The following is a 49032-nucleotide window of genomic DNA, read 5'->3' as shown; positions in this document are numbered from 1 at the left end:
TTGGTAGGAAACAAGCGGTGAGATACAGAGAGTTTTTTGCAAAATTTAGACCAATAGTTCAAAACCCCGATGCCTCGGGGTTTTGGTTCGGATAGGTTAAATATCCAAATTCGCATATAGTGCATTATTTTCGATAAAGTCCCGACGCGGCTCAACCTCATCTCCCATTAATGTGGTGAATAGCTTGTCGGAAGCGATAGCATCGGTGATGGTCACTTGCAGCATTTTGCGCGACACCGGATCCATGGTCGTTTCCCATAATTGTTCCGGATTCATTTCACCTAATCCTTTATATCGCTGAATCGTTAAGCCCTTACGAGATTCTTTCACTAACCATTCAATCGCTTCGGCAAACGTGGTAATCGGCTGTTGACGCTCTCCTCGGGCAACGTAAGCCGTTGGCTCTAGTAGACCCTGTAGCTGGCTGCCCAGTTTAGTCATTCGCCCATATTCGCTACTAGTAATAAAGTTAAAATCTAAGCGGTAAGTGCTGTCGATACCGTGAGTTTTGATGATAATTTCAGGTTCATAAGTATGGCGCTCTGCATTATAGAAAACTTTTCCTTGATAGCTGCTACCGCTCACCTCTTTTTCATTTAATACTGCGACGAATTTTTCGTTCCAAGCGGTCACTTCGGCTTCATCTTTTACAAATTCTGCAGAGAGTGCCGGTTGATAAATTAATTCGTTGGTTAATGCCGTTGGGTAACGACGCGCCAAACGTTCGACTAATTTTTGTATGCCGTTATACTCTACAATCAGATTTTCTAATGCAACACCGCTTAGCGCCGGTGCATTTTCACTGACATACAATGCCGCACCGTCTAACGCAAGGGCTAATTCATATTGCATCATCTCGTCGTTATCTTGAATATATTTCTCTTGTTTGCCTTTTTTCACTTTGTATAGCGGTGGTTGAGCAATATAGACGTAACCTCGTTCGATCAATTCCGGCATTTGACGGTAAAAGAAAGTTAATAATAAGGTTCGAATGTGCGCACCGTCAACGTCCGCATCGGTCATAATAATGATTTTGTGGTAGCGCAGTTTTTCGATATTGTATTCATCACGCCCGATCCCTGCACCAAGCGCCGTAATTAAAGTCGCCACTTCTTGTGAAGAAAGCATTTTGTCAAAACGCGCTTTTTCCACGTTTAAGATCTTCCCTTTCAACGGTAAAATTGCTTGATTTTTACGGTCACGCCCTTGTTTTGCAGAGCCGCCTGCAGAATCCCCCTCCACCAAGTAAAGCTCGGATAGCGCAGGATCTTTTTCTTGACAGTCTGCCAGTTTGCCCGGTAAACCGCCTAAATCCAACGCACCTTTACGACGAGTCATTTCACGCGCTTTACGAGCAGCTTCACGGGCTCGTGCCGCATCAATGATTTTGGTCACAATATTTTGTGCATCGTTAGGATTTTCCAATAAGTATTCCTGTAACGCTTCATTCATTGAACTTTCCACTGCCGGGCGAACCTCGGAAGAAACTAATTTATCTTTAGTTTGTGAAGAGAATTTCGGATCCGGCACTTTCACCGAGATCACCGCTACCAAGCCTTCACGGGCATCATCGCCCGAAGCGTCAATATTGGCATCAGCTTTTTTGATCTTATTGCTGGAATCCATATAGCTTTTTAAAGCACGGGTTAAAGCTCCGCGGAAGCCGGCTAAATGCGTACCGCCGTCTCGTTGCGGAATATTATTGGTAAAGCAGTAAACATTTTCGTTGTAGCTGTCGTTCCATTGCAACGACACTTCAACGCCGATACCGTCTTTTTCCGTTGAAAGGTAAAAAGGTGTCTGATGAATCGTGGTTTTTCCTTCGTTAAGATATTCAACATAGGCTTTGATACCACCTTCATATTTAAAATGTTCTTCGCTATTGTCTCGTTCATCAATTAACTTGATCGACACGCCTGAGTTTAAGAATGAGAGTTCGCGTAAGCGTTTGGACAGAATTTTATATTCAAAATCGGTTTTGTTTTTAAAGATATCTAAGCTTGGCCAAAAACGTACGGTGGTACCGGTTTTGTCCGTTTCGCCAATCACCGCTAAAGGTGCATCCGGCTCGCCTAAACTATAAAATTGTTCGTGAACACAGCCCTCACGACGAATTGTTAACTGTAATTTTGAAGAAAGTGCGTTTACTACCGATACGCCTACTCCGTGCAATCCGCCCGATACTTTATATGAGTTATCATCAAATTTACCGCCTGCGTGCAACACGGTCATAATCACTTCTGCCGCCGACACCCCCTCTTCTTCATGGATGCCGACCGGAATACCACGCCCGTCATCTTGTACGGAAACGGAGTTATCAGAATGAATGGTCACCACGATGTCGTTACAATATCCTGCCAAGGCTTCGTCAATCGCATTATCTACCACCTCAAATACCATGTGGTGTAAGCCTGTGCCATCGTCCGTATCACCGATATACATTCCCGGACGTTTACGCACCGCATCTAATCCCCGTAAAACTTTAATACTGGAAGAATCATAGCTATTTGATTGATTTTGTTCAGACATTGTTATTCCTATTTTAAAAATTTGGGCGGTAAAATTACCGAAAAATTGGGCGGGATTATAGCAGAAAATAGGGGGAAAGTGTAGAAAAGAAAGGAGGTGAAACAAGCGGTAGTTTTTGCCTAAAATTTTGCAAATTTCATGCCTTGTTTCACCGTCTTTTGTCTTTCATCACAAAATAAAAAGGATGTTTTTCATTTTAAATCAACGAGTTACGTTGTCATTCTACTTGAAATAAAAACGGATTAATTGCACTTCTGGCGAAGCCTTTTTGTTCCATTTCTGCATCGAGAAATAAAGTCCCTAAATCATCCGCAATCGGTTCTACGTGCGGATCTTTATCCTGATGTAAAATTTTCAGGTAGCTTTCACAATCGCCACAGCTTTCTGCCCGAACCGCAGCCTCTGTCGTATCTAACGACCAATAATCCAATTTACCGGTTTGTTCACAGTTAGTGCATTTGGTTCGAACCATATGCCATTCGCTTTCGCACATCGAACAGTGTAAATAACGTAACCCTTGCACTTCGCCAAAGTGAATCACACTGGCTACGGGCGCTGCGTTACAAACCGGACAAGTGTAACGTTCTTCCCCCAATTCGGTTTTGGTATGACGTGGAAGTTGTTGGGTAAGTTGTACCCAATAAAGTGATAAGACCGCCCAAAGGAATACCGCTTTATCCGCACCGACCTCTTCATAACGCTCATCAAGCAAGTTATCGGCTAGTTCTTCTAATTGTGGGCCAGAAGCTTTTTCCAACCACTCTAAGGTTGGTTGAATGCTTTCTTTCGCAAAAGGTTTGAATTTTTCGATAAATGCCAAGAGAAGCTCACGCCATTCGCTTGAACGTTTAAACGTTTTAATATTAAGCGGTTTGATACCTTGAGTGGATTCAAGATAAACCTTCAATTGTTCCGATACATCGGCAATCGGTTTACTGGCTAATAAATCCGCCTGAACGTCAACAATACTTGCTACAAACGCTAAATAATCACCGAACGGATTGTTTTCGGCTAATTCACGTAAACGCTTTGCCCGGCGCATATAAAGATTTTTCGGATTGGCAAACAGTAGCGGAGGGTTATGAAATGAGCTGGCTGCAGCTTGAATTTCTTCTTGGGCTAAAATTTTAATACTCATACGATTTCCTAAAACAATAATGTTGAGAAAGCAAACAAGCGGTCTGTTTCTGCCAAAAATTTGCAAAACCGCGTTTATCTTCTCTTTTAAATAGACAGCTTTATACTTTTATTTGAACAAAACCTTTGCATAAATAAAAGGACAAAATCACTTCAACGGATAAAAATGGGGGCGAAATATTTCGCCCCGCATTTAATCTTATTTCGATTCCTGTTTTTCTGCGAGCTCTTTTTCAAGCTGCGGTAAAACTTCTTCACGGTACCAACGCGGGTGGTGTTTCTTCGCCCAGCGAACCGTTACCCAACCGTGTAACATACCACGGATTGAACCTTTCACCCAGAATGCCATATATATATGCACAATAATACCCGTAAAGAGTAAGAATGCCATGGTTGAGTGGAGTAAGATCGCAATACGTAACACCGGGATTGAGAAATTATGAGAGAAGTATTGTCTCCACATAATGATACCCGTGATCAAAAGGGTGAACATTGCAATACATAATGTCCAGAATAACATTTTCTGACCAAGGTTGTATTTGCCGTTGTCCGCAACGGCATGCTCATTACCTTTTAATACTTCCACAATATTTAACGCCCAAGGAATGTCGCTTTTTTCCGGGAAGTTATGACGCCAATAAATACGAACCATATTTAAAAACGCAATAAACATGACAAGACCTGTAATAGGGTGCACAAATCTGGCCAATTGTGGTGTACCAAGAATTTCTGCAATCCACGCAAAATCAGGGAAGAAAAATGCTAAACCTGTCGCTCCGGTCATAATAAAACATAATACTAAAGTCCAGTGGCTTAAACGTGCCGGAAGCTTATGGCGAATAATTTTTTGATCGTTACTGATCTCAATTTTACTCATGTTTGCCTCCATTATGTTTGTCGTCGTGGTGATCTTCAACGTCTTCTTCAGCGTTTGGACCCACTGCAATATAGTGAGCTGCAGCAGCTACCGCTAAACCGCCCATTGCTATGGCTGCAACCGGTTTCAACACGTCTTTCCAAAGCGTGATTGTTGGGTCAATCTTCGGATCTTTCGGTAACCCGGAGTATAGTTCCGGTTTATCCGCATGATGTAATACGTACATTACATGCGTACCGCCAACACCTTCAGGATCATATAAACCCGCATTGTTGTAGCCACGAGATTTTAAGTCAGTGATACGGGTTTCCGCATACTGTTTCATCTCTTCTTTGCTACCAAAACGGATTGCACCTGTCGGACAGGTTTTCACACAAGCAGGTTCTTGACCTACCGTGACACGGTCAACACATAGAGTGCATTTATATACGCGGTTATCTTCCGGGTTCATCCGAGGAATGTTAAACGGACAACCTGCGATACAGTATCCACAACCGATGCATTTATCCGATTGGAAGTCAACGATACCGTTTGCATACTGAATAATCGCCCCCGGAGACGGACACGATTTTAAACAGCCCGGCTCTGCACAGTGCATACAACCGTCTTTACGAATTAACCACTCTAAACGTTCATTTTCTTCAACTTCGTTGAATTTCATTACCGTCCAAGCTTTTGCAGTTAAGTCAATCGGGTTGTCATAAACACCGGTACAAACTTCAGGTTCCGTACGGATATCATTCCATTCGGAACATCCTACCTGACACGCTTTACAACCGATACACGTTGTTACGTCGATTAATTTCGCCACTTCAACTTGGAAATCACGAGCGTGTGGTGCCGGTGTTAAACCCGAGGTTGCAGAGGCTTTAATAATGTTTTGAGATTGAACAGAACCCATATTATGCCCCCACTTTCTCAATATTGACTAACATACATTTCGATTCTGGCGTTTTAGTATTCGCATCACCCGTACGAACCGTTAAGTTGTTAGCAAAGTAACCTTTTTTCGCTTTAGTCGTTGCCGCAAAGCCCCAATGGATAGGAATACCCACAGTATGAATCGTCTTACCGTCAGACACTAACGGACGAATACGTTTGGTTACGACCGCAATCGCTTTAATAAAGCCTCGCTTAGAACTTACTTTTACGCTATCACCATGTTTAATGCCTTTCTCTGCCGCAAGCTGTTCACTGATTTCAACAAATTGCTCCGGTTGAGCGATAACGTTGATAAGCGAGTTTTTCGTCCAATAGTGGAAATGTTCGGTTAAACGATAGGTTGTCCCCACATACGGGAATTCCTCCGATGTGCCTAATAAAGGTGCAAGCGGTGCAACCGGGCTTGAGATCACATTTGGATGTAACGGGTTAGTACCGATAGGTGTTTCTGCCGGTTCATAGTGTTCAGGGAATGGACCATCCACCATCCGTTCACGTACGAATAAACAACTTACACCTTCAGGTTGCATAATATATGGCATTACCGGACTATTCGGCGGAGCTGCACCAAAGTCGGCAACATCCACATAATTCCAGTTTTTACCGTTCCATTTAACAAGCTGGCGTTTAGGATTCCATGGTTTACCCGATGGATCTGCCGATGCTCTGTTATAAACGATACGGCGGTTCATCGGCCATGCAAATGCCCAACCTAATGTATTCCCCAAACCTGATGGATCCGAGTTATCACGGTTCGCCATTTGATTACCTTTCGGCGTCCATTGTCCCGTATAGATCCAACATGCTCCCGAGGTCGTACCGTCATCACGCATTTGTGCAAAACTTGAAAGAAGCTCGCCTTTTTTCACGACAATATTGCCGTCAGCATCTTTTAGGTCCTCTAATGCATAACCGTTTGTTTCTTTGGCAATTTCATCCGCTTTTGGCTCCAGCGGATTTAAGTAATTCCAAGCCATTGCCAATAAGCCGTCAGTCGGTGCTTTACCGCCTTCTTTTTCATAAAGATGAATGAGTTCTGCACGCAGTTCTGAAAGAATATCTACGTCCGGTTTCGCTTCACCCGGTGGTTCAGAGGCTTTCCAGTGCCATTGTAACCAACGACCTGAGTTTGCTACCGAACCGTCTTCTTCTGCGAAACAGGTTGTCGGTAAACGGAATACCTCTGTTTGAATGTCTTCCGGGTTTACCTCATTAAATTCACCATGATTTTGCCAAAACTCTGAAGTATCAGTAATAAGCGGATCGAAAATAACTAAATATTTCAATTTACTTAATGCTTTAATCACCTTTTGTGAATCCGGGTAAGAGGCAATCGGGTTCATACCTTGACAGAAGAAACCGTTTACTTTTCCTTCGTACATCGCTTCGATATAACGCAGTTGGTCCATACCACCTTTTGGTAACTTCGGTAAGTAGTTAAAACCAAATTGGTTTTCTGCCGTCGCATTATCACCATAGAACGATTTAAACATACTCACTACGAATTTCGGAGTGTTTTGCCAGTAGTTAACCTGACCGGCTACCATTGTTTTCGGTGTAATACGCGCTAAATATGCGTCTAAACTCGTATCAGCCTCTGTCGGTAAGCCGATATAGCCCGGTAACATATGCGGGAAAAGACCTAAATCTGTAATACCTTGTACGTTTGAGTGACCGCGTAATGCATTCACACCGCCACCTGCAACTCCAATGTTACCTAAAAGTAACTGAATAATTGCCATAGTACGGATATTTTGTGAACCTACGGTATGTTGTGTCCAACCCAACGCATACAAGAAAGTGGCTGCTTTTTCCGGCGCTGCCGTTTTTGCGATTTCTTCACAAAACAATTGGAAATCTTTTTGTGGTGTACCCGTAATACGTTCAACCATTTCAGGCGTATAGCGAGACACGTGTTCTTTTAGCATATTGATTACACAACGCGGATCTTGCATTGTCATATCACGTATTGGTTGCCCCGCTTCGTCGAATTGGTAACCCCAAGTTGAACGGTCATATTGACGTGTTTCAGGGTTATAGCCTGTAAATAAGCCGTCTTCAAATTTGAAGTTTTCATTCACTAAGAAACTTGCGTTTGTATAGTGTTTAACGTATTCGTGTTGAATTTGGTTAGTTTCTAAGAGATAGCGAATTACCCCTGATAAGAACGCAATGTCTGTACCAGGACGAATCGGCATGTAATGGTCTGCGACAGCTGCCGTACGGTTAAAACGTGGATCAACCACTAATAACTTCGCACCTGTCTGTTTTTTAGCCTCAATCGCCCAACGGAAACCAACAGGATGTGCCTCTGCTGCGTTACCGCCCATAACGATGACTAAGTCCGCATTTTTGATGTCAACCCAGTGGTTTGTCATCGCACCGCGACCAAATGTTGGAGCAAGACTTGCTACCGTTGGTCCGTGTCAGATACTTGCTTGGTTGTCGGTATAGATCATACCGAGTGCGCGGATAAATTTTTGAGTAATAAGACCTGTTTCATTACTACACGCAGAACCGGCTAAGAAACCTGAAGTCATCCAACGGTTTACTTCAACACCTGCTTCATTATGCGTGACAAAGTTTTCATCACGGTCTTTTTTCATATGCTTGGCAATACGTTCGATTGCTTCATGCCATGAAATACGTTTCCACTCTTTCGAACCCGGTTCGCGCACTTCCGGATAGTGTACGCGACGATCGCTATTTACATAGTCTAATGCACCCGCACCTTTCGGACATAACGCACCACGGCTTACCGGGTGGTCAGGGTCACCTTCAATATGAAAAAGTTTCCCTTTACTATTCATTGAACCGTCACCAAGGCTATACATTAACATCCCACAGCCTACAGCGCAGTAAGTACAGGTTTGGCGAGTCTCTTTTGCTCGTAAAAGCTTAAACTCTCTCGGTGCAGCTAGTGCTGCTGCCGGGGCAAAGCCCAACATTGCAGCAGAAGTTCCTGCCATACCGCCTGCACAGATCTTAAAGAACTTACGTCTACTGACCTGCATAATTCACTCCTAAAAAACCGCATTTGCGGTTAAACTAAAGATTAAATAAAATTAGCCACACTAAAATTGTTTCTTTTCGGGAAATATCTTAATAACCCTATTTTTAATCAGAAAATCAAAAAAATCAGATACAATTTAATGCAAACCAAAGTCTGTTAAATGATACATTTTTTTAACAAAATAAACCACTTTATAAACAATATTTTGAGGAATAATGTGAATTCGATCAAAAATTTCAGTGTAAATCGGCTCGTTATTGATAATGGTTCTTTATTAAATCAAAAAACAGACGAAAATTTAATCAGAGAAGTGCCTGTTGCTCTCGTTTATAACGGTATTTCGCACACGGTAATGATGTGTACTCCTCAAGATTTAGCTGATTTTGCATTAGGTTTTTCTCTTGCCGAAGGTATTTTGGAAAATAAACAGCAATTATACGGATTAGATATTGTCGAAAGTTGTAACGGTATTGAAGTGCAAATGGAAATATCGACCCGTCAATTTACTCTGTTAAAAGAAAAACGCCGTACGTTAGCGGGCAGAACCGGTTGTGGCATTTGTGGGGTGGAACAGTTGGAACAAGTACAACAAAATTGCAAAATTTTCCGCAAAAGTGACCGCTTGCAAGACGTTAATCCGCTTATTTTAAATGACTGTTTAAACCAATTGGAACAGCATCAACAGCTCGCTCAACAAACAGGAGCAAGCCACGCGGCGGCATTCTTTACCGTGGAAGGCGATTTACTCGCCATTCGCGAAGATGTCGGCAGACACGTAGCCTTAGATAAGCTATTGGGATGGCATGCTAAAGCAGGCAATCCGGTCGGTTTTGTCTTTGTGACAAGTCGTGCGAGTTTTGAAATGGTTCAAAAATCATTAGCCTGCGGAATAGAAATGCTTTGCGCCATTTCCGCAACGACAGAAATGGCGGTTAACATCGCACAAGAAAATCATTTCACACTGTTAGCATTTGCCCGAAAAGGAAAATCTACCGTTTATTCCGGTATTCACCGTTTACGTTTGGAATAATTTATATGGATATCGCATTATTGCTTGCCAATAAAATTACACAATTAACCTTAATTGTTTTACTTGGTTATTGCTTAGTGAAATTTAAATTTCTGAAATCGGAAGATAGCTATCCTCTTTCGGTGATCGGTTTATATATTATTAGCCCCGCAGTATTAATTAATGCATTCCAAGTTGATTATACCCTTGAAATATTAAAGGGGTTGGCACTGTCTTTAGGTATTGCTATATTTTTAAATATATTATTGATCGCCATCGGAGCTATATTAAAACGGTTGTTAAAATTAGATAATTTAGAGCATGCGGCCTCTATTTATGCTAATTCGGGAAATTTGATTATCCCGTTAGTCGCCTCCATGTTCGGCGATGAGTGGTTAATTTATGCAAGCTGTTTTATTGTGGTGCAAAATGTTCTGTTTTGGTCTCATTTGCGGATGATTATTTGTGGGAAAGGCAGCCTTTCGTTCAGAAAAGTTTTTCTGAATATCAATATTGTCGCCATTTTTATCGGTTTAATCCTGTTTATCGCTCAAATCAGACTGCCTGACATTATTACCGGCACGTTGTCTGCCGTCGGCATTATGATTGGTCCGAATGCGATGCTTATTGCGGGAATGTTGATTGCTGCGGTGCCGATCCGCTCGATTATTTCTTCCAAACGTATTTATTTAGTCAGTTTCTTACGACTCATCTTTATCCCTATCTGTTTGTTGGTTGTCATAAAACTTTTCGGTTTTTCCCAATGGGTGGAAAACGGTGAAAAAATTGTGATGATCAGTTTTTTGGCAACCATTAGCCCTGCCGCCGCAACAGTCACACAAATGGCTTTGGTTTATGGGCAAGATGCAAATAAAGCCAGCGCAATTTATGGATTCACCACATTACTCGCCACCTTCACTATGCCGTTAATTATTGCGTTGTATCAGTTGATTTAATCAACAAGCACTTTTGACCAATACTCCCCGCTTTCCGGTAATGCATTAACGGATATAATCTGATCTTGATAAGTAAAATCCAATCGGTAGGCATGCAGATATACTCTATCTGCAACACCGCCGCCATAAAGTGTATCTCCTAAAATCGGGCTTCCCAAACTTTTCATTGCCACTCTAAGTTGGTGAGTTTTTCCGGTTTGAGGTTGCAAAATAAAATGGCGTAAATGAGGTTCAAGGGAATGGGAAATAAATTGGGTTACTGCCGGATTTTCTTTCGTATGGCAAAGCTTCCACGCACCGTTACGACTTTTTTGCATATCGCCAATAATTTTACCCTGCTTTTTCTTCGGTTTTTGTGTACTTAACGCCCAATAGGTTTTCTGAATTCGGTGTTGTGAAAAAAGCCTAAAAAATTCAGCTGCAGCCTCTTTATTCAATGCCAAAATCAGTAAGCCCGAAGTTACCTTATCCAAACGATGAACCAACCACACTTGTTCAACGCCAAGCTGTTTTGCAAAAAATTCGGTAAAACCGACCGCTTGATCGTCTTTATGTACACTGATGCCGGCAGGTTTATTAATAATCATAAAATCCGGATGTTGATAACAGAGGGTAAATTTCAGGTCCATTATTTGTTATACTTTTGTCAAGATTCAGATCATACAAATTAATCTTTTATTTTAAGGAAAGCAAATGGCATTGAATATTTATTTAATTCGTCATGGTCGTACGGAATGGAACGACGCCGGTTTATTACAAGGCACGGAGGATTCTCCTCTTGTCGATGAAGGCATTTACGGAGCAAAATTGACCGGTCAAAAACTCTCGGATATACCGTTTAGCGCATGCTATTCCAGTTTGCTCAAACGGGCGCAGGATACGGCGGATTATATTATCGGTGAACGGGATATCCCACATTTTCACCACCGCGGCTTAAATGAAATTCACTTTGGAAGCTGGGAGGGCAAGCACAAAGAAGAGCTTATCAACCATCCCGAATATATTTTATTCAGAACGGATCCTAAAAATTATTCGGCAAAAGAAAACCAAGGCGAAGGGTTTGAACAATTTTATCAACGTATTATGAACGCCTTTAATCAAATTATCGCCCGCCATCAAGACGGAGAAAATATTTTGATTGTCTCCCACGGCATGACGCTCACACTGCTCACCGCCGTATTAAAGGGAATTCATTGGCATGATTTCAGAAATGCTACACAACATAAATTCGTTGCCAATACGGCAATCAGTATTGTCCGAGTAGAAAACGGTCAAGCACAATTGGTTGAATTTAATAACGTCGATCACCTAAACCTGTAAATACCAATAAAATCCGGGAATACACAATAACCAAACAAAGGCAGACACAATGACCGCAAAGTGAAACTGCCAATGTTTGGTTTTATGTTTGAAGTGTTTCATGATCAAGTACGTACCGAGGAATCCACCGCTTACGCACAAAAAGAAGAGATTGGACTCCGGTACCCTCCACGCTTTTTTCTTGGATTTCTGCTTATCCGAATACATCATATAGGCACTCAGTGCATTGATACCAATAAGATAAATCACAAAATAAAGAACCATAACCGCTCCACAAAAATAAAACCCCGATGATTCGGGGTTTACCTTAAAAAAACAGGATACACTACGGATAAACCGGTAAATGTTTGCAGATTTCGAGTACTTTAACTTTCGTTGCTTCGATCACTGCCGCTTCGTTCTCTTTACCGATGCTGTCTAACACATCGCACATCCAACCGGCAAGCTCTTTGACTTCCGCTTCTTTAAAGCCACGGCGGGTGACTGCCGGTGTACCGACACGGATACCGGAGGTAATAAACGGTTTTTGTGGATCGTTCGGCACGGCATTTTTGTTGACCGTAATATTCGCACGACCAAGTGCGGCATCAGCCGCTTTACCGGTTAAACCGTGGCTGACTAAATCAACTAAGAATAAGTGGTTTTCGGTACCATTTGAAACAACGTTGTAACCACGTTGTTTGAATACTTCCACCATCGCTTTTGCATTTTTGACCACTTGTTGTTGGTAAACCTTATATTCAGGCTCTAACGCTTCTTTAAAGCAAACGGCTTTCGCTGCAATAATGTGGACTAATGGACCACCTTGTTCACGCGGGAACACGGCACTTTGTAGCTTTTTATAGATTTCTTCGTCTTTCGCATTGGAAAGAATTAAACCACCACGCGGACCGGCTAATGTTTTGTGGGTTGTTGTAGTCACAACATGGGCATGCGGAAGCGGGCTCGGATAAACGCCCGCAGCCACTAAGCCTGCAACGTGCGCCATATCGACGAATAAATAAGCGCCGACTTCATCTGCGATTTCACGCATTTTTGCCCAGTCAACGATTTGAGAATAAGCAGAGAAACCGCCCACAATCATTTTTGGTTTTACTTCATGCGCTTGTTGACGAAGTGCATCGTAGTCGATAACCCCTTCAGCGGTGATACCGTATTGTTCTGCGTGATACACTTTGCCTGAGAAGCTGACTGAAGCACCGTGAGTTAAGTGTCCACCGTGTGCAAGACTCATCCCTAAAATCGTGTCGCCCGGCGTCAATAACGCACCATAAACGGCCGCATTTGCTTGTGAACCGGAATGAGGCTGCACATTCGCATAATCTGCGCCGAATAACTCTTTGGCACGGTCAATCGCCAATTGTTCAACGATATCGGCATATTCACAACCGCCGTAATAGCGTTTACCCGGATAACCTTCCGCATATTTGTTGGTGAATTGTGAACCTTGTGCTTCCATCACACGCGGGCTTGCATAGTTTTCCGAAGCAATCAGCTCAATATGCTCTTCCTGACGACGGTTTTCGTCTTGAATTGCTTGCCATAATACGGGATCGTAATCTGCGATATTCATATCACGTCTTAACATTTTAAGGATTCTCCTATAAATTAAGTAATCGTTTGCGAAATAAAAAACTGCGCCATTTTACGCAGTTTTCAGTCTGTTAGATAGTGATTTTTTCTCAGCCTTGCATTAAAAAGATTAATGCAGAAGTGAAGTTATCATAAAGAAGTTTACTACTGGTCACCCAATGTTGCTACCATCACCGCTTTAATCGTGTGCATACGGTTTTCCGCTTCATCAAACACAATGGAAGCCTCGGATTCAAACACCTCATCAGTCACTTCTAAGCCGTTCATGCCGTATTTTGCCGCAATTTCTTTACCGACGGTTGTTTGATCGTCATGGAAAGCCGGTAAACAGTGCAGGAATTTCACATTCGGATTGCCCGTCAGTTTCATCAGATCCGCATTGACTTGATACGGTTTCATCAAATTAATGCGAGCTTCCCAAGCCGATTCCGGCTCGCCCATAGAAACCCAAACATCAGTATAAACGAAATCAACGTCTTTTACGCCGGCAGCAACATCTTCGGTGCAAGTAATCTTCGCCCCTGTTTTGGCTGCCGTTTCAGCCACTTCGTCCAATAATGCTTGTTCAGGGAAAAATTGTTTCGGCGCCACTAAACGCAGATCCACGCCCATTAATGCCGCCCCTTCTACAAACGAATTGCCCATATTGTTACGGGCATCGCCTAAATACGCTAATTTGATTTGGTTCAACGGCTTATCGGAATGTTCTAGCATCGTTAAAAAATCCGCCAAAATTTGAGTCGGATGAAACTCATCGGTTAACCCGTTCCAAACAGGCACGCCCGAATAGTCGGCTAAAATCTCAACCAACGCTTGACCGTAACCACGATATTGAATGCCGTCATACATTCTGCCCAACACGCGGGCGGTATCTTTCATCGATTCTTTATGCCCGATTTGCGATCCGCTCGGCCCGATATAACTCACGTTCGCCCCTTGATCAAACGCGGCCACTTCAAAGGCACAGCGGGTACGGGTAGAGCTTTTTTCAAAAATCAATGCAATATTTTTGCCTTTCATGGTACGGGTTTCCGTTCCCATTTTTTTATCGGCTTTAAGTTTCGCAGAAAGGTTAAGCAAATAGGTTATTTCTGCCGGCGTAAAATCCATTAAACGCAGAAAATGGCGATTTTTTAAATTCGGTGTAGTGTTTGCAGACATAGACTAATCCTTATAAGTAAAATAATGGTTAAAATTGTTGAAGATTCTACTCAAATTAGCACAATTGTGGTATCTTTTTCACCTATTTTCTGTTTAGAGTTCCCGTTACAAGCGGTCACTTTTTGCCGAAAATTTGCAAAAAATCCCGATAAACGGACCGCTTGTTTAGCTCATAAAGGAGAAAAAATGTCTAAACACCTTACCGAACAACGCTTTATTGATTTTCCGATTCACGACCACGTACTGGCGGCATTGGACAGCAAAGGCTTTGAATTCTGTACCCCCATCCAAGCAAGAACGTTACCTTACACCTTAATCGGGCAAGATATTGCCGGTCAGGCGCAAACCGGCACAGGTAAAACATTGGCATTTTTAATCGCCACGTTCCACCATTTACTAACTAACGATGTAACGACTAACCCAAATCAGCCGAGAGCCTTAATTTTGGCCCCGACCCGTGAACTTGCCGTCCAAATCGCATCCGATGCCGAACTATTCGTTAAACACGCCGGTTTTGATTTAGCCTTGGCATATGGCGGGGACGGCTATGAAAAGCAGTTGCAGGCGATTGCCCGCGGTGTGGATATTTTAGTCGGCACGACAGGGAGAGTGATTGATTATGTCAAACAAGGCATTATCAATCTAGATAAAATTCAAGTTGTCGTGTTAGACGAAGCGGATCGGATGTTCGATTTGGGTTTTATTAAAGATATCCGCTACCTCATGCGGAAATGCCCGAAACCGGAAGAACGTTTAACCATGCTATTCTCCGCAACCCTTTCCCACCGAGTGCGCGAACTTGCCTTTGAAGATATGCATAACGCCGAATACGTGGAAATCGAGCCGCTGCAACGAACCGGTCACCGTATTAAAGAAGAGTTATTCTATCCGTCCAACCAAGATAAAATGGCGCTGTTAATCACACTTATTGAGGAAGAATGGCCGGATCGTTGCATTGTATTTGCCAATACCAAACAAAAATGTGAAGAAATTTGGGGATATTTAAGTGCCGACGGTCATCGTGTCGGTTTGCTGACCGGCGATATTCCGCAGAAAAAGCGCTTAGCATTATTGGACAGCTTTACTCAAGGTCATCTGGATATTTTAGTCGCTACGGACGTTGCCGCTCGCGGATTACACATTGCCGATGTCACGCATGTGTTTAATTACGACTTACCTGACGATCGTGAAGATTACGTTCATCGTATAGGGCGTACGGGTCGGGCGGGAGAAAGCGGTATTTCCATCAGTTTTGCCTGTGAGCGTTACGCGGTGAATTTACCGGCAATCGAAGAATATATCGGGCATGCCATTCCGGTCAGTCAATATGACAGTAATGCTTTGCTCTCATTGCCGAAACCGCATCGAAACCGCTCACGGATAACAAACAATAGACGCAGATAACCCGATTCACACTATTTGCAAAAAACAACAATAATCTGATCGCTTGTCGGTTATTTAATGAGGAGAATTTATGAGTTATGCCATTGCCCAAACCAAAGACGGCAATATACTTTCTTTAACAGCCAAAATGGCAAACCGCCACGGTTTAATTGCCGGGGCAACAGGTACAGGTAAAACCGTCACTTTACGCAAACTTGCCGAAGCCTTCAGCGATGACGGCGTACCGGTTTTTTTAGTGGATGTCAAAGGTGACTTGTCCGGTTTAGTACAAGCGGGCAGTTATCAAGGGAAAATTGCAGAACGTATCGAGCAATTCAATCTCGGCGGAGAAAGTTATTTAGCCGGCTTTCCCGTTTCATTTTGGGATGTGTTCGGCGAAAGCGGAATTCCGCTGCGCACCACTATTTCCGAAATGGGTCCGATGCTCCTCGCCCGCTTGTTGAATTTAAACGACACCCAAGAAGGTTTATTAAATCTTGTCTTCCGTGTCGCCGATGATAAAGGTTTACTCCTTATTGATCTGAAAGATTTGCGCACCCTGCTCAAATTCGTGGCGGAGAACGCCAAAACGTTCCAATTGGAATACGGTAATGTGTCCGCCGCAAGTGTCGGCGCCATTCAACGCGCTTTGCTCACCCTTGAAAACGAAGGCGCGACAAATTTATTCGGTGAACCGGCCCTGGATTTGCATGATTGGATCCAAACCCGTGACGGGCGCGGTGTCATCAATGTCTTGAATTCGGAAAAATTGATCAATTCTCCGCGCATGTACGGGGCTTTTCTGCTTTGGTTTATGGCGGAACTGTTTGAAAATTTACCGGAAGTCGGTGATCCCGACAAACCGAAATTCGTGCTGTTTTTCGATGAAGCCCACTTACTGTTTGACGGTGCACCGAAAGTATTGGTCGATAAAATCGAACAAGTGGTTCGTTTGATCCGTTCAAAAGGGGTCGGCGTATATTTCGTGACACAAAATCCGTTGGATCTACCCGAATCGGTTTTAGGGCAATTAGGTAACCGCGTGCAACATGCGCTACGCGCCTTTACCCCGAAAGATCAAAAAGCGGTCAAATCCGCCGCCGAAACCTTCCGTGCCAATCCGTCGGTCAATGTCGTGGAAGCCATTACCCAGCTTGGCGTAGGAGAAGCGTTAATTTCCGTTTTAGACGAAAAAGGGATGCCGACACCGGTGGAAATTGCTTATGTTTATCCGCCGAAAAGCCAATTAAAACCGATTTCAGCCGACGAACGTATAGCCTTAGTGAAACAGGATGACTTATATCTTCACTACAGTCAATTCGTCGATAATCAATCAGCATTTGAAGTACTGAACAGCCAAAGCCAAGCACAACAACAGGCAGCAGAGCAAGCCAAAGCGGAAGAAGAGAGCTTCCTCGGCGGTATGCTCGGCAGTATTTTCGGCACGAAGAAAAAAAGCGAACAAAGCATCGCCGAACAGTTGGTCGGCAGTGTGGCTCAATCCGTCGGACGAAATTTACGCAACCAAGTGACGAAGCAAATTATGCGCGGCATTTTAGGTGCGATAAGTAAAAAATAGCGTTTTACCTTATATGCAATAGATTACAAGCGGTGGGATTTGCAAATTATTTTGCAAATCCCACCGCTTGTTTTATGTCGGATTACTTTTTCATTTCCGGTTTTTTCATCATTTCATCCGACATCATTTTCTTCGCGTCATCCGATTTCATCTCCATCATCTGTTCGGATTTCATTCCCGTCTGTTCGGATGTTTTCTCTTTCATGGTTTCCATCTTCATTTCCGCCGGTTTCATGCATTTATCTCCTTTCATTTCCATACAAGGTTGCATTTGATCCGCTTTCTCCATTCCCATTTTGTTGTCTGTCGCGTAGGCTGGTATGGTTGCAAGCACGAGTAATGCGGTTAATGTGAGTTTTTTCATTTAAAATCTCCTTCGATCAGATAATAGTTAATAACTTATTTGACCAATTCAATATTGGCACCGAATTAGACGTGCTCCTCGAATGAAAACTTACACTTTTATTTTAAGAATATGTAAAATTTTTATAGTTTATTGATTTATTTGTGAATGAACTCACAGTTTTCAACCTCAAAATTCGTTATAGTGACAACATTTTCCATCTGATAATTAAAAGGATACGTTATGAAACTCAAAACGCTTTCTCTTGCTCTTTCCTCTTTATTTTTAAGTTCCGTGATCGCAACCGGAGCCAATGCCGCCGGGCGTTTGGTCGTCTATTGCAGTGCAACCAATTTAATGTGCGAGCAAGAAACGCAAGCTTTCGGTCAAAAATATGATGTAAAAGTCTCCTTTATCCGCAATGGTTCGGGCAGTACCTTGGCGAAAGTCGATGCGGAAAAAAATAATCCGCAAGCCGACGTGTGGTATGGCGGTACTTTAGATCCGCAATCCCAAGCCGGTGAAATGGGATTATTGCAAGCCTACCAATCGCCGAACTTAGCTCAAATTGTTGAAAAATTCCGGGATCCGGCAAAAGTCAAAGGCAATTATACCTCTGCCGTTTATATGGGTATTTTAGGTTTCGGTGTGAATCTTGACCGTTTGAAAAAATTGGGTATCGAAAAAGTGCCGACTTCTTGGGAAGATCTGCTCGATCCACGTTTAGCCGGTGAAATTCAAATTGCTGACCCACAAAGCTCCGGTACCGCTTATACCGCGATTGCGACATTCGTCCAACTTTGGGGTGAAGAGAAAGCTTTTGATTATTTCAAAAAATTACATAAAAACATTTCTCAATATACTAAATCAGGTGTAACTCCATCACGCAATACGGCTCGTGGCGAAACCGCCATCGGTATCGGTTTCTTACACGATTATTCCGTGGAGAAAAAGAACGGTGCAAATATTGAGATGGTGGTGCCAAGCGAAGGTACCGGTTATGAGTTGGGCGGTGTGAGTATCTTAAAAGGGGCGCGGAACTTAAATAATGCCAAACTCTTTGTAGACTGGGCGTTATCTAAAGAAGCACAAGAACTTTCTTGGAAAAAAGGGGAATCATTCCAAGTATTAACCAATACGACGGCTGAAACTTCTCCTTATTCTCTTGATCCAAATACACTCAAATTAATTGATTATGACTTTGAAAAATACGGTTCAAGTGATGAGCGTAAACGCTTAATTGATAAATGGGTCTCAGAAGTTAAGTTAGCAAACTAATTTAACGCATAAATATCGGCACGCGTTTTACCGCGTGCCTTTTGATCACTTCGTACATAGTGGAAATCATTGAGAATGTACTGTCACAATTTGATTATTCCTTAATTTCTCTGATAGTAAAGCCCGTTGTACAAAAACCATTTTTGTGAGGTCTTATGCAATCTTCTTTTTTTTCCCGCCCTCTTTTTTGGGTGCTTCTCTCTTTTTTAGGCTTTGCGCTATTGCCTTCAAAAGCATTAGATTACGGCTTGCTTGAGTCGACTTCCGATGAATATCTGGCTGCAATGGGTTGGTCTAGTTTCAACCTGACTTGGGCTTGGTTTTTACCTCTGCTTATTTATCTATTGCCTAACAGTAATCATAGTCTTCAGCGCAGCAAGCTGGAATTAATTGGCGTTGCAGCCTTGTTTCTATTCATTTTTATTTCTGCGATTGTGGCAAAGATCAGCCTCGGCTATTCGGTGATGTTTGTGATTGTGGCATTAATTGCCATTGCGACCAATGCTTTTGCCAATTTAAAAGTGATGCAGGGTGATCGTTTCATTATTGCTTCACTTATCAGCATTATTTTGTTGATATTCTTCTTTATCGTCTATCCGACCATTGCGATTTTTATTTCAATGTTCTATGACGGTAGCGAATTCGTGCCTGCACAAGTTTTTACGATTTTAAAACAGCCTTATGTATTGCGTGTTATTACTAACTCTTTGGGCGTTGCCGCAACCGTTGGGATCTTATCAACTTTATTCGGTTTAGCTTTTGCTCTCTATACCACGCGTATTGCTAAACGGACTGCGTTTATCGGTAAAATTTTCTCAATCTTACCTATTGTGACTCCGCCTTTCGTCGTTGGTCTAGGGGTAACATTAATGCTTGGACGTTCGGGCTATGTTACGTCATTTTTAGTGGAATACTTTGGATTTGCCAGTAACTGGTTATATGGTTTCACCGGTATTGTGATCGCGCATACATTAGCTTTAACGCCAATGTCATTTATGATTTTGGAAGGGGCATTAAAATCCATTCATCCATCAGTTGAAGAAGCTGCCTATACTCTGCGTTCCAACCGTTATCAAGCATTTTTCAATATTATTTTTCCTTTGCTGAAACCGGCATTAGCGAACTCATTCTTAGTCGTAGTAATTCAATCTCTTGCTGACTTCAGTACTCCGCTCGTATTGGGAGGGAGCTTCGATGTGATTGCGACACAAATCTATTTCTATATTGCAGGTTCACAATTAGACTACGCTTCGGCAAGTACGCTCGGTTCGATTTTATTAGTATTTTCTCTCGCCATTTTTGTTATTCAATATCTTTGGATTGGCAATCGTTCTTATGTCACCGTTTCCGGTAAATCCTATCGCGGCGACGTACAGGATCTTCCAAATGCTATGAAAGGGGTGATTATCGCAACCTTATCCGCTTGGGTACTCTTTAACCTGGTTCTATACGGCAGTATTTTTTACGGTAGTTTTACCGTAAACTGGGGCGTGGACTACACTTTAACATTAAACAACTATAAGAGCTTATTCGGGCAAGGCTTTGACGATGGTGCTTGGCCGTCATTAATTCAAACAGTTATTTTCGCAGCCAGTGCGGCTCCGATAACCGCACTTTTCGGCTTATTGATCGCTTACATCACCGTACGCCGTAATTTCAAAGGTAAAAAAACCTTGGAATTCCTCACATTGCTCTGTTTTGCAGTACCGGGAACTGTTGCCGGGGTTTCTTATATCCTTGCCTTCAACAATGCACCGATTTATCTTACCGGCACCGGAATGATCATCATTCTTTCAATGGTAATGCGAAACATGCCGGTCGGGATGCGTGCTGCGATTGCAGGACTTGGGCAATTAGATAAATCACTGGATGAAGCCTCTCTTTCTTTAAAAGCAGGCTCATTTAAAACCATCTTCTTCATCGTATTACCGCTACTTAAGCCTGCATTACTTTCTGCGTTGGTCACCAGCTTCGTGCGGGCAATGACAACAGTAAGTGCAATTGTCTTCCTTGTTACGGCGGATACACGTGTTGCAACATCCTATATTTTAAACCGTGTAGAAGATGGTGAATATGGTGTGGCGATTGCTTATGGTTCAATTCTGATTGTCGTCATGATGGCAATTATTTTCTTCTTTGACTGGATTGTGGGTGACACTCGTATTGCCCGCTCTAAAGCGAAAAAAATGAATTAAGGATAGAAAAATGGAACAACAAAATGATTTCTTAGTATTAAAAAATGTGACTAAATCCTTTGGTAAAGCGACGGTAATTAATAATTTAAGTTTATCAATTAAAAAAGGCACCATGGTTACGCTACTTGGACCATCCGGTTGTGGCAAAACGACGGTATTGCGTCTTGTCGCCGGTTTGGAAAACCCGACGGAAGGTCAAATCTTTATCGACGGCGAAGATGTCACTCACAACTCTATCCAACAGCGTGATATCTGTATCGTATTCCAGTCTTACGCACTTTTCCCTCATATGTCGATAGGTGACAATGTCGGTTACGGTTTGAAAATGCAAGGGGTACCGAAAGAAGAACGTAAGCAACGCGTTAAAGAAGCACTAGAACTGGTGGATTTGGCCGGTTTTGAAGATCGTTATGTCGATCAAATTTCAGGCGGACAACAACAACGTGTCGCTCTTGCCCGTGCGCTGATTCTCAAACCGAAAGTATTGCTGTTTGATGAACCGCTCAGTAACTTGGATGCCAATCTGCGTCGTTCAATGCGTGAAAAAATCCGTGAGTTACAGCAACGTCTGAATATCACGTCACTCTATGTTACCCATGACCAAACAGAAGCCTTTGCAGTATCCGATGAAGTTATCGTGATGGACAAAGGTGTGATTAAACAAAAAGATACAGCGAAAATGCTCTATTTACAGCCTAACTCACTATTTTTAGCAAACTTTATGGGTGAATCCACCATTTTGGAAGGAAATCGTCAAGGCGATGCCATTCAAATCGGTACATTCGATTTTACCCTTGAAAACGCTGAACGTTTTAATGTGCCGAACGGTGATTGTTTAGTGGGTATCCGTCCTGAAGCCATTCAGCTTTTCCCTTATGGTAATGAAAATCAACGTTGTGAAATTAAACACGCTGTTTATATGGGTAATCATTGGGAAGTAGTGATGTTTTGGCAAGGTAAAGAAATTTTAGTAAATCTCAACCCAGAACATTACGATGAAAATCAGCAACAACACTATATTCATCTAATGAGTAAAGGCATTTTCTTACTGAATAAAGAATAACGACGCTAAACAAGCGGTCGAATTTTGCTTATTTTTTGCAAATTTTTCGGTAAAACAGACCGCTTGTTATAACACCTCACCGCTCAGTAAAAGCACACAATTTAGAGACTTCACAAAATAACAAGCATAAAAAAAGCCCCTGAATCAGGGGCTACTCGGAAAGCAAATTTATGAACCGGTTGCTGAACGCAACACTTATTTTTAATGTGAGGAAATATTAAGTCAAGTTCTTAAACTTTTCAAATAATTTTTCAAGAAAAGTCAAACTTTTTCACAACTATGTGATCAGTCTCACATTTTATGACGATAAGCGCCGCGCTTGCCAAAAGGTTTTTGACCAATACGGAGAATTCATATCGGAATAGATCACTCCGCCTTTCGTTGAAGCATGTAAAAATTGACCGTCTTTTACATAAACGCCAACATGCTTACCGTTAGGACCCCGCCCGGTATTAAAGAAAACCAAATCACCGGTTTGAATTTCATGTTTTGAAATTTTTCTACCTTCCAAAGCTTGTTCGCTTGTTGTTCTCGGTAAGTCAATACCAAATAAATCACGAAACGTTACTTGCATAAATCCGGAACAATCTACACCACTACGACTTGTTCCCCCTAAGCGATAACGCGTTCCTTTCCACTCTCTTTGCTGTTCACTAAGGCTGCTAATCACAAAAATAGGATCGGAAATGCTTCCTTGGTTAGCCTTATAGATTTTTGATGTTCCTGCTTTATAAGTATCGCCACTTCCGCTACACGCGGTTAATGCAACTGCAGATATCAAAACAGCACACAGAGAAACCGTTTTTTTATTCAACATTTGAAACATTTTGAGTTCCTCTAAAAAGAAACATTCTGCAACTTCAATAATTGCAGAATGTTTTCCTATTGTTTTAGGCTTTTACCTTCGCGTTTTCAACGCGTTCGCGCAATTTTTGCCCCGATTTGAATACAACGACTCTGCGAGCAGATACCGCCACATCTTCACCGGTTTTCGGGTTTCTACCCGGACGAGCTTTCTTATCTCTGACAGAAAAATTACCGAAACCCGATAACTTAACTTCTTCGCCTTTTTCAAGCGATAAGCGAATCTCTTCAAAAAATTGTTCGACAAATTGTTTAGCAACACGTTTATCCAACCCGCATTTTTCAACAAGGTTTTCTGCTATTTCAATTTTGGTAAGTGCCATAATGTTTTCCTTAATCTAGTCTCTTAGATAGGCATTGAAACGTTTAGCCAGTGCATCTAACACCGTTTGAATCACTGCGTTAATTTGATCTTCTTCAAGGGTCTTTTCAGTATCCTGAATTGTCAGACTGATTGCCAAACTCTTCTTACCGAATGCTAAATTCGCCCCTTGATAAACATCGAATAAATTCACGCTAACTAATTTCTCGCCACCAGCTTGACGACATTCGTTTATAACATCACCTGCAGCAACGTCCATGTCAACTACAACTGCAATATCGCGTTTATTTGCCGGGAAGCGAGAGATTTCTTTCGCATTTGGAACAGTACGCTCAGCAATTGCTTCCGCCAATAGTTCAAATGCAACCGGTTTACCCGATAATCCTAATTTTTGCACAATTTTTGGATGAATTGTACCAATAAAACCAATTTCTTTACCCTCTAACATAATTGCAGCCGATTGCCCCGGGTGCAATGCAGGATATTGCTTCGCAACAAACTGCAAGTCGTTACCGACACTGGTTAAAGATAAAATACGTTCTAAGTCACCTTTAAGATCAAAGAAATCGACGTTTTCCGCTTTATGTTCCCAGTGTGTCGGGCGTTTATCTCCGGCAATCACCGCGCCGAAAACCGTTTCTTGTCGAATACCGTTTTCTGCATTGCTGTCCGGAATAAAACGTAAACCGCTTTCAAAAATACGTACACGATTTTGCTGACGATTTTGGTTATAAGCAACGGTTTCCAATAATCCGGTCAATAGTGAAACGCGCATCGCCGACATTTCGCTGGAAATCGGGTTAGGTAAAATTAAAGCCTCTTGTTCAGGATGTAATAATTGTTGTACTTTAGGATCCACGAAACTATAAGTCACCACTTCCTGATAATCGCTATCAACCAAAGCGGTTCTCACCCGAATTGCTTCCAGTAATTTTTCCGGAATGCCTTTCATTTTAAGATGCGCTAACGGAGCATTATTCGGAATGCTGTTATAACCGTAAATACGCGCCACTTCCTCAATCAGATCTTCTTCAATTTCGATGTCGAAACGCCAGCTTGGGGATTTCACCGTCCAAACATTGTTAGCATATTCAGATTGCAAACCTAAACGGTTAAAAATATCGCTGACCGTTTCTGTTTCAATGTGGTGACCTAATAACGAATCCAATTTACTGCGACGTAAAGTAACGGTTTTCGCTTTCGGTAAGTGTTCGTCACTAACCGCTTCAACGATTTCACCTGCTTCACCGCCTGCAATTTCAATTAATAATGCAGTTGCCCGCTCCATTGCCTGACGCGCTAATTCGGGATCAACGCCTCGTTCAAAACGGTGTGAAGCATCGGTATGTAAGCCATATTGACGCGCTCGACCGGTAATCGCTAACGGGGCAAAAAAAGCGGCTTCTAATACCACGTTTTTAGTTTCTGTACTGGTTCCGCTTGCTTCACCGCCAAAAATACCAGCCATTGCAAGCGGTCCGTTTTGGTCTGCAATTAGCAACGTATTTGATTGCAGTTTTGCTGTGGTACCGTCCAATAAAACAAGCGCTTCACCGTCTTTTGCCATACGCACTTGTACCGGCTGAGCAATTTTATCTAGATCGAAAGCGTGCATTGGTTGCCCTAGTTCGAGCAAACTATGGTTGGTAATATCAACGATAGGATCAATAGAACGAATACCGCAACGACGGAGCTTTTCCTGTAACCATAACGGTGATTTAGCGTTAATATTAACACCTTTGATAACGCGTAATAAGTAACGTGGACACGCTTCCGGCGCTTGTAAATCAATAGACACTTTATCCGCGATAGTCGCTTTTACCGGTTCAATCTGCGGAGTGTTCAACGGTAATCGATTAACTACCCCAACTTCACGGGCTATACCGGCAATACTTAAGCAATCGGCTCGGTTCGGCGTTAAACTGATTTCAATTGTGTTATCATTTAGTTTCAAATAGTCACGTAAATCAGTACCGATCGGCGCATCTAACGGTAACTCAATGATCCCGCTATGATCTTCTTTAATGCTTAATTCCGAATATGAACAAAGCATGCCTTCTGACGGTTGACCCCGTAATTTAGTTTTTTTAATCTTAAAATTACCCGGTAAAACCGCTCCTTCAATTGCACAAGCTACCTTTAAACCTTGTCGGCAATTGGGTGCACCGCAAACAATGTCTAATAAGCGTTCGCCACCGACATTTACTTTAGTAATACGTAATTTATCCGCATCGGGGTGTTGAGCACATTCAACCACTTCTCCGACAACGACACCGGTAAATTCACCTGCGACGGCATCTACAGCATCAACTTCTAAACCTAACATAGTAATTTGGTCGCATAATTGCTCGGTGGTAATCGCTGGATTTACCCACTCACGCAACCAACTTTCACTGAATTTCATATCTCTATCCTATAACCTTTTATCTACTGCTGACGCGAACGTCTCACTCATGCCATAGATAATTTTGCAAAATTTTATTAAAAACTGACCGCTTGTTTCTCGTTTCGAGCGGAACACTCTCGCCGGCGGCGCTGATCATTACTTAAATTGTTTTAAAAAACGCAGATCATTCTCAAAGAATGAACGTAGATCGGTCACGTTATAACGAAGCATTGTTAAACGTTCAACCCCCATTCCCGCCGCAAAACCTGAGTATTCGTTAGGATCAATGCCCACACTACGTAGCACATTCGGATGCACCATACCGCAACCTAACACTTCAAGCCATTTACCGTTTTTACCCATTACGTCCACTTCCGCAGATGGTTCAGTGAATGGGAAATAAGACGGACGGAAACGCACTTGCAGATCTTCTTCAAAGAAGGCACGTAAGAAGTCGTGTAACAAGCCTTTTAATTCGGTAAAGTTGGCTTTTTTATCGACATAAAGTAATTCGATTTGATGGAACATCGGCGTATGGGTTTGGTCGTAATCATTACGATATACACGTCCCGGTGCCATAATACGGATAGGCGGACTCATTTTTTCCATGGTTCGGATCTGTACGCCTGAGGTTTGGGTACGCAATAAACGCTCTGCATCAAACCAGAAAGTATCATGGTCGGCTCGAGCCGGATGGTGAGGAGGAATATTTAATGCATCAAAGTTGTAATAATCCGTTTCAATTTCCGGACCTTTTTCGACGGAAAAACCGAGCTCTGCAAAAAATTTCACAACACGTTCGATTGTAATGGAAACCGGATGTAAACCGCCTAACTCCGCTTTGCGGCCGGGTAAGCTCACATCGATTTTTTCTTTTTCTAATTGGGCATTAATTGCCGCTTGTTCCCACTCTTCTTTTTTTACGTTTAAGCGATCAAGAATGATCTGTTTGGCTTCATTAATCTTTGCGCCTATTGCCGGACGTTCTTCCGCCGCGACATCGCGCAAACTTTGCATTAACTGGGTAAAATGACCTTTTTTACCAAAATATTCCACACGAAATGTTTCTAAGGCGTCCAATCCTTTATCATGTAACTCATCTAATGCTAAACGAGCCTGTTCTGTAATTTCTTTTAGGTTTTGCATTCCTACCCTCTAAATTGATGATTTACTGTAAATGAGCCTATTTTTCTAGGCATAACATATTGAATAATAATACTTCTGAACGATATTGTAAATTTAAAGATCACTCACTTTTTTAATAACCCATTGATTTTTAAGTGTTAGATGTTTGTAAAAATCGAGAAAGTTGCAAATAAATCCCCAATAATTTGCAAAAAATTTAGCTTATCAGACCGCTTGTAGCACATTAATCCGTGATCTTAAGAAAAACATACTGTAAAATCCGCCCGAGCTTACATCGGTGTAAACTCAAAATCATATAACCTTAATGGAGATAAACTTATGGCTATGAATAATATTTTAGGATTATTCGCACAATCGCCACTTAAGCCACTACAGCAACATTCAAAGAAAGTAACTGAATGTTGTGGACTGTTAGTTCCGTTTTTCGAGGCTACCTTTAACGATAATTGGGAAGAAGCGGAGAAGATCAGAGCGACAATTACACGTTTTGAAAATGAAGCGGATAACCTTAAGCGTGAAATCCGTTTGAAATCACCTCGTGGCTTATTTATGCCTGTTGAACGAACCGATTTACTCGAATTGGTTACACAGTTAGACAAATTGGCAAACTATGCAAAAGATATTTCCGGTCGAGTTATTGGCCGTCGACTCGTCATCCCGACAGAGATTCAAGCGACCTTCCAGCGCTTCCTTGCCCGCAGTCTTGATTCAACCGTCCAAGCCGGCAAAGTAATTGATGAGATGGATCAATTATTGGAAAGTGGCTTCCGTGGCCGAGAACTTAATTTTGTCAATAATATGATCTTAGCGTTGGATAAAATTGAAGACGATACCGATCAACTTCAAATCGAATTACGTAGAGCTATTTTACCTATTGAAAGCTCATATAGTCCGATTGATATTATATTCCTGTATAAAATTATTGAATGGGTAGGTGTTCTTGCAGACCAAGCACAACGTATCGGTTCGAGAATCGAGTTGATGTTAGCTCGTTCATAATTAAGAGGTTGAAAATTATGCAATTAATTCATGACTATGGAACAATTCTGATCATCATTACTGCGCTATTCGGTTTTTTAATGGCATTTGGTATCGGTGCAAACGACGTCTCAAATGCGATGGGAACATCGGTTGGTTCAGGGACAGTCACTGCAAAACAAGCCATTCTTATTGCAATGGTTTTTGAATTTGCCGGTGCATATCTTGCAGGTGGTGAAGTAACAGAAACCATCAAAAGTGGAATTATTGATATCTCTCTTTTCTCCGGTCGTCCTGATGTTTTAATATTGGGTATGATGTCGGCGTTATTAGCTGCCGGCTTATGGTTATTACTTGCATCCAAAATGGGTTGGCCGGTTTCGACGACTCACTCCATTATCGGCGCGATCATCGGTTTCGGTTGCTTAACTGTAGGCGCTGAATCCGTACATTGGGGGCAATTAGGCGGTATTGTGGGAAGTTGGTTTATTACTCCATTAGTTGCCGGTATTGTGTCTTACACTATTTTTACCAGTACACAAAAGCTGATCTTTGATACAGAAAATCCGATGGAAAACGCTCGTAAATACGGTCCTTTTTATATGGGCTTGACCGCATTTATTTTGAGTATCGTCACGATGAGTAAAGGTTTGAAACACGTTGGGTTACATTTAACTACAGGCGAAACTGTTCTAATCTCCTCCGCCATTGCCGCTGTTGGTATTACCGTTTGCTATTTTTACTTCCGAAGCGAGTCTTTTGCAAACCGTGTCCAAGGTAGTGCATTTGGTGGTGTTGAAAAAGTATTTAGTATCTTAATGCTTTTAACGGCTTGTTCCATGGCATTTGCCCACGGTTCAAATGACGTTGCCAATGCTATCGGTCCCCTTTCTGCGGTAGTTTCTGTGGTCGAAAGCGGCGGTGTAGTCGCGGGTAAAGCGACATTAGCCCCTTGGATTTTACCGCTTGGTGCTATAGGGATTGTGTTTGGTATGGCTGTAATGGGTTATAAAGTAATGGGTACCATCGGCTCCGGTATTACAGACTTAACGCCAAGCCGCGGATTCTCCGCAGAGTTTGCCGCAGCGATCACCGTTGTTATTGCATCCGGTACAGGTTTACCAATCTCGACAACACAGACTCTCGTCGGTGCTATTCTTGGTGTTGGTTTTGCTCGTGGTATTGCAGCATTAAACTTAGGTGTAATCCGTAATATCGTTGCATCTTGGATGATTACTCTGCCAATGGGGGCTCTCCTTTCCATTATTATTTATTACATAATGAGTGTAATTTTTATGTAATATCGAGGTCTGAATTTTAGAGGAAGTGCGTTTATTCGCACTTTTTCTTTTATTTTTAAGTAAGGAATTAACATGCAAAAATATATTTCGACTCTACTCGCTTGCTTTTTACTCGGGGCTTCATTACCGGCTGTAGCCCAAAACCTGTACGTAACAGAAAATCTAAATACTTATTTACGTAAAGGTCCGGGGGATCAATATAAAATCTCAGGGTCCATCCAAGCCGGCGAAAAAGTCACATTGCTTGATAAAAAAGAACGTTATTCTCTGATTCGCGACAGCAAAAATCGTGAGTCTTGGATTTTAAATTCAGAATTGACCGATACACCAAGTTCTAAAGAATTAACACCTCAGCTCCAACAACAAGTTCAAGAACTCACTCTGAAATTAAATAACATTGATAAAGATTGGCAGCAACGTACGGCAGAAATGCAACGTCGTACTCAACAAGCCGAACAACAAAGCAGTCAATTACTGGAGCAAAATGCTCAGTTAAAACGTGAAGTTGATATTTTAAAAAATAAAAATCGTGATCTTGAAACATTGCAAGACGCCGAATCCAGAGAGATTATGATTCAATATTTTATTTACGGAGGGACCGTACTAGGTGTAGGATTATTAATCGGCTTAATCGTTCCGTTTATTCTTCCACGTCGTAAACGTAACAACGGTTGGGCGTAAAAAATTCAAAGCCTCGGTTCTTATCCGAGGCTTTACATTTTAACTTAAGCGTTTTTTATTGAATCAATCGCTAATAAATGATTAGTAAAACTATCTTGAGATTCGCAACGCCAAGTTGCCCAAAGCTTCGCATTATTAGGTTTATTATCCAATTCCAAAGCCAACCAATTCCGAGCTGCCATCACATAGCGGTTAGAGCCAGGAAACAGCATCATCTCCGCAAACAGATTGACATCCAACGTCTGCTTTTTCTTGGCGACCGTGTTAAGCACATTTAAAAAAAGTCTTTCCATCACAGAAACCAATGACGGATGTACAATTGCCGTCGAGGTTAATTGATGAATTTGCGCCCAATTTTCGTGCGGTGCGACATCCTGTTTATACAATACACCCCACGCGGCCACGTGAACATCACCGGACACAAACGTCACTTTGATATTTTTTTCCTTAGCGACTTTTAATAACGTTTCTGCTAAACGTTTACGTTCCCCCTCATGGTTATCATGAGACCAATGATCTTTTAAATCATCCGCACTGCTATCCAGCACATGATCGGAACCTAAATTATCCAAAAAGGCTTCCGCAAGCGAAAGCTTAGGATGAACAACCGGTACCGAGGAAATGAAAAGTAAATGTTGGCAATTATTCGAATTATCAATATTTCCCAACCATTTGTGTAACGCCGTCCATGTATTCGGACCGATCACTTGCTGCACAGAACGTTCAGTTCTTAAATCCGGCACAATAATCTGCAATGGACCAATACGAAATGCCGAAGAAAAGCTTGCCTGATTATCCAATAAAGGTAAGGCCAACGGATCTTTCTGTAATATGGTTGACCATACTATCGGTTCAAATAATGGATCATCACGCCGAATATATTGATTATTTTGTGCTTTTAACGGTGGTAAATCATTAATATTTTGTTGCATTTGAAATACCCAAAATGCCCGACGAGCATGGTAAAACAGCCTTTGGAACATCGGACTTTGTTGCATCTCCGGCGTATAAGATCCCCAACCGTCAAAAATATCATGGTCATCCCACATCATAATAGTCGGAATGGTTGCCATTCCGTAAGCGGAATCTAAAGTCCTATTTTTCGCCCCCCATTGATTACGTTCTTTAGATAACCAACTTTCGCAATAATGATTAAAATAGTAACTTTCGATTTCTTTATCTAACTTATCCGGCACTTTATATTTCAACTGCTCTTGCCGAGACATACCAATCCAGCGTTTGAGCGATTTGATATCTTCCCACATAGAATCCAAGTAAAGTTGATCTCCTCCCATCACAAGCAAATGAAATCGCTGAATCCCTTGATCATGAATACGCGCTTCATGCCACAACTGTTCTTTATCGAGCTTATAGCCCGCCGGTCTTAATAATTTGTCATGGCTTGCCAATAAATCTTCCCATACCGAATTTTTTGCTTTAATCAATTTACGTAATCCGTTCGGATCAGATAATCCATTACAAGACACATAACTAAGACGAGGGGGTGACGATTTCGCCGGTACGGTAAAATGCCAAGTTTCTGCAATACCAACCACATTATAAGCAACCCGAACTTCATCATTTTGTTGCAGAGAACTGAGATCGTAGCGCAAATAGCAACGACCATCATACTCTAATAACAACGAAGGCGGAGCGGTCGGCTTACCATTAAGTAACATCGTCGGAACGGACGCTTTGCTTTCAACGGCAATCAAAGCACTCACCTTCCAAACATCATTCACACAGCCTCGAAACGAAAGAACCGGTCCAAACAATAATTTAGCCATAAAGCCTCCAAAGGTAAGGGTTAACAAGAAAGCTTAATTGATTCATTATTAGCCGGATTGAATGGAATTGTTGTTGATGAAAATCAAGGAAAATGTCAAATCAATGCTGATATGACCTCAATAAAAAAACGCTGAGATAAATCTCAGCGTTTTGATAAATTTGCAAATTTTTGTCGCTAACTGACCGCTTGTAATTCAATCAGCCACTCGACTTTGCCCTGTGCCATGTCCGATTGTTGCCATAAAAGTCTTGCGCCCATTTCCTGACACAATAACACAAGCTCCTTTTCGTTGACATTTACCTCTGTCACTAAAAGTAACTTTTCACCCGCCTTTAGTGATTTTAACGCACGTTTTGTCATTAAAATCGGAAGCGGACAGCGGTATTGAGAGAGATCAAGACGATATTCCATCAGACTTTACGACGATCCGCCATAATCTTTCCCATAGATTGCAGTGTTTCATCAGCCAAATGTTCTCTTCCCAATTCAAACAATGGCTCTTCAATCGCAATATGTTGATCATAACCGGCGACAAAGCGCTGAATCAAATCCCGATCTACATTTGTTACTTCGCCACTCAACAACGCATTTAATTGTGCCGACAATAAATCCCAGTTTTGATGTAAATCGATATGTTGACGTTCTAACTCATCAATGTCAGCTTTTGCCTGCGGTACCCGCTCAATCAATGCGGGAAAGAAATCTTTTTCTTCATCGTCATGATGTAATGGCGCGGAGAGATTGAAATAATTTAAAATTTGCTGCACATCATTTTTTACCGCTTGATTACAACCGTGTTGTTCAATGTAATCGGGTAATATTTGTAGTTGGCGACAGAAATTCTTTACTTTGCTATGGCAGGCATAAAGCATTTCAATCGGCTCATCCCAACTGACAAACGGCTTAGGATCAAGATTCAACATGATTATCCTCTTTGTTTAACTGTAACGGCGGCGCAGCTTTACCGATTTTTGTATAAAACTCCACCACAAAATCATCAAAACGATCATCTTCAATCGCTTGGCGAATTTGCTCCATCAAACGTTGATAATAACGTAAATTGTGAATGGTATTCAAACGAGCACCTAAAATTTCACCGCATTTATCTAAATGATAAAGGTAAGCTTTTGTGTAATTTTTACACGTATAACAATCACACTCTGCATCTAATGGCGATAGATCATTTCGATATTTTGCATTACGGATTTTTACGATACCGTCACTCACAAATAAGTGTCCGTTACGTGCATTACGGGTCGGCATAACGCAATCAAACATATCAATTCCACGACGCACACCTTCCACTAAATCTTCAGGCTTACCCACCCCCATGAGATAACGAGGTTTATCCGCCGGAATTTGCGGGCAAACATACTCTAAAATACGGTGCATATCTTCTTTTGGCTCTCCCACCGCTAAACCTCCGACAGCATAGCCGTCAAAACCGATATTCACCAAACCTTCTACCGAGATTTTACGTAATTCTTCATAAACACCGCCTTGAATAATCCCAAATAACGCATTTGGATTTTGCAATTCATCAAAGCGATCACGACTACGTTTTGCCCAACGTAACGACATCTCCATTGACTGCTTGGCATAGTCAAAGGTTACCGGATAGGGGGTACATTCATCAAAAATCATCACAATATCCGAACCGAGATCGTATTGGATCTCCATTGATTTTTCAGGTGAAAGGAAAATTTTTTCCCCGCTGATCGGGTTCTGAAAATGTACGCCTTCTTCTTTAATTTTACGCAATTTCCCCAAACTAAATACTTGGAAACCGCCTGAATCGGTAAGAATCGGACCGTGCCACTGCATAAAATCGTGCAAATCACCGTGTTGACGTATAATTTCCTGACCCGGACGCAGCCAAAGATGAAAAGTATTCCCAAGTAAAATTTGCGCCCCGGTTTGGGCAACTTCTTCCGGCGTCATTCCTTTTACCGTACCGTAAGTCCCCACCGGCATAAAAGCAGGTGTTTCAACGTGATATTCACCTTTTGGGCGTGAAAAAGTCAAACGCCCGCGACGAGCATTACCGCTCGTTTTCTTTAATTCGTATTTCATTTCAATCCTCAAATAAACAGTTCGAGATAAATTAATCGGTTATATATTTTCTTTAATCATAAAAGAAAGTGGCTATTCTACGCTAAAACCAAAGGAGATCCTAAGCGCTATTGATCTTTTGAAAAGGTTTATCCGTGAAAAATAAATTGACTCACTACAAGCGGTCTTTTTCAGCAGTTTTTTTGCAAAAATAAACGGGTGAAATATTTAATATAGAAAAATCAACAACGATGAATAAATGGAGGCGTGTACCGGAGTCGAACCGATCTACATGGATTTGCAATCCAGTGCATAACCGCTTTGCTAACACGCCGTATAAGGAAGAAAAAATGGAGCGGGAAACGAGGCTCGAACTCGCGACCCCGACCTTGGCAAGGTCGTGCTCTACCAACTGAGCTATTCCCGCATTGAGTTGTTTTCAAAACGAGGTGCATTTTACGAATTTTCCGGTCAGTGTCAAACCTTAATTTGGTGAATTAACTTTAACTGCTGAAAAAAAGGGCATTGCGCTGTTTTTTTAATAAAGCTATTGCCAAAGCCAATAAAAAAAGATACCTTTAATGAGAACAAATCTTATTTATATTTCACCCTCTTATTAAGGAGTCTCTATGCGTCTCACCTCTCTCGCTTTAGCCGTTTCTCCCCTATTCTTCGCCACTTCTGCCGTGGCTGTCGATCTCACAAAGGAAACACAAACCTATAAAGATTTCGTAGTGGTACAAATCGACCAACTCGTCACGGATACTGAAAAATTCGTTAATTATCTCAAACAAGGTGATGTGCAAAAAGCGAAGTATATCTACCCTCTTGCCCGAATGTATTTTGAGCGTTCGGAACCAATTGCAGAAAGTTTCGGAGATTTAGATCCGCGTATTGATGCCCGACTTGCCGACTTAACAGAAGAAGGTAAAACTGAAGATGACTGGTCCGGTTTCCACAAAATCGAAAAAGTATTGTGGGAGCAAAATACGACCAAAGGTACAGAAGCAACTGCAGATCAGTTACTCAAAGATGTTAAAGAATTACGCGCTAAAATTCCAACGGCAGAAGTTACCCCGGAATTAATGATTACCGGAGCCGTTGATTTATTAAATGAAGTTTCTACAACAAAGGTGACCGGTGAAGAAGAAATTTTCTCTAAAACCGACCTTTACGATTTCAAAGCCAATATTGAAGGTGCAGAAAAAATTTATGAAATCTTTAAACCTCAGCTAGAGAAAAAAGATATTAAACTCTCTCACGAAATTGCAGCCCGTTTTGCTGAAGTAAATACTTTACTCGCAAAACATAATAAAGCCAAAGACGGTTATGATTATGTCGGCTACGACAAACTCTCTGCTGCAGAGATTAAATCTCTCGCAGAAGCTGTCAATAAACTCGGTGAACCGCTCGCTCAAATGGGAATGATTTTAGAAGAATAGGAGAAAATTATGAGCAATATGAATTATCGTGAACGCCGTGATTTTCTAAAACAAGCAATACTGCTCGGTGTCGGCTTAACAGCCGGCGCCCCTTATGCTTTAGAGCCTCGGATCATGCCGAGGATCAACAATCTCTACCCGTTTTATGGCGTTCATCAACAAGGCATTGCCACTCCGGCACATAAACATATCTATTTTATGGTGCTTGATCTGCACACTCATGATATTCCCAAAATCAAAGAGATGTTCCAAATTTGGACAAGTTACAGCGCTCGTCTAACCGCCGGAAAAAACGTAAAAACCTACAACGACAATCCTTTTGTTCCGCCAGCTGATACAGGAGAAGCAGACGGCTTAAATCCGTATAACCTCACTCTCACTTTTGGTATTAGTCCTACTTTTTTCAGTAAGCTCGGCATTGAGAAATTCAAACCGGAAGAATTGAAAAATCTCCCCCACTTTCCGCGCGATCAATTGCGTGAAGAATATTCGGGCGGCGATGTCTGTATTCAAGCCTGTGCTGATGATCCGCAAGTCGCTTTCCACGCCGTTCGTAATTTAGTTCGTATAGCCCGCGCCAACATTACTATGCGTTGGAGCCAAGCGGGATTTAACTCTTTTGAAGGCAATGATACACCGCGAAATCTGTTCGGATTTAAAGACGGTACAGGTAATCCGCAAGGTGAAGATTTAGCCAATGCCGTTTGGTACGAACAAAATAATTGGCTGAAAAACGGCACATTCTTAGCCGTACGCCGTATTCAAATGCACTTAGAAACTTGGGATCGCACTAACCTGAACAGTCAAGAAGAAACCTTTGGTCGTCATCGGGATTCCGGTGCCCCCATCGGTGACAAACAAGAATTCGATACCGTTGATTTAAATAAAAAAAATGAAAAAGGCAAACCCGTCATTCCGGAAATTTCCCACTTACATTTAGCGAAAAAAACCGGACTACAGATGCTAAGACGCTCATTTTCTTATGCCAGTGGCGTCGATCCGAAAACCGGACAATTTGATGCAGGCTTGTTATTTATTTCATTCCAAAAAGATCCGCAACAATTTATCACCATTCAAAACAGCCTAGGGAATAGAGACAAAATGAACGAATATATCACCCATATCGGAAGTGGTTTGTTTGCTTGTTTTGCTGGGGTAAAAGATGAACATGATTACTTGGGTAAAGCGTTATTTGATCAAATTTAACCGCGTGGTTGCACTTTTCACGCTCAGCCTTATGCTGAGCGTTTGTGCTTATGCCAACGTTGAAACCGGGCATTTGTTTGTACATTTATCCGATGCAATGGAGCAAGTCAAGCGAGGGGAAAACACGAAATCACAGCCTTATCTTACATTGCTACAACAAGAGTTTCTCGCGATCCCGACTCATAATTCTCATGCCGGACAAGCGGTCAGTTCCGCTCTGAATTTTGCAATTTCACAACCGACATTAGAAAACTTTGAGCAACTTTCCAAAGCTTTATATACCTTCGAAAAAGAACAAAATCCGATTGATTATTCCAAAAAACGGCAACAATTTGCTAAACGGGTGACGCCGGTTTATCAGCAACTGCATAAAGCGGTTATAGCCAAAAATATTAACGAAATTCAAACGGTCTATAAACGTTTCAACAACACATGGACTGCGAATGAAAAAGTGGTTCGAGAAACCAGCCTCGGACATTACGGGCAAATTGAAACGGCAATGTCATTAATGCGTATTGCAATGCTTTCGGAACCGCCGAACTTTATTGAAATCGAAAAACAATCACGATTACTTGGCATATCCCTTGAAGATTTTAAAGCGGGAAACGTTTTAGATACCCCCAAATCAGCCACTGCCAATGCACCGGAAACGTTACCGGAAGGCATAAAATTATTAAAAAAAAGCTATCAAGCATTTGAACATCATCAATTAGCGCAAGGTCGTGCCGATATTACGCTGTTTATTCAACAATGGCCGGTTTTTGAAGGAGAAGTCCGTACTCGAGATAGTTCACTCTATACGCGTGTTGAAAGCGAGTTACCGGTTATTATAGTTAAAGGTGATGAATCCGCTAATATGCAACATTTTCAAACGCTGATTCTCGATCTTTCTCGATTAAATATTGCCGAAAGCTATGGTGCAATTGATGCAATGTTGATTCTACTGCGAGAAGGCACAGAAGCTTTACTTATCATTATCGCCTTACTCACCGCCTTAAACGCAGCAAATCAAGCCAATGCCCGTTATTGGGTCTATGCCGGAGCCGGCTTAGGGATTATCGCCAGTATTTTAGGTGCCGTGGCTTTACATCAGCTTTTTCCGACCGTATCCGCCGGTACGAACCGAGAAATTTTGGAAGGTATCATCGGTATTGTCGCAGTCATTATGATGCTATTCGTTGGCGCATGGCTGCACAGTAAATCATCTATTCAGGGATGGAAGCGTTTTATCGATAAACAAGTCGCTCAAGCTGTTACAACCGGTAGTTTGATTTCAATGCTTTCACTGAGTTTTTTGTCGGTTTTCCGTGAAGGTGCCGAAACCATTCTATTTTATGCCGGTATGCTTCCTTTAATTGAAACTCAAGATTTATTGATGGGAATTGGGCTTGCTCTCACGCTATTGGTCATGATTGCTTTTGTGATGACATATTCCAGCCGAAAACTGCCGATACATCATCTGTTTAAAGTCATGACTTGGTTAATCTACGGACTTGGTTTTAAGATTCTCGGCGTAAGCATTCATGCATTACAACTGACACAAATGCTACCGCGAACCGGAGCAGACTTTGTACCGAATATGCCGGCTATCGGCTTCTATGCAACGTGGGAAGGTATTGGTGTACAGATGCTCTATTTACTGCTGCTCCCGATATTTGCAAAATTTTTCCGAAATTAGACCGCTTGTAAAATTATTTATCTTTTGATTATTAATTCGGTATGGGATGATTATTTTCATTCCATATTTATCCGTTGTACTTTTTCTCTTTTTTGTGTTTGAAAAGACAATTCTCTTTAGATTGTTTAGCAAATAAAACAAATCAATTTAAATAAAATCGATAAATGATAAAATTTATCAGACATAAACAAATGAAAATTGACATTTTTTACCTTTAAAAACATAAGTATATGTACTTTTCGTTAACGAAATATTTTCCACTCCATTTTATGAGTGGTACAACCTGTTGATTTTCAAAGCCATTACTCAATCTATTCACAAATAGTGATCTACATCAAATTATTAAGATTGTTTTGTAAAACTTTTTTTGGTACATTCCACGCAATCGTTTTCATCTGCCACATCTACAATTTGCTGTTTGGTCAAGGAGAGCAACATGAAGAAGCCATCAAAAACCCCCCTTCACTCTGAACAAGACACCCTTTTCATCGAGCAACTTTCTTCAGGTTACTGCCGAGATCCTTTTGCCTATTTGGGAATTCATTCCGCTGAAAAAGGGGTAATCATTCGGGCATACTTACCGGAAGCTCTCCATGCCAGTGTAATCGATACCAAAGGAAAGGTACTTGCTGAAATGGAACGAATTGATGAGCGGGGTTTCTTCACTGCGAAGCTTCCTAAAGCGACTACCGATTTGGCCTATCGATTTATCGTAAAATACGCCCACACTGAAATTGATATTGAAGACCCTTACCGTTTCCAATCCCATATTTCTGACCTTGATAATTGGTTACTTGCCGAAGGTTCACATGTCCGCCCTTACGAAAAGCTAGGTGCGCATCTTGTCACTCACAATGATGTTGGCGGTATTCATTTTAGCCTTTGGGCACCCAATGCAATCCGTGTTTCCGTGGTGGGAGATTTTAACTTTTGGGATGGTCGCCGCCACCCAATGCGCCACCACCCAAGCAGCGGTATTTGGGATATTTTTATTCCGAACGCACCAAAAGGCACGTTGTATAAATTTGAGATACTGGATAAAAACGGTCAAATTCGTTTGAAATCTGACCCTTATGCTTTCTCGGCACAATTCCGCCCTGATACAGCTTCCGTGGCTTCAGGCTTGCCTCCGATTGTTGAAAGCGATGAAAAACGTAGTCGTGCAAACGATCCGGATCAACCGATTTCGGTTTATGAAGTCCATTTAGGTTCTTGGCGCCGTAATTTAGAAAACAATTACTGGCTGAACTATGAAGAAATCGCAAATGAACTTATCCCTTATGTAAAAGAAATGGGATTTACACACATTGAGTTATTGCCGATTTCCGAATTCCCGTTTGACGGTTCTTGGGGGTATCAACCGACAGGTATCTATGCACCGACCAGCCGTTTCGGTACACCGGAAGGTTTGCGTCACTTAATCAGTAAAGCACATGGCGCAGGTATTAATGTAATTCTAGACTGGGTTGTCGGTCACTTCCCGACGGATGAACATGGTTTAGCTTCCTTTGACGGTACGCATCTCTATGAACATGCCGATCCGAAAGAAGGCTATCATCAAGACTGGAACACCTTAATTTTCAATTACGGTCGCAATGAAGTGCGTAATTATCTGACCGGTAATGCACTGTATTGGATTGAGCGTTTTGGAATTGATGCACTACGTGTAGATGCTGTTGCGTCAATGATCTATCGTGATTATTCCCGTAAAGACGGTGAATGGATTCCGAACCGCTATGGTGGACGTGAAAATTTAGAAGCACTTGATTTCTTACGCGGCACCAATGTAATGCTCCAAAAAGAAGCTAAAGGTAGCGCAACTATTGCTGAAGAATCCACATCCTTCCCAGGCATTACCCATTCTGCCGAATTCAGTGGTCTTGGGTTTGACTATAAATGGAATATGGGGTGGATGAATGACACGCTTCGTTATATGCAAAAAGAACCGATTCACCGTAAATATCATCACGATTTAATGACTTTCGGCATGATTTATCAGTATAGTGAAAAATTTATGCTTCCGCTTTCCCATGATGAAGTAGTACATGGTAAAGGCTCGCTTCTCGGTAAAATGCCGGGAGACTGTTGGCAGCAATTTGCAAACCTACGCGCCTATTATGGGTATATGTGGGGTTATCCGGGTAAAAAATTACTCTTTATGGGGAATGAATTCGCCCAAGGCCGTGAGTGGAATTACCAAGAAAGTTTAGATTGGTTCTTACTTGGTGATGAGAACGGAGGATGGCATAAAGGTGTATTAAATTGGGTACGAGACTTAAACCGTCTTTATACTTCAACGGAAGCACTTTATGAGCTTGATTACTCTCCTGAAGGGTTTGAATGGCTTGTAGTCGATGATTCCGAACAGTCCGTATTTGCATTTGAACGTAAAGCAAAAAACGGAAAAAGCATTATTGTTATTAGTAACTTTACCCCTGTTCCTCGTCACCATTATCAAATTGGTGTCAATAGCATGGGGAAATATAAAGAAGTACTTAACTCCGATTCTGCTTATTATATGGGTAGTAATGTGGGGAATTTCGGTGAAATTCTTTGTGAAGAAATTCCAAAAAACAATAAACCGTATTCAATCAGTTTAACACTACCGCCACTTGCTACATTATTTATTATTAAAGAATAACAACTATAAATTTAAAGGTTTATTATGGAATACCTTGCTGGTAGACCGTTTCCGTTAGGTAGCCGTGTTTCGGTGATTAACGGGAAATCTGGCGTTAATTTTGCGCTTTTTTCTCGCAGAGCCAGATCGGTTGAACTATCAATTTTTACCGACCATGGTGAAACTCGCTTTCCCATGGTTAAAACAGATGAAATTTGGCACATTTTCCTTGTGGGATTAACTGCCGGAGCCGTTTATGGTTTTCGCGTAGACGGCGAAGTCAATGAAGAATTGGGGGATCTTTTTAATCCCCAAAAATTATTAGTTGATCCCTATGCTAATGCCTTAGTCGGTTCGCCTGATTTAAGCAGTGATGAAGCGGATAAGTGGTTTCATTGGAACGACCCGAGAGATAATGCACATTTAGCACCTAAATCGATTGTTGTTGATCGTTCGTCTTTCGATTGGGAAGGTGATTACAAACCATTTACCTCATGGGCGGAAACTGTTATTTATGAAACCCATGTTAAAGGGTTCAGTAAAATAAATCCGAAAGTGCCAAAAGAGATTGCGGGTACGTTTGCCGGTATGGCTCACCCGGAATCGGTTGCCCATCTAAAACGATTAGGTATTACTGCGGTTGAGTTATTGCCAATTACTTATCATATTGATGAGCCGCATTTACAGAAAATCGGTTTGTGCAATTACTGGGGATACAACGTATTAGGGAATTTTGCCGTTGATCCTAAATTGGCTTATAACAAAGACGATCCTTTATCGGAATTTAAACAATTAGTTAAAACACTCCATAAAGAAGGTATCGAAGTCATTATGGACGTTGTTTTCAATCATACGGCTGAAGGTGGAAAAGACGGTCCGACACTTTCTCAACGTGGGATCGACAATGAAGCATATTATTGGCTGACAGATAACAGTGAGTATCTCAACTGGACAGGTTGTGGCAATACACTGAATGTCTCTTCGGATGTAGCTGTATTACGCTGGGTTATCGATTGTCTCTGCTATTGGGTAAAAGAATGTCATGTCGATGGTTTCCGTTTTGACTTAGGTGCCGTTTTGGGCAGGACACCTACATTTTCCGAACATTCGGCGTTTTTCACGGCAATTTACAGTAATTCGACTTTATCGCATGTAAAAATGATTGCTGAGCCTTGGGATATTGGTTGGGGCGGTTATCAATTAGGCTCCTTTCCAAAACCGTTTGCAGAATGGAACGATCGTTATCGTGATGATATACGTCGCTTCTTCTTAAAAGAGAGTGGCAATTTAGCAGCATTTGCCCGCCGCTTTGCGGCCAGTGATGATATTTTTGCCCGAAACCGTCTACCGTCAAACGGTATAAACTTTATTACTGCACATGACGGTTTTACATTGCAGGATTTGGTCAGCTATAACGAAAAACATAACTGGGCAAATGGTGAAAATAATCGTGACGGTCATAGTGATAATATTAGCAATAACTATGGTATAGAAGGCGAAACAAGCAATTCTACAATTTTGGCAAAACGAGATGCTACACGCCGAGCACTATTAGCAACGCTACTTTTGTCCGGCGGTACCCCAATGCTACTTTCCGGGGATGAATTAGGTAATAGCCAACAAGGTAACAATAACTGCTACTGCCAAGATAATGAGATGACATGGTTAGATTGGATAAATGCAGACCAAGATCTTATTGACTATACCGCTAAACTTATTTCGATAAGAAAACAAATCCCACTGCTTTCCCAATATGATAAATGGTGGGCTGGTAATTCCGTTCAGTGGTTACGCACTGACGGTCAACATATTCAATTTAATGATTGGCATGACCATTCGATTAAAGCCATCCAAATATTGTTAGAAAATAAATGGCTGATACTAGTCAATGCCAAGCAGACAGCACAACGGTTCTTATTACCTAAAGGAAATTGGCAAATACTTTTAGGTACGGAAAAAGCGACTCTGATGACTGATACGCTTGCAGTTACCCTCAAAAATATTGAGGTATGCGTACTTCAAAGGAATTAAGTTTAATTATTCAATTTGGAGATAACAATATGTTGAAACAGGAAGCTTCTACTAGTAGACGCAATTTGACCGAGCAAACCTTAGTACTTATCCTTGCAGGCGGGCGGGGATCTCGTTTGTATGAACTTACGGATAAACGTGCAAAACCGGCTGTTTATTTCGGTGGTAGTCGTCGTATTATTGACTTTGCTTTATCAAATTGTATTAACTCTAACCTACTTAAAGTTGGAGTAATTACACAATATGCAGCACATTCACTTCTCCGCCATTTACAACGCGGTTGGTCGTTCTTACCTTATGAACGTAACCAATATATTGATATGCTTCCTGCCCGTCAGCAAATTGATGAACACACTTGGTACCGCGGTACAGCCGATGCGGTATACCAAAATATGGCGATGATGAAATCCCACTATCGTCCTAAATATGTTGTTATCCTTGCCGGCGACCACATCTACAAAATGAACTATAACAGAATGTTAGAAGATCACGTAGATTCCGGCGCAAAATGTACTGTCGGTTGTATTGAAGTACCGCGTGAACAAGCAACCGAATTCGGTGTTATGGCCGTGAACGAAAAATTGAAAGTCAAAGCATTCGTCGAAAAACCGTCTGATCCGCCTGCCATGCCGGACAAACCGGAATCATCCCTTGCATCAATGGGAATCTATGTATTTGATGCCGATTATCTCTATGAGATGTTGGAAAGTGAAGTCAGCAACCCGGACACCTCACATGATTTCGGGAAAGATATTATTCCGAAAGCCGTTGAACAAGGTGTAATTTATGCGCACCCGTTTGAACGCTCTTGTGAAGGTCGTAACACGACAGGTACTATTTACTGGCGTGATGTAGGTACGATTGATAGCTACTGGGCGGCACATATGGATCTTGTCAGTGAACAACCGCAATTGGATTTATATGATGAATCTTGGCCAATCCACGGTCGTCCGCAACAAACGGCACCAGCTCGTTTCTTCTACAAAAAATCGCGTGCAAGAACATTAGACAATTCATTGATTGCCGGTGGCTGTGTAATTACTGATGCCGAAATCAGCAATTCAGTCTTATTCAACCGCGTACACGTTGATGAAGAAAGTGTCATTGAAGAATCCGTGATACTTCCTCAAGTTACCATCGGTAAAAATTGTATTATTAAACGTGCTGTTGTCGACCGTCACTGTACGATTCCTGACGGTTTACAAATCGGTGTTAACCCGAAAGAAGACGCTAAACATTTCCGCATCAGCAAAGGCGGAATTGTGTTGGTTTGCCAAAAAATGCTAGATGCAATGAATAAAGAGAAAACCAAAGCTTAAACACGTTTACTCTTTATATAACTCCCTCTTATAGTGAGGGAGTTATATCGTCCCTCTCACTGATTAACTGGTTAAAACTCAATGAAAATATTACATATTTGCTCTGAAATGTATCCGCTGATTAAAACAGGCGGACTCGCTGATGTTATGGGAGCATTACCTTACGCTCAACAAGCTGCGGGTCATGATGTACGAGTGTTACTGCCTTATTATCCGCAAGTTGCAGAGAAACTTCGCGAAATGTCTGAAATTACCACCATGAATACATTCGCAGGAACCGTAACATTACGATTTACCTACTTTAACGGGCTTGGTGTTTATGTGATTGATGCACCTGCGCTGTTTAATCGACGTCTACCCTATTACGATGATAACTATCAAGATTATTCGGATAACTATAAACGCTTTGCGTTACTCAGTTATCTTGGTGCTCAAATTTCTGAAGGGTTAGATAACTGGTGGGGGCGTGCTGATATTCTTCATGCTCACGACTGGCAGGCTGGCTTAGCTTGTGCCTACCTAAAAAGTTGGCACAGCCCTGTTAAAAGCGTATTTACCATTCATAATATTGCTTATCCTGGACGTTTCCAAGCTCACCATTTGGCAGAACTCGCTCTCCCTTGGGAATTCTTTAATACCAACGGTTTAGAGTTTTATGGTGAAATTTCTTACCTTAAAGCCGGTTTATTTTTTGCCGATATGGTTACGACAGTAAGCCCTAGCTACGCGCAAGAAATCACCGAAGCGATTGCCGGCGGCGGAATGCACGGCTTACTTCAAACTCGTAAAGAACAAGGTCGCCTTCGCGGTATTTTAAATGGTGTTGACGATGCCGTGTGGAATCCGGATACCGATAATAATATCGTCGCCAATTACCGTCCGAACTATATGCACGGTAAAGCCAAAAACAAAGCAGAACTTCAACGTCTGTTTGGTTTGCCGGAAGACAAAGAAGCCATGCTTCTAGTCATGGTAACCCGCCTGACCGAACAGAAAGGAGCAGATTTCTTATTGGCTAAAATTGATGAAATTATGCAACATCCGGTTCAACTTGTTGTTTTAGGCAGCGGAGCTCCTGATTTAGAAAATGCATTACGTGAAGCCCAAGCTCGTTATCCGCAGAAAATCGGTTTAAAAATCGGTTACGATGAAGCACTTTCCCACCAAATTATTGCCGGTGGCGACGTCATTCTCGTGCCTAGCCGTTTTGAGCCTTGTGGGTTAACCCAGCTTTACGGCTTGAAATACGGTACGCTCCCATTAGTACGTAAAACCGGTGGTTTAGCCGATACTGTAAACGATAGCCATAAGGAAAGCATTGAAAGTCGCGAAGCTACAGGCTTCGTGTTCAAGCATCCTGATGCAAATGATTTCTTTGAAGCTACAATGCGTGCCATTAATTTATGGAAAAAACAGAAATTATGGTCTAGCGTTCGTCAAAATGCTTTAGCACAAGATTTTGGTTGGGCAAAAGTGGCTCAACAATACCAAGCTCTCTATCAAGAAATTCTGTAAAACACGACGCATCCCTGCTTGGTTTAAAGCGGGGATATTTTTCGATTTGCAAAATTTTTGCTAAAACTCACCGCTTGTAAATTTACAACTCACCCAAATCCCTGTATAATCCGCCCGCAATTTTTCCAAGTTTATTTTTATCATTTAAGGAACTATTGCAATGCTACGAGTAATCAAAGAGGCGTTAACGTTTGATGACGTACTTCTCATCCCGGCACATTCTACCGTGCTTCCGAATACCGCCGATTTATCCACCCAACTCACCTCAACCATCCGATTAAATATCCCTATGTTATCCGCCGCCATGGATACCGTCACCGAAACCAAACTGGCAATTTCCCTTGCACAAGAAGGTGGTATTGGTTTTATTCATAAAAACATGAGTATCGAACGCCAAGCGGATCGCGTGCGCAAAGTGAAAAAATTCGAAAGCGGTATGGTTTCCGATCCCGTTACCGTCAGACCGGATTTAACCTTAGCGGAATTAAATGAAATCGTGAAGAAAAACGGCTTTGCCAGCTTCCCGGTGGTGGATGAAAATAAAAATTTGGTCGGGATCATTACCGGGCGCGATACCCGTTTTATTACCGATTTAACCAAAACCGTGGCGGAATTAATGACCCCGAAAGCGCGTTTAATCACCGTACAACGCAACCCGTCACGCGAAGAAATTTTCGATTTAATGCACCAACACCGCATTGAAAAAGTGCTTGTCGTGAATGACGAATTCAAATTGAAAGGCATGATTACGCTGAAAGACTACCAAAAAGCGGAAAGCAAACCGCACGCTTGTAAAGACGACCTCGGACGTTTACGCGTCGGTGCGGCGGTCGGTGCCGGTCCGGGTAACGAAGAACGCATTGAAGCCTTAGTCAAAGCAGGCGTGGACGTACTGTTAATCGACTCCTCCCACGGGCATTCCGAAGGCGTATTACAACGCGTTCGTGAAACTCGTGCAAAATATCCTAACTTACCAATCATCGCAGGTAACGTCGCTACCGCTGAGGGCGCAATCGCCCTTGCTGATGCCGGTGCAAGTGCGGTGAAAGTCGGTATCGGTCCGGGCTCTATTTGTACCACCCGCATTGTCACCGGTGTCGGCGTGCCGCAAATCACCGCCATTGCCGATGCAGCAGAGGCGTTAAAAGATCGTGGCATTCCGGTTATCGCCGACGGCGGTATCCGCTATTCGGGCGATATTGCCAAAGCCATCGCCGCCGGCGCCTCTTGCGTCATGGTCGGCTCCATGTTTGCCGGCACGGAAGAAGCCCCAGGTGAAATCGAGCTTTACCAAGGTCGAGCCTTTAAATCCTACCGTGGTATGGGCTCATTAGGCGCGATGTCAAAAGGTTCTTCCGACCGTTATTTCCAATCCGATAACGCCGCCGACAAATTGGTACCGGAAGGTATTGAAGGACGCATTCCGTACAAAGGTTTGCTCAAAGAAATCATCCACCAACAAATGGGCGGTTTACGTTCCTGTATGGGACTGACCGGCTGCGCCACCATTGACGAATTACGCACCAAAGCCCAATTCGTCCGTATCAGCGGCGCCGGCATTAAAGAAAGCCATGTTCACGACGTGACCATCACTAAAGAAGCGCCGAATTATCGGATGGGATAATTAAATAGGAGAGGGATAATTTATCCCTCCTCTTTATTTACAAGTATCATTAAAATTTGCAAAATATTGATAAAATCAGACCGCTTGTATCTCATTTTTTTAAGGAAAATTATGGAATTTTTTATTATTCCTGTTTTAATTGTATTAGTTATTGCCTACCGATATTCACAAACGATATTTTGGATATTAACTGCAGCAACAATAATAATAACCGGTATACTCCTTATTTTTTTCTGGCCGGCAATCTTTCTTTATTCCGTTTTAATACCGAGAGAATATTCCGATAATGTTAATTACAATGTTGAACGGAAAGATCTCGGCAAAGCACTTCTACATTTAAGCGAATTAAATGATGAAAAACTTACATACACCACTTATGACGACAATAACTATGCTCGCCGAATAGATAATCGTGGTGACATTACGCCTTTTTTATGGGATGGACTTCCTGTTACTTCGATTTACTTTTCTCAATTTAATGGCAAGGAAGCAATAAAACTTACCCCATCCACATCCGATATTAAAATAAATGGTATTCCTTGTAACGATTCCGTCGACTTAAATAAAAAAACCAATGTAAAAAAAGTCTCCTATGCACGTGATGATTTCGAACTATTCGGGTGTGAAGCTTACAACCAAAAATTACTATTAGATGGTCAGTTCATTCGGTTTGATTCGCTTTATTTAAATGCACAGAGTAAAAATGTATCTGATATTTACCAAAACACGACATTATCAAGCCAATTTGCTCAAATATTAACACAAGTACAAGGCGTGATTACTCAGCCTAAAATGCAGATCTGGACGATTAATACATATATATTATCGGATAGTTACTTCATTATTGATGAAAATAAAGTAGTTCACGCCATTCTTGGTTATTTAACGGCTGAAAACCCAAATAGCCCCACTCTTCGTTTAGGGCAATGTGAATATCCGAACAACATATTATTTTTAGCCACTGAATTCACACAAGGAAAAGCAACGTTTCAATTTGAAAAGCCTGATTTAGACGGAAGCTGTAAAATCCAGCATTTACCGTTTACATTTACTCCGTTTGATACCGAGACTGGGAAAATTAAAGAACGTTAACGCTCTTGCAGTTATAAGGAAAAGCGATGTTACAAGCCATCATTTTTGATATGGACGGTGTGATTGTCGATACCGAATATGTCGAATTCACTCTACAGAAACAGTTTATTGCCGATATTCAGGAACATAACCGTCCGATTACGCTTGAACAACAATCGGAAGTGGTCGGCAAATCTTTAAGAGAAATCCCTGAAATCGTCAAAAAATTGAGCGGTTCGAGCTTGCCGTTGGCAGAAATTCAAACCCGCTACCAAGCTTTTTTTAATGATTTATTCAGCAACGTGGACTACTTAGCAATTTTCCGCTCAGATATTAAGCAAATTATCGCCTTTGCCAAAGCACACCGCATCAAACTGGCGGTAGCCTCGTCTTCTGCCTTGTCACATATCAACAACATCCTGACCGTGTGTGGCATCAAAGAGGATTTTGACTTGATCGTCACCGGCGACGACTTCGCCCGCAGCAAACCCGATCCGGCGATTTATCGCTACACCTTAGACACCTTAGGCGTTTGTGCCGAACACGCCGTTGCCATAGAAGATTCCTATTATGGTATGATTTCCGCCAAAGGCGCAGGGCTCACCGTTATCGGCTACGAAGAAAAACGC

General features: G+C 41.9%; 39 protein-coding genes and 2 tRNA genes. 21 read left to right on the top strand and 20 right to left on the bottom strand.

Annotated features, from left to right (window positions below; genetic code table 11):
- Window positions 1-96: 96 nt before the first annotated feature.
- The 5 genes from gyrB to fdnG form a co-directional block, all read right to left on the bottom strand.
- A complete protein-coding gene (gene gyrB / locus ACEYJ7_RS09090; RefSeq protein ID WP_373778776.1) occupies window positions 97-2529 on the bottom strand; it encodes a DNA topoisomerase (ATP-hydrolyzing) subunit B in 2433 nt (810 codons plus the stop codon).
- Between the two features lie 217 nt (window positions 2530-2746).
- On the bottom strand, window positions 2747-3667 hold the full coding sequence (fdhE, locus tag ACEYJ7_RS09085) for a formate dehydrogenase accessory protein FdhE (RefSeq protein ID WP_373778774.1): 921 nt from the start codon (window positions 3665-3667) through the stop codon (window positions 2747-2749).
- Between the two features lie 198 nt (window positions 3668-3865).
- On the bottom strand, window positions 3866-4543 hold the full coding sequence (locus tag ACEYJ7_RS09080; protein WP_373778773.1) for a formate dehydrogenase subunit gamma: 678 nt from the start codon (window positions 4541-4543) through the stop codon (window positions 3866-3868).
- Window positions 4536-5444, bottom strand: coding sequence for a formate dehydrogenase subunit beta (gene fdxH, locus ACEYJ7_RS09075; protein WP_373778772.1), 909 nt, complete (start codon window positions 5442-5444; stop codon window positions 4536-4538). Before fdxH ends, ACEYJ7_RS09080 begins: the two co-directional genes overlap by 8 nt.
- A gap of 1 nt (window position 5445) precedes the next feature.
- A complete protein-coding gene (gene fdnG, locus ACEYJ7_RS09070) occupies window positions 5446-8499 on the bottom strand; it encodes a formate dehydrogenase-N subunit alpha (RefSeq protein ID WP_373778771.1) in 3054 nt (1017 codons plus the stop codon).
- Between the two features lie 255 nt (window positions 8500-8754).
- On the opposite strand from fdnG, the gene fdhD reads away from it, so the two are divergent.
- Together fdhD and ACEYJ7_RS09060 are read left to right on the top strand one after the other, a co-directional pair.
- The gene (fdhD, locus tag ACEYJ7_RS09065; RefSeq protein ID WP_373778779.1) at window positions 8755-9528 is read left to right on the top strand and encodes a formate dehydrogenase accessory sulfurtransferase FdhD; all 774 of its coding nucleotides are present in this window, start codon (window positions 8755-8757) and stop codon (window positions 9526-9528) included.
- A 5-nt stretch (window positions 9529-9533) separates the two neighbouring features.
- On the top strand, window positions 9534-10463 hold the full coding sequence (locus ACEYJ7_RS09060) for an AEC family transporter (protein WP_373778769.1): 930 nt from the start codon (window positions 9534-9536) through the stop codon (window positions 10461-10463).
- On the opposite strand, the gene ACEYJ7_RS09055 is transcribed toward ACEYJ7_RS09060, so the two are convergent.
- Window positions 10460-11092, bottom strand: coding sequence for a TIGR01621 family pseudouridine synthase (locus tag ACEYJ7_RS09055; RefSeq protein WP_373778768.1), 633 nt, complete (start codon window positions 11090-11092; stop codon window positions 10460-10462). The two genes, ACEYJ7_RS09060 and ACEYJ7_RS09055, sit on opposite strands and share 4 nt — an antisense overlap.
- Before the next feature lie 64 nt (window positions 11093-11156).
- On the opposite strand from ACEYJ7_RS09055, the gene ACEYJ7_RS09050 reads away from it, so the two are divergent.
- Entirely contained in the window at window positions 11157-11783 is a 627-nt protein-coding gene (locus tag ACEYJ7_RS09050) for a histidine phosphatase family protein (protein WP_373778767.1), read from the top strand.
- Here the strand turns inward: ACEYJ7_RS09050 and ACEYJ7_RS09045 are convergent.
- From ACEYJ7_RS09045 to argF, 3 genes are all read right to left on the bottom strand, one after another.
- Window positions 11772-12047: a DUF1294 domain-containing protein gene (locus tag ACEYJ7_RS09045; protein ID WP_373766149.1), complete on the bottom strand. Its 276-nt coding sequence runs from the start codon at window positions 12045-12047 to the stop codon at window positions 11772-11774. The two genes, ACEYJ7_RS09050 and ACEYJ7_RS09045, sit on opposite strands and share 12 nt — an antisense overlap.
- A 61-nt stretch (window positions 12048-12108) precedes the next feature.
- Window positions 12109-13371, bottom strand: coding sequence for a serine hydroxymethyltransferase (gene glyA / locus ACEYJ7_RS09040; protein ID WP_373778766.1), 1263 nt, complete (start codon window positions 13369-13371; stop codon window positions 12109-12111).
- Window positions 13372-13520: 149 nt separating this feature from the next.
- A complete protein-coding gene (gene argF, locus ACEYJ7_RS09035; RefSeq protein WP_373778765.1) occupies window positions 13521-14537 on the bottom strand; it encodes an ornithine carbamoyltransferase in 1017 nt (338 codons plus the stop codon).
- 186 nt (window positions 14538-14723) lie between these two features.
- Here argF and rhlB point away from each other — a divergent pair, with 186 nt between their 5' ends.
- A complete protein-coding gene (gene rhlB, locus ACEYJ7_RS09030) occupies window positions 14724-15941 on the top strand; it encodes an ATP-dependent RNA helicase RhlB (RefSeq protein ID WP_373778763.1) in 1218 nt (405 codons plus the stop codon).
- A 70-nt stretch (window positions 15942-16011) separates the two neighbouring features.
- Window positions 16012-17499: a helicase HerA-like C-terminal domain-containing protein gene (locus ACEYJ7_RS09025; RefSeq protein WP_373778762.1), complete on the top strand. Its 1488-nt coding sequence runs from the start codon at window positions 16012-16014 to the stop codon at window positions 17497-17499.
- Window positions 17500-17581: 82 nt separating this feature from the next.
- On the opposite strand, the gene ACEYJ7_RS09020 is transcribed toward ACEYJ7_RS09025, so the two are convergent.
- Window positions 17582-17863: a hypothetical protein gene (locus ACEYJ7_RS09020; protein WP_373778760.1), complete on the bottom strand. Its 282-nt coding sequence runs from the start codon at window positions 17861-17863 to the stop codon at window positions 17582-17584.
- A gap of 222 nt (window positions 17864-18085) precedes the next feature.
- Here ACEYJ7_RS09020 and ACEYJ7_RS09015 point away from each other — a divergent pair, with 222 nt between their 5' ends.
- From ACEYJ7_RS09015 to fbpC, 3 genes are all read left to right on the top strand, one after another.
- Window positions 18086-19120: an ABC transporter substrate-binding protein gene (locus tag ACEYJ7_RS09015; protein WP_373778758.1), complete on the top strand. Its 1035-nt coding sequence runs from the start codon at window positions 18086-18088 to the stop codon at window positions 19118-19120.
- A gap of 155 nt (window positions 19121-19275) precedes the next feature.
- The gene (locus tag ACEYJ7_RS09010; protein ID WP_373778756.1) at window positions 19276-21315 is read left to right on the top strand and encodes an ABC transporter permease; all 2040 of its coding nucleotides are present in this window, start codon (window positions 19276-19278) and stop codon (window positions 21313-21315) included.
- Window positions 21316-21325: 10 nt separating this feature from the next.
- Window positions 21326-22378 carry a ferric ABC transporter ATP-binding protein gene (gene fbpC / locus ACEYJ7_RS09005; RefSeq protein WP_373778755.1) on the top strand — a complete coding sequence of 351 codons (1053 nt, stop codon included), beginning with the start codon at window positions 21326-21328 and terminating at the stop codon, window positions 22376-22378.
- Window positions 22379-22676: 298 nt separating this feature from the next.
- Here fbpC and ACEYJ7_RS09000 read toward each other — a convergent pair whose 3' ends face one another.
- From ACEYJ7_RS09000 to pheS, 4 genes are all read right to left on the bottom strand, one after another.
- Window positions 22677-23204: an NlpC/P60 family protein gene (locus ACEYJ7_RS09000; RefSeq protein ID WP_373778753.1), complete on the bottom strand. Its 528-nt coding sequence runs from the start codon at window positions 23202-23204 to the stop codon at window positions 22677-22679.
- Between the two features lie 64 nt (window positions 23205-23268).
- Window positions 23269-23565, bottom strand: coding sequence for an integration host factor subunit alpha (locus ACEYJ7_RS08995; RefSeq protein ID WP_373778752.1), 297 nt, complete (start codon window positions 23563-23565; stop codon window positions 23269-23271).
- 15 nt (window positions 23566-23580) lie between these two features.
- A complete protein-coding gene (gene pheT / locus ACEYJ7_RS08990; RefSeq protein ID WP_373778750.1) occupies window positions 23581-25968 on the bottom strand; it encodes a phenylalanine--tRNA ligase subunit beta in 2388 nt (795 codons plus the stop codon).
- A 138-nt stretch (window positions 25969-26106) separates the two neighbouring features.
- The gene (gene pheS, locus ACEYJ7_RS08985; protein ID WP_373778749.1) at window positions 26107-27096 is read right to left on the bottom strand and encodes a phenylalanine--tRNA ligase subunit alpha; all 990 of its coding nucleotides are present in this window, start codon (window positions 27094-27096) and stop codon (window positions 26107-26109) included.
- Between the two features lie 318 nt (window positions 27097-27414).
- Between pheS and ACEYJ7_RS08980 the strand changes: the two genes are divergently transcribed.
- From ACEYJ7_RS08980 to ACEYJ7_RS08970, 3 genes are all read left to right on the top strand, one after another.
- Window positions 27415-28095 carry a TIGR00153 family protein gene (locus ACEYJ7_RS08980; RefSeq protein WP_373778748.1) on the top strand — a complete coding sequence of 227 codons (681 nt, stop codon included), beginning with the start codon at window positions 27415-27417 and terminating at the stop codon, window positions 28093-28095.
- Window positions 28096-28112: 17 nt separating this feature from the next.
- Window positions 28113-29375, top strand: a complete 1263-nt coding sequence (locus tag ACEYJ7_RS08975) for an inorganic phosphate transporter (RefSeq protein WP_373778746.1) — start codon at window positions 28113-28115, stop codon at window positions 29373-29375.
- 72 nt (window positions 29376-29447) lie between these two features.
- Entirely contained in the window at window positions 29448-30056 is a 609-nt protein-coding gene (locus tag ACEYJ7_RS08970) for a TIGR04211 family SH3 domain-containing protein (protein ID WP_373778745.1), read from the top strand.
- A 44-nt stretch (window positions 30057-30100) separates the two neighbouring features.
- Here the strand turns inward: ACEYJ7_RS08970 and ACEYJ7_RS08965 are convergent, their stop codons facing one another.
- From ACEYJ7_RS08965 to ACEYJ7_RS08940, 6 genes are all read right to left on the bottom strand, one after another.
- On the bottom strand, window positions 30101-31843 hold the full coding sequence (locus tag ACEYJ7_RS08965; RefSeq protein ID WP_373778744.1) for a hypothetical protein: 1743 nt from the start codon (window positions 31841-31843) through the stop codon (window positions 30101-30103).
- A 176-nt stretch (window positions 31844-32019) separates the two neighbouring features.
- Window positions 32020-32256, bottom strand: a complete 237-nt coding sequence (locus ACEYJ7_RS08960) for a sulfurtransferase TusA family protein (RefSeq protein ID WP_373778743.1) — start codon at window positions 32254-32256, stop codon at window positions 32020-32022.
- Window positions 32256-32768, bottom strand: a complete 513-nt coding sequence (locus tag ACEYJ7_RS08955) for a hemerythrin domain-containing protein (protein ID WP_373778742.1) — start codon at window positions 32766-32768, stop codon at window positions 32256-32258. The genes ACEYJ7_RS08960 and ACEYJ7_RS08955 overlap by 1 nt, the downstream gene beginning before the upstream one ends.
- Window positions 32755-33918: a tRNA guanosine(34) transglycosylase Tgt gene (gene tgt / locus ACEYJ7_RS08950; protein WP_373778740.1), complete on the bottom strand. Its 1164-nt coding sequence runs from the start codon at window positions 33916-33918 to the stop codon at window positions 32755-32757. Before tgt ends, ACEYJ7_RS08955 begins: the two co-directional genes overlap by 14 nt.
- Before the next feature lie 239 nt (window positions 33919-34157).
- Window positions 34158-34231 (bottom strand) — tRNA-Cys (locus ACEYJ7_RS08945).
- Window positions 34232-34248: 17 nt separating this feature from the next.
- A tRNA-Gly gene (locus ACEYJ7_RS08940) sits at window positions 34249-34324 on the bottom strand.
- A 202-nt stretch (window positions 34325-34526) separates the two neighbouring features.
- On the opposite strand from ACEYJ7_RS08940, the gene efeO reads away from it, so the two are divergent.
- The 10 genes from efeO to ACEYJ7_RS08890 form a co-directional block, all read left to right on the top strand.
- Window positions 34527-35339 (top strand): iron uptake system protein EfeO, encoded by an 813-nt coding sequence (gene efeO / locus ACEYJ7_RS08935; protein WP_373778738.1) that lies wholly within the window; start codon window positions 34527-34529, stop codon window positions 35337-35339.
- Window positions 35340-35357: 18 nt separating this feature from the next.
- Window positions 35358-36545 carry an iron uptake transporter deferrochelatase/peroxidase subunit gene (gene efeB, locus ACEYJ7_RS08930; protein ID WP_373778778.1) on the top strand — a complete coding sequence of 396 codons (1188 nt, stop codon included), beginning with the start codon at window positions 35358-35360 and terminating at the stop codon, window positions 36543-36545.
- Entirely contained in the window at window positions 36502-38223 is a 1722-nt protein-coding gene (locus ACEYJ7_RS08925; protein WP_373778737.1) for an FTR1 family protein, read from the top strand. The genes efeB and ACEYJ7_RS08925 overlap by 44 nt, the downstream gene beginning before the upstream one ends.
- 436 nt (window positions 38224-38659) lie before the next feature.
- Window positions 38660-40864, top strand: a complete 2205-nt coding sequence (gene glgB / locus ACEYJ7_RS08920; protein WP_373778736.1) for a 1,4-alpha-glucan branching protein GlgB — start codon at window positions 38660-38662, stop codon at window positions 40862-40864.
- A 24-nt stretch (window positions 40865-40888) separates the two neighbouring features.
- Window positions 40889-42874 (top strand): glycogen debranching protein GlgX, encoded by a 1986-nt coding sequence (gene glgX, locus ACEYJ7_RS08915; RefSeq protein WP_373778734.1) that lies wholly within the window; start codon window positions 40889-40891, stop codon window positions 42872-42874.
- Between the two features lie 29 nt (window positions 42875-42903).
- Complete coding sequence (glgC, locus tag ACEYJ7_RS08910) at window positions 42904-44193, top strand: glucose-1-phosphate adenylyltransferase (RefSeq protein WP_373778777.1); 1290 nt, start codon at window positions 42904-42906, stop codon at window positions 44191-44193.
- A gap of 81 nt (window positions 44194-44274) precedes the next feature.
- Window positions 44275-45708: a glycogen synthase GlgA gene (glgA, locus tag ACEYJ7_RS08905; RefSeq protein ID WP_373778733.1), complete on the top strand. Its 1434-nt coding sequence runs from the start codon at window positions 44275-44277 to the stop codon at window positions 45706-45708.
- Window positions 45709-45868: 160 nt separating this feature from the next.
- A complete protein-coding gene (guaB, locus tag ACEYJ7_RS08900) occupies window positions 45869-47332 on the top strand; it encodes an IMP dehydrogenase (RefSeq protein WP_373778731.1) in 1464 nt (487 codons plus the stop codon).
- Window positions 47333-47443: 111 nt separating this feature from the next.
- Window positions 47444-48424, top strand: a complete 981-nt coding sequence (locus tag ACEYJ7_RS08895; RefSeq protein ID WP_373778730.1) for a hypothetical protein — start codon at window positions 47444-47446, stop codon at window positions 48422-48424.
- Window positions 48425-48450: 26 nt separating this feature from the next.
- Window positions 48451-49032, top strand: a 582-nt coding sequence (locus ACEYJ7_RS08890; protein WP_373778729.1) for an HAD family hydrolase, incomplete at its 3' end; no start/stop codon positions are given.

This window comes from Glaesserella sp. (genome assembly GCF_041814905.1).
Lineage (GTDB): Bacteria > Pseudomonadota > Gammaproteobacteria > Enterobacterales > Pasteurellaceae > Glaesserella.
Note: the sequence above shows the minus strand (reverse complement) of the source record. Positions and strands in the feature narration are given on the sequence as shown.

Bases quoted from the DNA above. Each gene is read 5' to 3' on its own strand.
- gyrB (WP_373778776.1), bottom strand. From the start codon at position 2,529: ATGTCTGAACAAAATCAATCAAATAGCTATGATTCTTCCAGTATTAAA.
- fdhE (WP_373778774.1), bottom strand. From the start codon at position 3,667: ATGAGTATTAAAATTTTAGCCCAAGAAGAAATTCAAGCTGCAGCCAGC.
- ACEYJ7_RS09080 (WP_373778773.1), bottom strand. From the start codon at position 4,543: ATGAGTAAAATTGAGATCAGTAACGATCAAAAAATTATTCGCCATAAG.
- fdxH (WP_373778772.1), bottom strand. From the start codon at position 5,444: ATGGGTTCTGTTCAATCTCAAAACATTATTAAAGCCTCTGCAACCTCG.
- ACEYJ7_RS09060 (WP_373778769.1), top strand. From the start codon at position 9,534: ATGGATATCGCATTATTGCTTGCCAATAAAATTACACAATTAACCTTA.
- ACEYJ7_RS09055 (WP_373778768.1), bottom strand. From the start codon at position 11,092: ATGGACCTGAAATTTACCCTCTGTTATCAACATCCGGATTTTATGATT.
- ACEYJ7_RS09050 (WP_373778767.1), top strand. From the start codon at position 11,157: ATGGCATTGAATATTTATTTAATTCGTCATGGTCGTACGGAATGGAAC.
- ACEYJ7_RS09045 (WP_373766149.1), bottom strand. From the start codon at position 12,047: ATGGTTCTTTATTTTGTGATTTATCTTATTGGTATCAATGCACTGAGT.
- glyA (WP_373778766.1), bottom strand. From the start codon at position 13,371: ATGTTAAGACGTGATATGAATATCGCAGATTACGATCCCGTATTATGG.
- argF (WP_373778765.1), bottom strand. From the start codon at position 14,537: ATGTCTGCAAACACTACACCGAATTTAAAAAATCGCCATTTTCTGCGT.
- rhlB (WP_373778763.1), top strand. From the start codon at position 14,724: ATGTCTAAACACCTTACCGAACAACGCTTTATTGATTTTCCGATTCAC.
- ACEYJ7_RS09025 (WP_373778762.1), top strand. From the start codon at position 16,012: ATGAGTTATGCCATTGCCCAAACCAAAGACGGCAATATACTTTCTTTA.
- ACEYJ7_RS09020 (WP_373778760.1), bottom strand. From the start codon at position 17,863: ATGAAAAAACTCACATTAACCGCATTACTCGTGCTTGCAACCATACCA.
- ACEYJ7_RS09015 (WP_373778758.1), top strand. From the start codon at position 18,086: ATGAAACTCAAAACGCTTTCTCTTGCTCTTTCCTCTTTATTTTTAAGT.
- ACEYJ7_RS09010 (WP_373778756.1), top strand. From the start codon at position 19,276: ATGCAATCTTCTTTTTTTTCCCGCCCTCTTTTTTGGGTGCTTCTCTCT.
- fbpC (WP_373778755.1), top strand. From the start codon at position 21,326: ATGGAACAACAAAATGATTTCTTAGTATTAAAAAATGTGACTAAATCC.
- ACEYJ7_RS09000 (WP_373778753.1), bottom strand. From the start codon at position 23,204: ATGTTTCAAATGTTGAATAAAAAAACGGTTTCTCTGTGTGCTGTTTTG.
- ACEYJ7_RS08995 (WP_373778752.1), bottom strand. From the start codon at position 23,565: ATGGCACTTACCAAAATTGAAATAGCAGAAAACCTTGTTGAAAAATGC.
- pheT (WP_373778750.1), bottom strand. From the start codon at position 25,968: ATGAAATTCAGTGAAAGTTGGTTGCGTGAGTGGGTAAATCCAGCGATT.
- pheS (WP_373778749.1), bottom strand. From the start codon at position 27,096: ATGCAAAACCTAAAAGAAATTACAGAACAGGCTCGTTTAGCATTAGAT.
- ACEYJ7_RS08980 (WP_373778748.1), top strand. From the start codon at position 27,415: ATGGCTATGAATAATATTTTAGGATTATTCGCACAATCGCCACTTAAG.
- ACEYJ7_RS08975 (WP_373778746.1), top strand. From the start codon at position 28,113: ATGCAATTAATTCATGACTATGGAACAATTCTGATCATCATTACTGCG.
- ACEYJ7_RS08970 (WP_373778745.1), top strand. From the start codon at position 29,448: ATGCAAAAATATATTTCGACTCTACTCGCTTGCTTTTTACTCGGGGCT.
- ACEYJ7_RS08965 (WP_373778744.1), bottom strand. From the start codon at position 31,843: ATGGCTAAATTATTGTTTGGACCGGTTCTTTCGTTTCGAGGCTGTGTG.
- ACEYJ7_RS08960 (WP_373778743.1), bottom strand. From the start codon at position 32,256: ATGGAATATCGTCTTGATCTCTCTCAATACCGCTGTCCGCTTCCGATT.
- ACEYJ7_RS08955 (WP_373778742.1), bottom strand. From the start codon at position 32,768: ATGTTGAATCTTGATCCTAAGCCGTTTGTCAGTTGGGATGAGCCGATT.
- tgt (WP_373778740.1), bottom strand. From the start codon at position 33,918: ATGAAATACGAATTAAAGAAAACGAGCGGTAATGCTCGTCGCGGGCGT.
- efeO (WP_373778738.1), top strand. From the start codon at position 34,527: ATGCGTCTCACCTCTCTCGCTTTAGCCGTTTCTCCCCTATTCTTCGCC.
- efeB (WP_373778778.1), top strand. From the start codon at position 35,358: ATGAATTATCGTGAACGCCGTGATTTTCTAAAACAAGCAATACTGCTC.
- ACEYJ7_RS08925 (WP_373778737.1), top strand. From the start codon at position 36,502: ATGAACATGATTACTTGGGTAAAGCGTTATTTGATCAAATTTAACCGC.
- glgB (WP_373778736.1), top strand. From the start codon at position 38,660: ATGAAGAAGCCATCAAAAACCCCCCTTCACTCTGAACAAGACACCCTT.
- glgX (WP_373778734.1), top strand. From the start codon at position 40,889: ATGGAATACCTTGCTGGTAGACCGTTTCCGTTAGGTAGCCGTGTTTCG.
- glgC (WP_373778777.1), top strand. From the start codon at position 42,904: ATGTTGAAACAGGAAGCTTCTACTAGTAGACGCAATTTGACCGAGCAA.
- glgA (WP_373778733.1), top strand. From the start codon at position 44,275: ATGAAAATATTACATATTTGCTCTGAAATGTATCCGCTGATTAAAACA.
- guaB (WP_373778731.1), top strand. From the start codon at position 45,869: ATGCTACGAGTAATCAAAGAGGCGTTAACGTTTGATGACGTACTTCTC.
- ACEYJ7_RS08895 (WP_373778730.1), top strand. From the start codon at position 47,444: ATGGAATTTTTTATTATTCCTGTTTTAATTGTATTAGTTATTGCCTAC.